This window comes from Nocardia sp. NPDC052316, assembly GCF_044547795.1.
Classification (GTDB): Bacteria; Actinomycetota; Actinomycetes; order Mycobacteriales; family Mycobacteriaceae; genus Nocardia.
The window spans coordinates 227588-285258 of the sequence record NZ_JBIUBB010000008.1; the positions used below are offsets into that span (position 1 = coordinate 227588).

48 protein-coding genes (2 of these 48 running past the window's edge) are annotated in these 57671 nt (G+C 67.9%); 24 read left to right on the forward strand and 24 right to left on the reverse strand.

What is annotated here, in order from left to right:
• A protein-coding gene (locus ACIHA7_RS35675) for a LysR family transcriptional regulator (protein ID WP_135232609.1) crosses the window boundary here: on the forward strand, positions 1-753 show its 3' portion. 105 nt of this gene lie to the left of the window's left edge; only the last 753 of its 858 coding nucleotides appear in the window; its start codon lies beyond the left edge, outside the window; the stop codon is at positions 751-753.
• Between the two features lie 33 nt (positions 754-786).
• Here ACIHA7_RS35675 and ACIHA7_RS35680 read toward each other — a convergent pair whose 3' ends face one another.
• The 4 genes from ACIHA7_RS35680 to ACIHA7_RS35695 all read right to left on the reverse strand — a co-directional run bounded on the left by ACIHA7_RS35680 (position 787) and on the right by ACIHA7_RS35695 (position 4134).
• Positions 787-1941 carry a hypothetical protein gene (locus ACIHA7_RS35680; protein WP_397295844.1) on the reverse strand — a complete coding sequence of 385 codons (1155 nt, stop codon included), beginning with the start codon at positions 1939-1941 and terminating at the stop codon, positions 787-789.
• Positions 1938-2189 (reverse strand): hypothetical protein, encoded by a 252-nt coding sequence (locus ACIHA7_RS35685; protein WP_397295846.1) that lies wholly within the window; start codon positions 2187-2189, stop codon positions 1938-1940. Before ACIHA7_RS35685 ends, ACIHA7_RS35680 begins: the two co-directional genes overlap by 4 nt.
• 166 nt (positions 2190-2355) lie before the next feature.
• Positions 2356-3312 carry an electron transfer flavoprotein subunit alpha/FixB family protein gene (locus tag ACIHA7_RS35690; RefSeq protein WP_397295848.1) on the reverse strand — a complete coding sequence of 319 codons (957 nt, stop codon included), beginning with the start codon at positions 3310-3312 and terminating at the stop codon, positions 2356-2358.
• A gap of 36 nt (positions 3313-3348) precedes the next feature.
• Positions 3349-4134, reverse strand: coding sequence for an electron transfer flavoprotein subunit beta/FixA family protein (locus ACIHA7_RS35695; RefSeq protein ID WP_107658547.1), 786 nt, complete (start codon positions 4132-4134; stop codon positions 3349-3351).
• Between the two features lie 277 nt (positions 4135-4411).
• Here ACIHA7_RS35695 and ACIHA7_RS35700 point away from each other — a divergent pair, with 277 nt between their 5' ends.
• From ACIHA7_RS35700 to ACIHA7_RS35710, 3 genes are read left to right on the forward strand one after another with little or no spacing between them, the layout of a single operon-like run.
• Complete coding sequence (locus ACIHA7_RS35700) at positions 4412-5233, forward strand: class I SAM-dependent methyltransferase (RefSeq protein ID WP_397295849.1); 822 nt, start codon at positions 4412-4414, stop codon at positions 5231-5233.
• On the forward strand, positions 5230-6807 hold the full coding sequence (locus ACIHA7_RS35705) for a 1,4-alpha-glucan branching protein domain-containing protein (protein WP_397295852.1): 1578 nt from the start codon (positions 5230-5232) through the stop codon (positions 6805-6807). The genes ACIHA7_RS35700 and ACIHA7_RS35705 overlap by 4 nt, the downstream gene beginning before the upstream one ends.
• Positions 6804-8057: a glycosyltransferase family 4 protein gene (locus ACIHA7_RS35710; protein ID WP_397295854.1), complete on the forward strand. Its 1254-nt coding sequence runs from the start codon at positions 6804-6806 to the stop codon at positions 8055-8057. The genes ACIHA7_RS35705 and ACIHA7_RS35710 overlap by 4 nt, the downstream gene beginning before the upstream one ends.
• A gap of 161 nt (positions 8058-8218) precedes the next feature.
• Here ACIHA7_RS35710 and ACIHA7_RS35715 read toward each other — a convergent pair whose 3' ends face one another.
• Positions 8219-9532, reverse strand: a complete 1314-nt coding sequence (locus ACIHA7_RS35715; RefSeq protein ID WP_397295968.1) for a PQQ-binding-like beta-propeller repeat protein — start codon at positions 9530-9532, stop codon at positions 8219-8221.
• A gap of 316 nt (positions 9533-9848) precedes the next feature.
• Between ACIHA7_RS35715 and ACIHA7_RS35720 the strand changes: the two genes are divergently transcribed.
• Both ACIHA7_RS35720 and ACIHA7_RS35725 read left to right on the forward strand, forming a co-directional pair.
• A complete protein-coding gene (locus ACIHA7_RS35720; protein WP_135232615.1) occupies positions 9849-10595 on the forward strand; it encodes an acyltransferase in 747 nt (248 codons plus the stop codon).
• 46 nt (positions 10596-10641) lie between these two features.
• Entirely contained in the window at positions 10642-11187 is a 546-nt protein-coding gene (locus ACIHA7_RS35725; RefSeq protein WP_397295855.1) for a DUF1697 domain-containing protein, read from the forward strand.
• On the opposite strand, the gene ACIHA7_RS35730 is transcribed toward ACIHA7_RS35725, so the two are convergent.
• The 10 genes from ACIHA7_RS35730 to ctaD all read right to left on the reverse strand — a co-directional run bounded on the left by ACIHA7_RS35730 (position 11168) and on the right by ctaD (position 20934).
• Positions 11168-12367, reverse strand: a complete 1200-nt coding sequence (locus ACIHA7_RS35730) for a class I SAM-dependent methyltransferase (RefSeq protein ID WP_397295856.1) — start codon at positions 12365-12367, stop codon at positions 11168-11170. The two genes, ACIHA7_RS35725 and ACIHA7_RS35730, sit on opposite strands and share 20 nt — an antisense overlap.
• Positions 12367-13344 (reverse strand): class I SAM-dependent methyltransferase, encoded by a 978-nt coding sequence (locus ACIHA7_RS35735; RefSeq protein WP_397295858.1) that lies wholly within the window; start codon positions 13342-13344, stop codon positions 12367-12369. The genes ACIHA7_RS35730 and ACIHA7_RS35735 overlap by 1 nt, the downstream gene beginning before the upstream one ends.
• Positions 13345-13512: 168 nt before the next feature.
• The gene (locus ACIHA7_RS35740) at positions 13513-14289 is read right to left on the reverse strand and encodes an enoyl-CoA hydratase-related protein (RefSeq protein WP_397295860.1); all 777 of its coding nucleotides are present in this window, start codon (positions 14287-14289) and stop codon (positions 13513-13515) included.
• Between the two features lie 33 nt (positions 14290-14322).
• Complete coding sequence (locus tag ACIHA7_RS35745) at positions 14323-15093, reverse strand: NUDIX hydrolase (protein WP_397295970.1); 771 nt, start codon at positions 15091-15093, stop codon at positions 14323-14325.
• Between the two features lie 110 nt (positions 15094-15203).
• Positions 15204-16037, reverse strand: coding sequence for an ABC transporter ATP-binding protein (locus ACIHA7_RS35750; protein ID WP_397295971.1), 834 nt, complete (start codon positions 16035-16037; stop codon positions 15204-15206).
• Between the two features lie 62 nt (positions 16038-16099).
• Positions 16100-16267 carry a hypothetical protein gene (locus ACIHA7_RS35755; RefSeq protein WP_397295861.1) on the reverse strand — a complete coding sequence of 56 codons (168 nt, stop codon included), beginning with the start codon at positions 16265-16267 and terminating at the stop codon, positions 16100-16102.
• 232 nt (positions 16268-16499) lie between these two features.
• Positions 16500-17306 carry a peptidyl-tRNA hydrolase gene (locus tag ACIHA7_RS35760; protein ID WP_397295862.1) on the reverse strand — a complete coding sequence of 269 codons (807 nt, stop codon included), beginning with the start codon at positions 17304-17306 and terminating at the stop codon, positions 16500-16502.
• Entirely contained in the window at positions 17306-17752 is a 447-nt protein-coding gene (locus tag ACIHA7_RS35765; protein ID WP_397295864.1) for a protease inhibitor I42 family protein, read from the reverse strand. The genes ACIHA7_RS35760 and ACIHA7_RS35765 overlap by 1 nt, the downstream gene beginning before the upstream one ends.
• A gap of 91 nt (positions 17753-17843) precedes the next feature.
• The gene (gene serB / locus ACIHA7_RS35770; protein ID WP_397295865.1) at positions 17844-19061 is read right to left on the reverse strand and encodes a phosphoserine phosphatase SerB; all 1218 of its coding nucleotides are present in this window, start codon (positions 19059-19061) and stop codon (positions 17844-17846) included.
• Positions 19062-19191: 130 nt separating this feature from the next.
• Positions 19192-20934: a cytochrome c oxidase subunit I gene (ctaD, locus tag ACIHA7_RS35775; RefSeq protein ID WP_135232624.1), complete on the reverse strand. Its 1743-nt coding sequence runs from the start codon at positions 20932-20934 to the stop codon at positions 19192-19194.
• Between the two features lie 249 nt (positions 20935-21183).
• On the opposite strand from ctaD, the gene ACIHA7_RS35780 reads away from it, so the two are divergent.
• The 7 genes from ACIHA7_RS35780 (at position 21184) to ACIHA7_RS35810 (ending at position 40188) form a co-directional block, all read left to right on the forward strand.
• On the forward strand, positions 21184-21990 hold the full coding sequence (locus ACIHA7_RS35780; protein ID WP_397295866.1) for a VOC family protein: 807 nt from the start codon (positions 21184-21186) through the stop codon (positions 21988-21990).
• A gap of 179 nt (positions 21991-22169) precedes the next feature.
• Positions 22170-23255, forward strand: coding sequence for an ABC transporter substrate-binding protein (locus tag ACIHA7_RS35785; protein WP_397295867.1), 1086 nt, complete (start codon positions 22170-22172; stop codon positions 23253-23255).
• A 157-nt stretch (positions 23256-23412) separates the two neighbouring features.
• Entirely contained in the window at positions 23413-23868 is a 456-nt protein-coding gene (locus tag ACIHA7_RS35790) for an AMP-binding protein (protein ID WP_397295868.1), read from the forward strand.
• A 207-nt stretch (positions 23869-24075) separates the two neighbouring features.
• Positions 24076-37560, forward strand: a complete 13485-nt coding sequence (locus ACIHA7_RS35795) for an amino acid adenylation domain-containing protein (RefSeq protein ID WP_397295869.1) — start codon at positions 24076-24078, stop codon at positions 37558-37560.
• Positions 37557-38555, forward strand: a complete 999-nt coding sequence (locus ACIHA7_RS35800) for an ATP-binding cassette domain-containing protein (RefSeq protein ID WP_397295870.1) — start codon at positions 37557-37559, stop codon at positions 38553-38555. Before ACIHA7_RS35795 ends, ACIHA7_RS35800 begins: the two co-directional genes overlap by 4 nt.
• The gene (locus ACIHA7_RS35805; protein WP_397295871.1) at positions 38552-39370 is read left to right on the forward strand and encodes an antibiotic transporter; all 819 of its coding nucleotides are present in this window, start codon (positions 38552-38554) and stop codon (positions 39368-39370) included. The genes ACIHA7_RS35800 and ACIHA7_RS35805 overlap by 4 nt, the downstream gene beginning before the upstream one ends.
• Positions 39370-40188: an ABC transporter permease gene (locus tag ACIHA7_RS35810; RefSeq protein WP_397295873.1), complete on the forward strand. Its 819-nt coding sequence runs from the start codon at positions 39370-39372 to the stop codon at positions 40186-40188. Before ACIHA7_RS35805 ends, ACIHA7_RS35810 begins: the two co-directional genes overlap by 1 nt.
• 68 nt (positions 40189-40256) lie before the next feature.
• Here the strand turns inward: ACIHA7_RS35810 and ACIHA7_RS35815 are convergent, their stop codons facing one another.
• Positions 40257-40655, reverse strand: a complete 399-nt coding sequence (locus ACIHA7_RS35815; RefSeq protein WP_397295875.1) for a hypothetical protein — start codon at positions 40653-40655, stop codon at positions 40257-40259.
• Between the two features lie 417 nt (positions 40656-41072).
• Between ACIHA7_RS35815 and nrdF the strand changes: the two genes are divergently transcribed.
• From nrdF to ACIHA7_RS35830, 3 genes are all read left to right on the forward strand, one after another.
• Complete coding sequence (gene nrdF, locus ACIHA7_RS35820; protein ID WP_043673928.1) at positions 41073-42035, forward strand: class 1b ribonucleoside-diphosphate reductase subunit beta; 963 nt, start codon at positions 41073-41075, stop codon at positions 42033-42035.
• A gap of 136 nt (positions 42036-42171) precedes the next feature.
• Positions 42172-42546: a MerR family transcriptional regulator gene (locus ACIHA7_RS35825; RefSeq protein ID WP_397295877.1), complete on the forward strand. Its 375-nt coding sequence runs from the start codon at positions 42172-42174 to the stop codon at positions 42544-42546.
• 72 nt (positions 42547-42618) lie between these two features.
• Positions 42619-43470 (forward strand): TIGR03619 family F420-dependent LLM class oxidoreductase, encoded by an 852-nt coding sequence (locus ACIHA7_RS35830; protein WP_397295879.1) that lies wholly within the window; start codon positions 42619-42621, stop codon positions 43468-43470.
• 91 nt (positions 43471-43561) lie between these two features.
• Here the strand turns inward: ACIHA7_RS35830 and ACIHA7_RS35835 are convergent, their stop codons facing one another.
• On the reverse strand, positions 43562-43804 hold the full coding sequence (locus ACIHA7_RS35835; protein WP_397295880.1) for a hypothetical protein: 243 nt from the start codon (positions 43802-43804) through the stop codon (positions 43562-43564).
• A 309-nt stretch (positions 43805-44113) separates the two neighbouring features.
• On the opposite strand from ACIHA7_RS35835, the gene ACIHA7_RS35840 reads away from it, so the two are divergent.
• Both ACIHA7_RS35840 and ACIHA7_RS35845 read left to right on the forward strand, forming a co-directional pair.
• Entirely contained in the window at positions 44114-45001 is an 888-nt protein-coding gene (locus tag ACIHA7_RS35840; protein WP_397295882.1) for a DUF5753 domain-containing protein, read from the forward strand.
• Complete coding sequence (locus tag ACIHA7_RS35845) at positions 44989-45192, forward strand: DUF397 domain-containing protein (RefSeq protein ID WP_397295883.1); 204 nt, start codon at positions 44989-44991, stop codon at positions 45190-45192. The genes ACIHA7_RS35840 and ACIHA7_RS35845 overlap by 13 nt, the downstream gene beginning before the upstream one ends.
• A 114-nt stretch (positions 45193-45306) precedes the next feature.
• Here the strand turns inward: ACIHA7_RS35845 and mraY are convergent, their stop codons facing one another.
• The 3 genes from mraY to ACIHA7_RS35860 form a co-directional block, all read right to left on the reverse strand.
• Positions 45307-46383: a phospho-N-acetylmuramoyl-pentapeptide-transferase gene (mraY, locus tag ACIHA7_RS35850; RefSeq protein WP_397295885.1), complete on the reverse strand. Its 1077-nt coding sequence runs from the start codon at positions 46381-46383 to the stop codon at positions 45307-45309.
• 266 nt (positions 46384-46649) lie between these two features.
• Positions 46650-48014 (reverse strand): magnesium transporter, encoded by a 1365-nt coding sequence (mgtE, locus tag ACIHA7_RS35855; protein WP_397295887.1) that lies wholly within the window; start codon positions 48012-48014, stop codon positions 46650-46652.
• Positions 48015-48273: 259 nt separating this feature from the next.
• Complete coding sequence (locus ACIHA7_RS35860) at positions 48274-48816, reverse strand: hypothetical protein (protein ID WP_397295888.1); 543 nt, start codon at positions 48814-48816, stop codon at positions 48274-48276.
• A 337-nt stretch (positions 48817-49153) separates the two neighbouring features.
• On the opposite strand from ACIHA7_RS35860, the gene ACIHA7_RS35865 reads away from it, so the two are divergent.
• From ACIHA7_RS35865 to ACIHA7_RS35880, 4 genes are all read left to right on the forward strand, one after another.
• The gene (locus ACIHA7_RS35865) at positions 49154-50554 is read left to right on the forward strand and encodes a glycosyltransferase (RefSeq protein WP_397295889.1); all 1401 of its coding nucleotides are present in this window, start codon (positions 49154-49156) and stop codon (positions 50552-50554) included.
• A 146-nt stretch (positions 50555-50700) separates the two neighbouring features.
• Positions 50701-51432 carry a class I SAM-dependent DNA methyltransferase gene (locus ACIHA7_RS35870; protein WP_397295891.1) on the forward strand — a complete coding sequence of 244 codons (732 nt, stop codon included), beginning with the start codon at positions 50701-50703 and terminating at the stop codon, positions 51430-51432.
• Positions 51433-51540: 108 nt separating this feature from the next.
• A complete protein-coding gene (locus tag ACIHA7_RS35875; RefSeq protein ID WP_397295893.1) occupies positions 51541-52533 on the forward strand; it encodes an LLM class F420-dependent oxidoreductase in 993 nt (330 codons plus the stop codon).
• A gap of 173 nt (positions 52534-52706) precedes the next feature.
• The gene (locus ACIHA7_RS35880; protein WP_397295894.1) at positions 52707-52961 is read left to right on the forward strand and encodes a hypothetical protein; all 255 of its coding nucleotides are present in this window, start codon (positions 52707-52709) and stop codon (positions 52959-52961) included.
• A 147-nt stretch (positions 52962-53108) separates the two neighbouring features.
• Here ACIHA7_RS35880 and ACIHA7_RS35885 read toward each other — a convergent pair whose 3' ends face one another.
• Positions 53109-53585: a DUF6463 family protein gene (locus ACIHA7_RS35885; protein WP_397295896.1), complete on the reverse strand. Its 477-nt coding sequence runs from the start codon at positions 53583-53585 to the stop codon at positions 53109-53111.
• Positions 53586-53672: 87 nt separating this feature from the next.
• Between ACIHA7_RS35885 and ACIHA7_RS35890 the strand changes: the two genes are divergently transcribed.
• A complete protein-coding gene (locus ACIHA7_RS35890; RefSeq protein ID WP_397295897.1) occupies positions 53673-54284 on the forward strand; it encodes a TetR-like C-terminal domain-containing protein in 612 nt (203 codons plus the stop codon).
• A gap of 61 nt (positions 54285-54345) precedes the next feature.
• Positions 54346-54831 carry a hypothetical protein gene (locus ACIHA7_RS35895; protein WP_397295899.1) on the forward strand — a complete coding sequence of 162 codons (486 nt, stop codon included), beginning with the start codon at positions 54346-54348 and terminating at the stop codon, positions 54829-54831.
• Between the two features lie 69 nt (positions 54832-54900).
• On the opposite strand, the gene nrdE is transcribed toward ACIHA7_RS35895, so the two are convergent.
• The 3 genes in view from nrdE to ACIHA7_RS35910 are tightly spaced (at most 40 nt apart) and all read right to left on the reverse strand, a layout consistent with a single transcriptional unit that may run on beyond the window.
• Complete coding sequence (gene nrdE / locus ACIHA7_RS35900; RefSeq protein ID WP_397295901.1) at positions 54901-57006, reverse strand: class 1b ribonucleoside-diphosphate reductase subunit alpha; 2106 nt, start codon at positions 57004-57006, stop codon at positions 54901-54903.
• A 38-nt stretch (positions 57007-57044) separates the two neighbouring features.
• A complete protein-coding gene (gene nrdI / locus ACIHA7_RS35905) occupies positions 57045-57527 on the reverse strand; it encodes a class Ib ribonucleoside-diphosphate reductase assembly flavoprotein NrdI (protein ID WP_397295903.1) in 483 nt (160 codons plus the stop codon).
• Positions 57528-57567: 40 nt separating this feature from the next.
• Positions 57568-57671, reverse strand: partial view of a redoxin NrdH gene (locus tag ACIHA7_RS35910; RefSeq protein WP_069163300.1) — the final stretch only. Its footprint extends 130 nt past the window's final position; the window shows 104 of its 234 coding nt (coding positions 131-234); the start codon falls outside the window, past its right edge — the gene reads right to left on this strand; it ends in the stop codon at positions 57568-57570.

The following is a 57671-nucleotide window of genomic DNA, read 5'->3' on the forward strand; positions in this document are numbered from 1 at the left end:
ATCTCCCGGCTCGAGCGCGATCTAGGCGTCTCGTTGTTCGAGCGCTCGACAAGATCAGTCGTACCCACCGACGCCACCGCACGGCTACTTCCCCTTGCGAAACAGATGCTGAGCCTCGAGTCGGCCATCCGGGCCGCGGTACGCACCGTCGGGCCGCGGATCCGGCTCGCCGCGAACATGTCCTTCGCAACACGGTCGCTGTCGGCGATCGCGGGCGCCCGCGCCACCCACCCCGAGGCGGAGATCGAGTTCGTGATCAAGCCGTTCCGGCAGCGGATCACCGCGGTGGCCGACGGCGACTGCGATCTCGCGCTGATCCGCGGCAGCGTCGATCAGCCCGGTCTCGAGGTCGAGCAGCTGTGGGTGGAGGATCTGGTCATCGCCACCTCGAGCGCCCACCCGCTCGCCACCAGAGAAACCGTCACCCTGTCCGACCTCAGCAGGTATCCGCTGCTGCTGCCGCCGGAGCAGGAACAAGTGTTGCTACACACCGTGATTCGTTCCGCCTTCGCCGAACTCCCCACCGGCCCCACCTTCGGCCCACCGATCCCACCCGATCACACCGCGACCATGGAACTGATCAACCGCCCCGACGCCTGGACCGTCCTCTACGCCGAAAGCCCCACCGAGGGCCTCGTCGTCTTGAAACTCGCCGAACACAAACTCCGCATCCCCGTCTCCGCAGTCCTGCGCAGCGACGCCCGCCGCTCCCCCATCCTCACCACCCTGCTCGCCGCCCTACACCGAACCTGAACCACCGGCCGCAGGCGTCCGCGCAGAAGAGTGTCAGGGCTGGCGGTCTATGAAACTCGGGTCAACGCTGATGTCTCCGGTAAGCCGCCAGACACCACGCTCGAAGATCAAATCACCCGACACGACGATCGGTTGCCTGCTCTGGTGCGCACGAATCGCCCATGCGTATTCCTGGCCTGCCAGTGGCACATGGACCTTTCGTGGGCGGCCCTCCACATGTGTCGACAGCACAATGCTGGTGGCTTCCTGGTCCTCGTCACCAAGGTCGTCGCGATTGAGCGTGCGCACAGTACCGAGCAGCGTCGTGTAGCGCGGCGGCTCCTCGCGTCGGACCAACCGTTCCCGTACCCGAGGCAAGCCGGCCATTGCATTGCGATCGACGATGATTCGCGACGTGCTGACCTCGGGCGGCGGCTCGGCGGCCGCCCAATCGAACGACAGGTCAAGTGCGCGTAGCGTTTCCGGCTGAGTCAACTCCAGCACCGACTCCACCAGACCGGCGCTGAGCCCCAGCTGCCCGGACCGGTCGAGCGCGCTCTCGTCCCAATCGAGCGCCAGCTGCTTGGTCGACTGCAGACCCGTAGCCAACGTTGTCATCACCTTGCGCGGGAAAGGTACGGTCGGCGACCCGTCTTCGTGTGGTGGCAAGACATCACCGAGCCGGGTTACGACGGTGAATACGAAGCTGCCGGGTTTCGTATGTCCGAGACGGACATCCTCTTCCAGGAATTCGGTGACCGTGGCCGACCTCCTCCCACGGTGCGAATGAGTCGGATCGTCAGCGGTTGTCGCAGCGGCCCGCATCATCGTGAGTAGTGCTTCCAGCGTCGTTTCTGCCTGCCGAAAAGGGATCGTCCCATCGGTCATTTCCTGGTCGAGCCGCACGAAGAAGAGATCAGCACGCGCTGCGGCGATACGTTCCGCCAGGTGCGCGGGGTCCCAATCGTAGATGGCGGCAAGAGCTTGGAGAGTGTCCCGAAACCGCACCGGAAAGTCGACGTAATCGGTAGCCAGCGGCAGCATCACCCGACCGAGGAGACCGTCTTCGCCTGGCAACCGCCAGATCTCCTTGACATTGTGGTCACGAGCTTCCAGCTGCCAATTGTGGCTCGCAAGATATTGGGACACGGCCGGAGGCGACAACGAGGACGCGATCTCTTGGAGAGCATCGAGCGGGATCTGCCTCACCACTGACCTCCTTCGCCGATTACCTGCATGATGCCCTGAAGACCGCCCACGTCGAACAGATTGCTGCGGGGCAGGTGGACCGTTTTGCTCGCCTTACCATCCTCGATCCCGCCGAGCTTCTTCGCATGCTCCCAGTACATGCGACTCGAAGTGGTCAAGCCCGCTTCGGAGAGGTCGAGCAGCTGCTCAGGATCCTCGGGTATGAGCAGTACGCCGAGTACCGCCGGGGTGAAGCGCTTCGGGCTCACCAGCTTGAGGAAGCGGTCGCGCTTCAGCGACCATGCCAGATGGTCGGACTGGAGCAGCCGACTCTGTGTGGTGCACTGCTCTCCGTCACCAGATCACCCCGCAACGAACGGTGGCCCCGACTGAATTTCAGTCGGGGCCACCATGTTCGAGCGAGCTGAGGTTGTCTCAGCCCTTGTGCGACTTGACCGCTTCGGTCAGTTGCGGGGCGACGTTGAAGAGGTCGCCGACGATGCCGTAGTCCGCGATCTCGAAGATCGGGGCTTCTTCGTCCTTGTTGACCGCGACGATGGTCTTCGAGGTCTGCATGCCTGCCCGGTGCTGGATGGCGCCGGAGATGCCGAGGGCGATGTAGAGCTGCGGCGAGACGGTCTTGCCGGTCTGGCCGACCTGGAACTGGCCGGGGTAGTAGCCGGAGTCGACCGCGGCACGCGAGGCGCCGACGGCGGCGCCGAGCGAGTCGGCCAGCTCCTCGACGACCGAGAACTTCTCGGCGGAACCGACACCACGACCACCGGAGACGACGATGTTCGCCTCGGTGAGCTCCGGACGGTCACCGGCGACGATCGGCTCGCGCGCGGTCACCTTGACCACGCCTTCTTCCTGCGCGGGCACCTCGACGGTGACCTTCTCGCCCGCACCGGCCTGCGCGGACGCCTCGATGGCACCCGGGCGCACCGAGATCACCGGCACGTCGCCGGTGGCCTTGGCGTCGACGGTGAACGCGCCACCGAAGATGGAGTGCACGGCGGTGCCGTCGGACTTGACGTCGATGACGTCGACCAGCAGGCCGGAGCCGATGCGGGCGGCGAGGCGGCCCGACACCTCCTTGCCGTCGGCCGAGGCGGCGACGATGACGGCGGCCGGGGAGACCTGCTCGGTCAGCGCGGCGAGCACGTCGATCTTCGGGGTCAGCAGGTAGTTCTCCACATCGTCGGATTCGGCGATGTAGATCTTCTCCGCACCCGCGGCGGCGAGCGCGTCGGCCAGCTTCTCGCCGGTGCCCGCGGTGCCGAGCACGACGGCGGCGGGCTCACCCAGGTTGCGGGCGGCGGTCAGGAGCTCGGTGCTGACCTTCTTGAGCGCACCGTCTGCGTGCTCAACGAGCACAAGTACTTCAGCCATTTGTGTTCTCTCCTAAGCAGTCTCGGACCGGCGAACTCAGATGATCTTCTGACCGACGAGGTACTGAGCGATCTTGGTGCCGCCGTCGCCTTCGTCTGCGATCTTCTCGCCCGCGGTGCGCGGCGGCTTCGGGGTGGCGCCGGTGACGGTGGTGCCCGCGTTCGCGACACCGACGGTCGACGGGTCGACGCCCAGATCGGCCAGCGTGAAGGTCTGCACTTCCTTCTTCTTCGCGGCCATGATGCCCTTGAAGGAGGGGAAGCGGGGTTCGTTGATCTTCTCGGTCACGCTGACGATGGCCGGGAGGGTGGCCTCCAGCTTGAAGACGCCATCGTCGGTCTCGCGCTCGCCGGTGACCTTGTCACCGTCGACGGTGAGCTTGCGCAGGTGGGTCAGCTGCGGCAGGCCGAGGTACTCGGCGATGATGGCGGGCACCGCACCGGCGCGACCGTCGGTCGCCTCGTTGCCCGCGATGACCAGCTCCACGCCCTCGACCTGGCCGAGCGCGCTCGCCAGCACCCAGGCGGTCTGCACGGCGTCGGAGCCGTGGATCGCCGGGTCGTTGATGTGGATGGCCTTGTCGGCGCCCATGGACAGCGCCTTGCGGATGGCCTCGGTGGCCCGGTCCGGACCGGCGGCCAGCACGGTGACCTCGCCGCCCTGCGCCTCCTTGATCAGCAGCGCTTCTTCGACGGCGCGCTCGTTGATCTCGTCGAGGACGGCGTCGGCGGCTTCGCGATCGAGGGTGTAGTCACCGTCGGTCAGCTTGCGCTCGGACCAGGTGTCGGGAACCTGCTTGATGAGTACGACGATGTTCGGCATCGGTCTTCGTCGACCTCCTGTTCTGGTTACACGTATGGGCGGTCGCACGAGCGGGCCGTACGTCCGTGTGAGTAGCTCAGGGCGTGACACTACCCTACGTTAAGTTACTCGTGGGTAACTTAGTCGCTTCTCTCTCACAACGCCAGTCCCAGCGATATCGTGCCGGGCTGGAGCCCAGCCGCGTGACCCCCGCATGACGGCGCATCGGCACTGGGTACGGGTGTCCCGGTGACCGGGTGCGGGTATCCCGCGAACCTCTGGTACCAGTAACGTCGGAATGATGAGCGAGGCTGTGATCCCTGCCGCAGTGGACGACTTGACGGGCATGACCGACGCCCCGGAGACGACCGGCGGCGCCGTTGAACCGCTGCCGTTGACCGGCGAGCGCACCGTCCCCGGCATCGCCGAGGAGAACTACTGGTTCCGCAGGCACGAGATCGCCTATGCCAGGCTGCTTGACCGCTGCGCCGGAAAAACGGTGCTGGAGGCCGGATCCGGCGAAGGCTACGGCGCCGACATGATCGCCACGGTGGCCACCAAGGTCACCGGCGTCGACTACGACACCGGCGCGGTCGAGCACGTGCGCGCCAGGTATCCGCGGGTGGAGATGATCCAGGGCAACCTCGCCGCGCTGCCACTGCCCGACGCCTCGGTCGACGTCGTGGTGAATTTCCAAGTGATCGAGCATCTTTGGGACCAGGGTCAGTTCCTCCGGGAGTGCCTGCGGGTGCTGCGCCCCGGCGGCGAGCTGCTGATCAGCACGCCGAACCGGATCACCTTCTCCCCCGGTCGCGATACCCCGCTCAATCCGTTCCACACCCGCGAACTGAACGCCACCGAGCTCACCGAACTGCTGGTCGAGGCCGGATTCAAGGTCGCACAAATGACCGGCGTGCATCACGGACCGAGCCTGAAAGCGTTGGACGCCAAGCACGGTGGCTCGTTCATCGACGCGCAGATCGAGCGGGCGCTGGCCGGCGAGCCGTGGCCCGCCGACCTCACCGCCGACGTCGCGGCCGTCACCATCGACGACTTCGCCCTGATCGCCGAGGACATCGACGCGAGCCTCGATCTGGTCGCCATCGCGGTGAAGCCTTGAGCGAGGCGGTTCCCGGTCAGTTCACCCTGGTCCTGCACTCCCACCTGCCCTGGCTGGCCCATCACGGCCGCTGGCCGGTCGGCGAGGAGTGGCTCTACCAATCCTGGGCCGCGTCTTACCTTCCGCTCGTCGAGGTGCTGAGAACCCTTGCCGCCGAAGGACGTTCGCATCTACTCAGCCTCGGCATCACGCCGGTGCTCGCGGCCCAGCTCGACGACCCGCACTGCCTGGCCGGCATGCACCACTGGCTCGGCAACTGGCAGCTGCGCGCCGACGAGGCCGCGATGGCGGGCAACATCGCCCTCGGCAGGCACGAACATCGTTTGGCCACAGCGGCTTTGGCGGACTTCGAGCAGCGCTGGCGGCACGGCGCCGCGCCGGTCTGGCGCGAGCTCATCGACGCCGACACCATCGAACTGCTCGGCGGCCCGCTCGCCCATCCGTTCCAGCCGCTGCTCGATCCGCGGCTGCGGCAGTTCCAGCTGGTCGAGGGCCTGGACGACGCGCAGCATCGCTGGGGACACACGCCAACCGGCATCTGGGCTCCCGAGTGCGGATACACCCCCGGCATGGAGCTCGGCTACGCCGCCGCCGGTGTGACCCATTTCATGGTCGACGGACCCGCGCTGCGCGGCGACACCACCCTCGGACGGCCGGTCCGCGAGTCCGATGTGGTCGCGTTCGGGCGGGATCTCCAGGTGAGTTACCGGGTGTGGTCGCCGAAATCGGGCTACCCGGGCCAGAGCGCCTACCGTGACTTTCATCACTACGACCACGCGACCGGCCTCAAGCCGTCCCGGGTCACCGGCAAGACCGTCGACGGTCCGGACAAGGCGCCCTACGACCCGGAACTCGCGGCCGCGGCGATCGGCCGCGACGTCGACGACTTCGTGCGGACGGTGCGCCAGCGACTGATCAGCGAATCCGAGCGCATCGGGCGGCCCGCGCTCGTGGTGGCCGCCTTCGATACCGAATTGTTCGGCCACTGGTGGCACGAGGGGCCGCAGTGGTTGGCCCAGGTGTTGCGGGCGCTGCCCGAAGCGGGCGTCACGATCGGCACGCTGGCCGATGCGCGCGAACGCGGATTCGTCGGTGCGCCGGTGCCATTGGCCGATTCGTCCTGGGGTTCGGGCAAAGACTGGCGGGTCTGGGCCGGCGATCAGGTGAGCGACCTGGTGGAGCTCAACGCCGACATCGTGCGGCTCACCCTCGACACGATCGACAAGATGCGCGCCGCGAACGGTGCGCCCGGTCTGCGCGACAACGTCGCCGACCAGTTGCTGCGCGAAGCCATCCTCACCGTGTCCAGCGACTGGGCCTTCATGGTCAGCAAAGACTCCGCCGCGGGCTACGCACGCGACCGCGCACACCGGCACGCGCACGCCGTGCGGGAGATCGCGGCCGCTGTCGGCGCGGGCCAACTCGCGAAAGCACAGCAGTTGGCGGCAGGATGGGGGGCGGCTGACGGACTCTTCCCCGGTGTGGATGCGCGACGGCTCGGCGGCGCCGGGTCCGGAGGAAGCTTCGCCGTGGCTGCTCAGCACGCCGCGTCCAGCGCAGAAGGACATGCATGAAGATTTTGATGGTGTCGTGGGAGTACCCGCCGGTGGTGGTCGGCGGGTTGGGCAGGCATGTGCACCACCTGGCGACCGAGCTGGCCAAGGCGGGCCACGAGGTGGTCGTGCTGGCCAGGCGCCCCTCCGGCACCGACTCCTCGACCCATCCCACCCACTCCTTCATCGCCGAGGGCGTGCTGGTGGTCGCGGTCGCGGAGGATCCGCCGGTCTTCGACTTCGGCGAGGACATGCTGGCCTGGACGCTGGCCATGGGACACGCGATGGTGCGGGCGGGCATCGCGCTCGGCAAGCCGGGCATCGGTGACGGCTGGGCACCCGACGTGGTGCACGCGCACGACTGGCTGGTCGCGCACCCGGGTATCGCGCTGGCCGAGTACTACGACGTGCCACTGGTGTCGACCATCCACGCCACCGAGGCAGGGCGGCACAGCGGCTGGGTCGCGGGCAAGGTCAACCGGCAGGTGCATTCGGTCGAGTGGTGGCTCGCCAACGAATCCGACGCGCTGATCACCTGCTCGGCCTCGATGCAGGACGAGGTGGAGCGGCTCTATGGCCCGGAGCGGGTGCCGATGACGGTGATCCGCAACGGAATCGACGTGGGCGCCTGGACATTTCGGCCGCGCTCGCCGCGCACCGGGCCGCCTCGGCTGCTGTATGTCGGCAGGCTCGAGTACGAGAAGGGCGTGCAGGACGCGATCGCCGCGCTGCCGCGCATCCGCCGCGCACACCCGGGTACGACGCTCACCGTCGCCGGTGTCGGCACCCAGTTCGAGTGGTTGCGGGAGCGGGCGCGGGTGCACCGGGTGGCCCGCGCGGTGAACTTCGCCGGCCAGCTCGATCACACCGAACTACTCGGCTGGCTGCACGGCGCCGACGCCATCGTGCTGCCGAGCCGCTATGAACCCTTCGGCATCGTCGCACTGGAGGCGGCCGCCGCGGGCACCCCGCTGATCACCTCCTCCGCGGGCGGGCTCGGTGAGGCGGTGATCGACGGAGTCACCGGCGCGTCCTTCGCGCCCGCCGACGTCGACGGCCTGGTCGAGGCCGCGCGCGCCACCCTCGACGATCCGGTCGCCGCTCAGGATCGCGCGTACGCCGCCCGCGAGCGGCTCACCGCGGACTTCGCGTGGGACGTGGTCGCGGCCGAGACCGCGCAGGTCTACCACTCCGCCAAGCGCCGGGTCCGCAACCCGCTGGGCCGCCCGACCATCATCGAGCGCCCGCTCCCCGAGCGCGATCCGAAGTAAGTCGCACCGAGCCGCTCCGCGCCGGAGTCGGTGTCCCGCGATCGGTCACGCCGAACCGATCGCACGCAGAATCAGCGCCCCGAAGCCAGGTCGCGCGGAGTCGAACCCACGCCGGACTCAGCAACCCGAAGCGAGTCGCGCCGAACCGATCGCGTGCAGTATCAGCGTTCGGGCTTGAAGACGAAGAGCTCACCGATGCGGGTGGCGACGACGACCTCGCCCTGCGCGCCGACGGAGGTGCCGGTGGTGCTGCCTTGCGCACCGGGCAGCACATCGGAGTCGATGGTGGCGCCGGTCTTGGTGTCGAACGTGATCAGGTTCAGGCCCTCGCCGATCGCGGCGGGGGTGTAGCCGGTGCCGCCCGCGGTCTGCACCGGGACCCCACGCAAGCCCAGATCCTTACGCTCCCAAGCGAGTTCGGCGACGTCGCCCTTGTCGCGCAGCGCGAGCAGGTAGCCGTCGTCACCGGACGGGATGATCAAGCCGTCACCGGACACCGAAATGCCGCCGCGCGGCGTCCATTCCAGCGGCTGCACCCACTTGGTGCGGCCGTCGGCGGCGTCGACGGCGATCAACCGGTTGCTGTTGTCGCCCACGTAGACGGTCTTGCCGTCGGGCGCGAGGGTCGGGCTGGTCGCGCTACCGCCGAACAGCAGGTCGGCGCTCCACTCCTGCTGAATCTTGTTGTCCGCGTAGCGCAGTGCGACGAGCGCGGCGGTCGGCTTGCCCGGCTTCCATACCGTGACGAAGAAGCGCCCACTCGCGGTGTCGACGGCCGAGATGTTCGCGACCGGGCACTGCGGTTCGCCGGCGTGGCAGTCGTCGAGACCCTGCCCGACGGCAGGCCAGTCGAGGTTGGGGTTGTCCAGGAAGTCGGGCTGGCCGAGCAACTGCACCGTGGGCACGACGCGCTGACCGGTCTGGCGCGACAGCACGTCGATCTGACCGGATTGGGTGACCGTCAGCAGGTTCCCGTCGCCGGTGAACTGCGAGGAGACCGGGGCACCGGCGACCGGGGTGCGCCACCTCGGCTGCCCGAGGTAGTTGAAGGACATGACCGCGCCGACGTTGTCCGCGTCGTCGCCGACGTAGACATTCGTCATGCCGTCCACCACCGACGGTGTCGCGACCGCGGTCGCGCCGAGCTGCGTGCAGAACCGCTTGCGTCCGGTGGCCATCTGGAAGGAGAAGATCGCGCAACCGGGCGCTCGGGTGGTGAGGAACATCTGCCCGTCGGGTCCGATGGTCACCGGCTCGGCGACCGGCCCGCCGATCGGGCGCGACCAGCTCAGCGCGACCTTCTTGGCACCGACCACCGGGCTGCTGCCACCGTTGCGGCCGTCGTGGTACGCGGCAGGCCAACCCTTCCCCGAGCCGACCGTGATGTCGTCGACGTCGGTGCCGCAGCCGGTCAACGCCAGCGCACCGACCGCGGCCAGCGACGCAACTACCCGCAGCCGGGACGGTCGCCACATGGAACTAGCCAGTACGCCGCTTCGCACCTGCTGCACTCCTGTCGTCGTTTCCGCTCGCACGAGACTAAAGCGTGCCGAATCACCGCGCTGGCGCGACCCGGTTCGGGTGTACGCGTGGTGGATTCGCCGGGCGCCGCCCGCGGCGCCGCAGTCACTGTACGGTAGGGGCCCGCGCGGGTGTGCGAGTCCCGCCGTTGCGCATCGCGGGTTGTCGCCACCCGCGTGCGCGGATGGCCCTCGAGCGCGCCCGTTATGCTCTACCCGTCGCCCGCCGAGGCGGGGGACGAGCCGTTGGACCACGACAGGAGAGCCGTTCGTGACGAGCATGTGGGGCGCACCGTTGCGCTCGCGCTGGCGGGGATCGCGCCGCCGGGATCCGCAGCAGGCGCGCTTTCTGACCGTGGCGTCGCTGCGCTGGGTGCTCGCGAACCGGGCGTACACGCCCTGGTATCTGGTGCGCTACTACCGGCTGCTCAAGTTCCGGCTGGCCAACCCGCACATCGTGCTGCGCGGCATGGTCTTCCTCGGCAAGCGGGTGGAGATCCACGCGACGCCCGAGCTGGGCCGGATGGAGATCGGCCGCTGGGTGCACATCGGCGACGGCAACGCCATCCGCTGCCACGAGGGCTCGCTGCGCATCGGCGACAAGGTGGTGTTCGGCAAGGACAACGTGGTCAACACCTACCTCGACATCGAGATCGGTGAATCCACTCTGGTCGCCGACTGGTGCTACATCTGCGACTTCGACCACAAGATGGACGACATCACGCTGCCGATCAAGGATCAGGGCATCGTGAAGAGCCCCGTCCGGATCGGCCCGGACACCTGGATCGCCGCCAAGGTCACCGTGCTGCGCGAGACCCGGGTCGGCCGCGGCTGTGTGCTCGGCGCGCACGCCGTGGTCAAGGGGGAGATCCCGGACTACAGCATCGCGGTCGGCGCGCCGGCCAAGGTGGTCAAGAACCGCAAGGCCGCCTGGGAGGCGAGCGCCGAGGAGCGTGCGAAATACCTTGCGGCGCTGGAAGATATCGAACGCAAGAAGAACGGCGCCAAAACCGCGTAGCGTCGGTTCACCCGGTCTGTCCGTGGCGTTGGGTAGGTTCCCCGATATGAATCGCTATGCCGCACTGTTGCGGGGGATCGCGCCGAGCAATCCGAACATGAGCAACGAGAAGGTGCGCGGCGTATTCGAGCGGCTCGGGTTCGAGAAGGTCGCCTCGGTGCTCGCCAGCGGCAACATCGTGTTCCAGAGCGCCGACACCGACGTCAGCGAGCTGGAGACGCGGATCCAACAGGCGCTCAACGCGGAACTCGGCATCGCAGGCGGAACGATCATCCGCAGCTACGAGGAGCTGCGCGCCCTGCTCGACACCGACCCGTTCCCCGGCCTCACCCACGGACGCGGCACCTACCTCGTCGCCACGTTCCTCAAGAAGCGCAAGAAAGCCCCAGGCAAGCTCCCCGAACAACCCGACCCGCTCACCCGGGTCGTCGGCTACGACACAGCGTGCGACACGTTCCTCGCGGTGGTCGACAACAGCGAACCCGGTAAAACCCCCGACTTCATGACCTGGCTCGACAAGACCTACGGCAAGGACATCACCACCCGCACTTGGCTCACGGTGCAGCGCGTCGTCAAGAAGATGGAGCAGTAGACGGCAGCGGAGTGCTTGCGACAGCGTGGCACAGGAACGCCGTCGGGGTGCGGCCGATCCGGGTGATCACCAGGGTGAACGGTTGGGCGCCTTGAGGTTTGAGGGTACGGCGGAGTTTGTCAGGGTCGACATCCACGCCGCGCACCAGGATCTCCAGCGGGCCACAGTCGTGGCGGCGGAGTTCGGCGCGGAGAGTCTTTTCGCGGTAGTCGAGGCGGTCGATGATGCGAAAGCCTCGGGTGCCGGGCGGCACGGCATCGCCGGTGAGATAGGCGATGCGCGGATCCAGTTGCCAGAGGCCGTGCTTCGCGGCGTAGTGGCGGACCAGACCGGCCCGCACGACGGCACCGTCGGGATCGATGATCCAGTCGCCGGGCGCGCGTTCGGGTATGCCGTCGGAGTCCGCGTCCGTGAGGGTGAAAGACGTTCCAGCCGAGGACGTTACGGTCGCGCGGCGGGTGACCGACGGACCGCTCAGGCCGGCCGACCACAGGCACGCCTCGCGAACAGCTCCGTCGAGGGAGACGACTTCGATCTCACCGGACCAGTCGAGTCGATCGAAATCCAGTCCGGGAGCGCACTTCACCGCGATGTCCCGGCCGGGGTAGGCGGCGAGCAGGTCCGGCAGCGGCGGTTGCAGCTTGGCCGGATCGTGCGTGCGCCTGCCGTCGGCCCGGCGGGCCGGGTCGGCGACGACGACGGTGTCCCTGCTCACCGGCATCAGCGCATCCGCCTTGGCCAGCAACACATTTCGAGATCCGGCGAGGTTGTGCGCGGCCATCGACAGCCGCGCGTCGTCCAGGTCGCTGCCGAGCACAGCGGGACACACCCGCGCCAGCTCGGCGAGTTCCGCACCGATCGAACACGTCACGTCGTGCACCGCGCGCCCGGCCAAGCGGGCGGCCCGGTGCCGGGCGACCAGTGTCGGCGTCGCCTGCTGCACGGCATCGTCGGTGAACAGCCAGTCCCCCGCGTCCACGAGCTTGGCGGCCGCCTTGCGCCGCAGACGCACCGTTTCGACGAGCGCCGCCGCCCGATCCCCGTGGTCGCGCCGCACCCGCGCCAGCTCGCGCAGGTGCGTCGCCTGGGTCAGCTCCAGCCGGTCCACCTCGGTCAGCGCGGCGGTGCCCGCCGGACTGCCGAGGTAGGCGACATCCTCGCGACTGAAGCTATAGCCCACTACTTGGCAGAACTGCCCGGCTTCACGCCGGTGATCATCGCGTTGTAGAAGAACTGACGCGGCACCACCCGGCGCATGACGTTCTCGTCCAGCCAGCTCAGTCGCAGCCACGCGTTGTACATGGCCAGCCGGTAGCCCATGGTGAGCTTCTCGTCGGGCACGGCCGCCTCGAAGGTGCGCACCGGCCAGCCCCACAGCGCGGCCGCGAACTCCTCGGTGGTCGCCTTGACGTCGACCGCACCAGCCGAGCTGGCCATCCGCTCCAGCTCGCTGGGGTCGAAGGTGTGCAGGTCGACGACCGCCTCGAGCGCCGCGGCCCGCGAGGACTCGTCGAGCTCGGTCTGCGGGCGCCGCCAGCCGGCCAGCTGCGGCAGCTTGGTGACGGTGGTGGTGGCCTTCCAGGTGATCCGGCCGAGCCAGCGGGCGTAGAAGTTGCCCGCGGTGGTCGGCTCGCCCGCGAAGACGAAGCGCCCGCCGGGCTTGAGCACGCGCAGGCACTCCTTCAACGCGAGTTCGACATCCGGGATGTGGTGCAGCACCGCGTGGCCGCACACGAGATCGAAGGTGTCGTCCTCGTACGGGATGGTCTCGGCGTCGGCGACCCGGCCGTCGACGTCGAGGCCGAGGTGTTCGGCGTTGCGCAGCGCGACCTTGACCATGCCCGGCGACAGGTCGGTGACGGAGCCGGTCTTGGCCACGCCACCCTGCATCAGGTTCAGCAGGAAGAAGCCGGTGCCACAACCGAGTTCGAGGGCCCGCTCGTACGGCAGCGGGGCGGGACCGACGGCCGCGTCGAACCGGCCGCGGGCGTATTCGATGCAGCGTTCGTCGTAGGAAATCGACCATTTGTCGTCGTAGGTCTCGGCTTCCCAGTCGTGATAGAGCACCTGGGCGAGCTTCGTATCCTTGCGCGCTGCCTCGACCTCGGCCTCGGTCGCATGCGGGTTAGGCGCTGGGTCGTCGGGACGTACCGTCATGGAGGCTAAGCCTACCCAAATACGCAGACCTGCCCTGCTGTCGGCCCATGGTTTCCGGGCATGGCTGGACCTATGGCCAGAAAGCAACCTGTTCCCATCAGGCGATCTTCGAAAAACCGCTGCTCAGCACGTCGCGATCGGGACTCGAATGATCGACTTCGGCAGGGCTCAGCGGCCGACGAAGGCCGCCGAGCCGGGGCCGTCGGCCAGGTAGGACTCGGTCCCGATGCGCCGGTCCTCGGTGCCGAACAAAGCAGACCATTCGGTCTGGGCACGGTCCAGGCCGTGCGGGCCCGCCTCGAAGACGGCTTTCGCGGCGGCGAGGGCGCGGGCCGGGCCGTCGGTGAACCGTTGCGCCCAGGTGAGCGCGGCGGTGTACACGTCGTCGGGCGGGACGACCTCGTCGACCAAGCCGAGGGTGCGGGCCTCGTCGGCTTCGACGAAGCGGCCGCTGTAGACGAGGTCCTTGGCCGGGCCCGGCCCGATCAGCAGAGCGAGGCGGCGGATCCCGGCCAGCGGGATCAGCCCGGTCTTGATCTGCGGCAGGCCCAGCTTGACGTTGTCGCCGATGATGCGCCGGTCCGCGCCGAGCGCGAGCTCGAGCCCACCGCCGAGGCAGTAGCCGCTGATCGCCGCGACCGTCGGCTGCGGCAGCCTGGCCAGGCAGCCGAAATCGCGCTGCACATCGGCCGCCATCGCACGCGCCTGGTCTTCGCTCAGGTCGGCCAGCTCGGTCAGGTCGTCACCCGCCGAGAACACTCGCTCGTCGCCGTAGAGCATGACCGCGGCGACCGTCGGGTCCGCGGCCACCGTCTCGGCCGCGGCGGCCAGCTCGCGCACCAGCTGCACGTTCAGCAGGTTCATCGGCGGGCGGGCGATCCGGAGGACGGCGACGCGACGCGCGCCGGCACCCTCGAGCAGATCCAGGGTCACGAATTCGGCCATGAGAGGCCACGCTACCGGTCGCCGCCTGGCGACTCACTTGCGGACGGATCCCTTGAGCCTGCTCGCATCCGGGAGACCGGCGAAGTAGTGCTCATTGCCGGGGAAGGTCAGCCCGCGTCGCCCCTCGCCTTCGCGCAGCACGGGCATGATCGGCTCGATCACCACCTCGGCGGCGAGAATCTCTGCGGTGGAGCCGAACTCGGCGAGGGCGAACAACTGCGCCCAGGTGGGTGGCAGCAGGATGTCGGTGCCCGCCCGCCACCGGTCCAGCGCCTCGGCGGGCGTGCGCCAGTGCACCTCGGCGGCCTCGGAGGTGGCGCCGTCGGCCAGCTGCCCCTCGGGCAGTACCGCGACGAAGAACCTGGTGTCGTAGCGCCGCGACTCGACCACCGGGGTGATCCAATTCGCCCACGGCCGAAGCAGATCCGCGCGCAGCACCAACTTCTCCTGCGCGAGGAACTCGGCGAGCGAGAGCTCGCGCCGTTCCAGTTTGCCGCGCGACTCGCGGTAGCCGGCGGTGTCGCAGACCACGCTGTCGTCGGTCGGGCCGGCAAGCAGCACACCGCATTCCTCGAAGGTCTCGCGCACGGCGGCACAGACCAGCGCCTTGGCCCTCGGCTCGGTGGTGGCGAAACGCGCTGCCCACCAAGCGGGTTCGGGCCCGGCCCACTCGATGTCGGCGGTACCGTCCGAGGGGTCGACGCCGCCGCCGGGGAACACGGTCATCCCGGCCGCGAACGCCATCGCGCCGACCCTGCGCTGCAGGAAGATCTCCGGCCCTGCCGCGCCGTCGCGCACCAGCATCACCGTCGACGCGTCCTTGGGCGCCTGCGGCTGAGAGTCGGCCTGCGGGTTTGTCTCACTCACTCCTGCACACTAACCCGCGCACGGTGCGCGCCGGCACCGGCGGCGGGTCAGCGGGTGCGGTGCTTGCCCGCGCGCCGTGCGCGGCGGGCGAAGTAGCGGCCGTCCACCCGGTCGAGGGCGATCGACTGACGGAAGGCGTCGCTGAGGTTCTCCGAGGTCAGCACGTCGGTGAGCAGACCTTGCGCGACCACTTCGCCCTCGTTGAGCAGCAGGCCGTGGGTGAAGCCCGGCGGGATCTCCTCGACGTGGTGGGTGACCAGGACGATGGCGGGCGAGTCCGGGTCGGCGGCGAGATCGCCGAGCCGCTCCACGAGTTCCTCACGCCCGCCCAGGTCCAGTCCTGCGGCAGGTTCGTCGAGCAGCAGCAGCTCCGGATCGGTCATCAGCGCGCGGGCGATCATCACCCGTTTGCGCTCACCCTCCGAGAGCGTGCCGTAGGTGCGGTCCGAAAGATGTTCCGCGCCCAGGCTTTCCAGCATGTCCACGGCGCGGTCGGTGTCGATGTCGTCGTAGCGTTCGCGCCAGCGCCCGAGCACCGCGTAGCCCGCCGACACCACCAGATCGCTGACCTTCTCATCCCGCGGCACCCGGCCGGCCACCGCGGCGGAGGACAAGCCGATCCGCGGGCGCAGCTCGCTGATGTCGACCTTGCCGAGTACCTCGCCGAGCAGATGGGCAATGCCCGAGGTCGGGTGCAGCTCGGCGGCGGCCATTCGCAGCAGGGAGGTCTTGCCCGCGCCGTTGGGGCCGAGCACGACCCAGCGTTCGTCGAGCTCTACCTGCCAGGTAACGGGGCCAACGAGGGTGTGACCGGAGCGGCGAACGGTGACGTCGGTGAAATCGATGAGCAGATCGGGATCGGGTTGCGGCACGCGGTCCATCTTGGCCCACGCCACGGGCTGCTCGCCAACGCGGGCGGGGTGCGGGCAGCGTGTCGCCCGGGTCAGCGGCGGTAGTCGAGCAGGAAGTGGTCGGGTAGCCGCTGGTCGTCGCCCTGATCGGGCTGCGGATGCTCTTCGCCGTCGGACTTGTGTAGCAGCCGAGCCACGAGGAGGGCCAGTGGAACCGAGAGGAGCAACCACAGGACGAGAATCACCAGCAGCGTCGTCATAGCTGGTCCTTCCTTCGGTCGGCGAGGCCGCGATGCCTCGATACGACGAGCCTCCGCCTGGAGAGCTCAGCGCGGGTAGGGCACAACGTCCTCAGAGGAGTAGACCGAAGAGATACCCCGATCGGCCTCGCGCAACGCGCAATCCACGCAGGTGTTTTTCCGGTGTCCGGCGCTCGCGACCGATCTGCGCGCCCAGCGGCCTCGTGCCTCCGCGACGCACCAGGGCTCCCCCTCACCGAGATCGGGCGGGGACCGCGATCACCGTCATCGAGCCGGGCGCCACCTCGGTGAACCCGGCATCGCGCACAGCCACCGCCGTGCCACGCGCGACCTGATCGACCAACGTCGGCCACTGTCGTGCGTCGGCTTCCCGTACCGAGCAACGGAATTCGCGCTCGGCCCAGCGCAGCGCCTGCGCCGCGGTCAACGCCCCCGCGAGCAACATGCTGGCGTGCCCGACCTGCGCGGCCGCCTTGCCGACGGTCATGCCGAGCGCCGAATTCACCCACAGCACCGGCAGTTCCGGGTCGGCAGGGCCTGGGTCGTCGTGCTCGAGGTCGGTGCCGCCGATCTGCAACCGCTTGATCCGCGGATCCACCGCACCGACCGGCCCGGGGACCAGCGCCCTGGCCTGCGCGCCCTCGACCTCGACCGTGACGCCGTCCACCTCGTTGGCCGCCAGCCACTGCGCACCGCGCGCACGCCGGCTCACCTTGCGGATACGTGAGCGCTTCCAGGCCAGGTAACGCTGCGCCCACTCGCCGCCGGGACCGACCCGCTCGTCCAGGCACAGCGCCACCGACGCGGTCGCGGCCGCGGCAAGCACGGCACTGCGCGGCGGCGGGTCCACCTTGGGCAGGTGCAGCACGATCTGCATGGCCTGCACCATGGCCGGATCGTCGGGATCGCCCGCGCCGCCGTAACCCTGCGCGAGTTCCGCGTGCCGGGCGCGGAAGCCTTCCTCGTCGAACTCGGCAGGCTCGCTCGGGTCTGCCACGGCGTCCCGGACTCCGGCACCACACTCCGGGATGCTCGACATCACTCCACCTTGATCGTCAACGAATACGTTTGTGCGGGTTCGACACCCTGCTCCCACGGTCGCAGGTAGTGCATCGAGAGCTTGGTGCTGCCCGGCGCCTTACCGGCGAAGGTCCACACCGAACTGCCACCGGCGCCGGGGGCGACCGGCACGTTCGGGTCCGTCTCGAACCCCGGATCCCCTTGCACCTGAACCAGATTCGCATCCAGCTCGGAGATCTGCCACAGGTAGCCGGTGGACGGATTCGCGGGCAGCGTCACCACCAGGTGCTGTCCGACGGCGAGCCTGCGCTCCTGACCGTTGTCGGCCTCGGTGGCCGTCACCACGGCGGGTCCGTGCGCCGACGTCGGCGCGGCCGAGGAGGTCGCATCCCCGTCGGACGAATCGTTGGTGCCGCAGCCAACGACCGACAAGCCGAGCAGCAGCACAAGCAGAGATTTCCGCAACGCACCCTCCGATTCACCCGACGATCCTGGTCGGCGCCAGCCTACCGACGGCGACCACGCGATCGGGCCTACGACACCGGGTACGCCGTGGTCAGCTCAGCGGCACCCGGCGCAGCAATCCGTCACGGGCGTCGGCGGCCTCCACCTCGTGCCGGGTAACGCCGAGGACGTAGAGCACCGCGTCCAGGAACGGATGCGACAGTGCCGCGTCGGCGATCTCGCGCAGCGCGGGTTTGGCGTTGAACGCCACCCCGAGCCCCGCCGCGTTGAGCATGTCGATGTCGTTGGCGCCGTCGCCGACCGCGACCGTCTGCTCCATCGGCACGCCCGCCTCGGCGGCAAACTTGCGCAGCGCGGTGGCCTTGGCCGCGCGGTCGACGATCTCGCCGACAACCCGTCCGGTGAGCTTGCCGCCCTTGATCTCCAGCGTGTTGGCCTGCACGAAGTCCAGCTCGAGTTCGTGGGCCAGCGGCTCGATCACCTGACGGAACCCGCCCGACACCACGCCGCAGCGGAAACCGAGCCGACGCAGGGTGCGGATGGTCGTCCGCGCGCCGGGGGTCAGCTCGATCCGGTCGGCCACCTCCTCGATCACCGACTCGTCCAGACCCGCGAGCGTCGCGACCCGCTGCCGCAGCGATTCGGCGAAGTCGATCTCGCCGCGCATGGCGGCCTCGGTGACCTTGCGGACCTCGTCCTCTACCCCGGCGTGCGCGGCGAGCATCTCGATCACCTCACCCTGGATGAGCGTCGAGTCGACGTCGAACACGATGAGGCGCTTGGCCCGGCGGGCCAGTCCGGCCCACTCAACCGCGACGTCGACCTGCTCGGCGACCGCGATCTCGGCCAGTGCCGTGCGCAGCCGCGCGTCGGTGTCGGCGCCGGTGTCGGCCGCGGTGACCAGCAGCTCCATCCCGGTGACCGGGTAGTCCGCGATGCCGCGGATGGAGTCGATATTGGCGCCGAGGGCGGCCAGCCGCCGGGAGAGCGTGCTGAACGCGTGCGCGGTGACCGGCGCGCCGAGGACGACCACCGCGTGGGTGGACATCGGCTGCCTGCCGATCGCCGCGTCGACCTCGACGTCGACGTGCATGCCGACGGTGGTCATCGCCTCTTCGAGTTCGTCCTGCAGCGACTCCGGGTCACCCGGGCAGGTGACCAGCACGCCGAGGGTCAGCCGACCGCGGATGACGACCTGCTCGACGTCGAGCAGGCTCACCTGGTGCCGGGACATCGCCGCGAGCAGTACGGACGTCACACCGGGACGGTCGGGCCCGGTGACGGTGACGAGAACGGTTGTGTCGGCCAACTGTTTGTACTCCAGATTCGAAGTTGCCGTAGCTGTTGCTGGACCTCGTTGTCACGCGCTCCGGTACTGCACAAACGAGTGTGCACCCGCTGGTCACCAGCAGGTGCACACTCGTCGTCGTTACTGATTCCTACTTCGTTGCCACTGCGCCTTCGTGCACTTCGGTGGCGTGCTTACCCGAACCCCAGCCGACGTGCGCCTCGGCGCGCATCCGGTCGATCATGTGCGGGTAGTGCAGCTCGAAGGCCGGACGCTCGGACCGGATCCGCGGCAGCTCGTAGAAGTTGTGCCGCGGCGGCGGGCAGGTGGTGGCCCATTCGAGCGAGTTGCCGTAGCCCCACGGGTCGTCCACGGTGACGACCTCGCCGTACCGGAAGCTCTTGAAGACGTTCCAGACGAAGGGCAGCATCGAGGCGCCGAGGATGAACGCGCCGATGGTGGAGATGGTGTTCAGCACGGTGAAGCCGTCGCTGGGCAGGTAGTCGGCGTAGCGGCGCGGCATACCCTCGGCGCCGAGCCAGTGCTGCACCAGGAAGGTGGTGTGGAAGCCGACGAAGGTGGCCCAGAAGTGCCACTTGCCCAGGCGCTCGTCCATCATCCGGCCGGTGATCTTCGGGAACCAGAAGTAGATGCCGGCGAAGGTGGCGAACACGATGGTGCCGAAGAGCACGTAGTGGAAGTGCGCGACCACGAAGTACGAGTCGGTGACGTGGAAGTCCAGCGGCGGGCTGGCCAGGATGACACCGGACAGACCACCGAAGAGGAAGGTGACCAGGAAGCCGATCGACCACAGCATCGGTGTCTCGAACGTCAACTGACCGCGCCACATGGTGCCGATCCAGTTGAAGAACTTCACGCCGGTCGGGACGGCGATCAGGAAGGTCATGAACGAGAAGTACGGCAGCAGCACCGCACCGGTGGCGTACATGTGGTGCGCCCACACCGCGATCGAGAGCGCGGCGATACCGAGCGTCGCGTAGACCAGCGTGGTGTAGCCGAAGATCGGCTTACGCGAGAACACCGGGAAGATCTCGGACACGATGCCGAAGAACGGCAGCGCGATGATGTACACCTCGGGGTGGCCGAAGAACCAGAACAGGTGCTGGTAGAGCAGGATGCCGCCGGTCGCCGGGTCGTAGATGTGGCCACCGAGGTGACGGTCGAAGGCGAGTCCGAACAGCGCGGCGGTGAGCAGCGGGAAGGCAAGCAGGACAAGCACGCTGGTGACGGCGATGTTCCAGGTGAAGATCGGCAACCGGAACATGGTCATGCCTGGCGCGCGCAGGCAGACGACCGTGGTGAGCATGTTGACGCCACCGAGGATGGTGCCGAGACCGGAGACGGCCAGGCCCAGGATCCACAGGTCGGCGCCGACGCCGGGCGAGTGCAGGATGTCGGTGAGCGGGGTGTAGGCGGTCCAGCCGAAGTCCGCGGCACCACCCGGGGTGATGAAGCCCGCGGTCGCCATCGTGCCGCCGAACAGGTACAGCCAGTAGCTGAACGCGTTCAGTCGGGGGAAGGCGACGTCGGGGGCGCCGATCTGCAGCGGCAGCACGATGTTGGCGAAGCCGAACACGATGGCCGTCGCGTAGAACAGCAGCATGATCGTGCCGTGCATGGTGAACAGCTGGTTGAACTGCTCGGGCGAGAGGAACTGCAGGCCGGGGCGCGCCAGCTCGGCCCGCATCAACAGCGCCATCAGACCACCGATGAGGAAGAAGCTCATCGCGGTCACCAGGTACATGGTGCCCAGGACCTTCGGGTCGGTGGTGGTGACCATCTTGTAGAGATACGAACCCTTCGGCCCGGTCCGCGCCGGATACGGCCGAGTCGCTTCCAACTGCTGGACTGGCTGGGGCTCTACCGCAGTCACTGATCCTCCTGAAGGTGCCTTTAGGTCGCTCCGCAGGCTCCGCTGCTTGCATCCATCCCCATGTCGGAACAGACGACAGTTCGCTTGCGCTTCTGGAATCGTAAACCGTGCTGCCGCAGCAATCCGCACGGGTCCTACTCTGTGTCGTATTTCGTTGGTCGGGGTGGACCCGACCGCAGCGATGAGTTTCGTGCGCGGCAGCCGTCTGTATCGGTGATCAGTCTTCCATCCTCCTCCAGGAGACCAGCTATGACCGACCAGAACCAGCCCAAGCCCGGCGATCCCTGCTGGGTCGATCTCTACTCCTCCGATCTCGACCGCAGCATCACCTTCTACAGCGAACTGTTCGGCTGGACCGCCGAGCGGGCCGGCGCGGAGTTCGGCGGCTACGTCACCTTCCGCAAGGACGGCCTTGCCGTCGCGGGCGCGATGGGACGGATGGACGGCGACGTCGACAGCCCGGAGCAGTGGACGATCTACCTCGCCAGCCCCGACGCCGCGGCCACCGTGGAAAAGGCGGTCGCGCAAGGCGCTTCCGTGGCCGTGGCGCCGATGCCGGTCGGCGAGGTCGGCAGTATGGCGGTCATCGGCGACGTGGGCGGCGCGAGCGTCGGCATCTGGCAGCCGGGCACCTCCGCCGGTTTCGAGACCAGGGCCCTGGTCAACGACGGGCGGTGGCGCGACCACGCAGGCGCGCCCTCCTGGTTCGAACTGCACACCCGCGCCTATGACGCCTCGCTCGACTTCTACCGCACCGTGTTCGACTGGCAGGACCCCTTCACCATCTCCGACGCACCGGAGTTCCGGTACACCACGATCCACTCGGCGAGCCCGATGCTCGGCGGGGTCATGGACGCTTCCGCGTTCCTGCCCGAGGGTGTGCCCGCGAGCTGGACGGTGTATTTCGGCGCCGACGATGTGGACAAGGCGGCCTCGCGCGTCGTCGAGCTCGGCGGCACGGTGCTGTCCGCACCGCAGGACACCCCGTACGGCCGGATGGCCTCGGTCGCCGATGCCACCGGCGCGCGCTTCAGCATCGGCGGGGACAGCGCCTGAGGCGACCTCGCTCGCAGACGGCCCCGAGGACGGCTTCCAGCACTTCTCACCGTCGGCTGCACGGAATCCTTTGCCATACCGAGGGTTCCGTGCGGCCGACGGCGGCCTCCTCACGACCGACCCGCAGGCACGGTGGGCACTTCCCGCCGAGCTCCCGGCACGCATGTACCCTCACCCGCATGCCGCTGAGCGCCTACGTTCGCACCGGAAACCGCACAGCCTCTCCCGCCCGCGTGGCACGGCGCCGGATCGTCGCCGTCGCCGCGTTATGCGCGACGGTCGTCGCGGCGGGTTGCAGCAGCACGCCCGACGACGCGAGCAGCATCGTGCGCACCACCACGAACATCGCCGGCGCCGGCGTGGTCGGGCTCGAACGCGACACCAGCAAGGCCTGTGCCCTGCCGAGCGCACCGGATCCGGCCGGCGGCAGCACCCGCACCGTCACGCACGCTGCGGGCGTCTCGGAGGTGCCCGCCGACCCGCAGCGCATCGTCGTGCTCACCACCTCGGCACTGGACGCGGTGTGCGCGGTCGGTCTGTGGGAACGCGTCGTCGGCGCGGTCACCCTGGACGGCCCGAGCCCGCAGCCCGCCTATCTCGGCACCGGCGTGCTGAAGATCCCGGGCGTCGGCTCGGCGGCGCAGCCCGATCCGAAGCTCATCGCCGACCTGCACCCGGACCTCATCCTCGGCGACATCCCCACCGCCACCGCGAGTTTCGACACGCTGCGAGCCATCGCGCCCACCGTGCTGGTCGGCGCGAACAACAGCTGGCAGGCCGAGTTCACCGCGCTCGCAGCGGGTTTGGGCCGACGCGCGGCCGCGGACACCGCGCTCGACGACTACCGCACCCAGGCAACCACTGTCGGCAACGACATCGCCGCCAATCAAACTCAGGCCTCGCTCATCCGATTCACCGCCGATACCAACGAAGTTCAGGGCAACAACAGCTTCGCGGGTCAGGTCATCGGCGATGCGGGTGTGCAGCGGCCCACCGCACAGCGCGGCCCCTCCTTCGACGTCACCCCGGACCAGTTCGCCACCAAGGTAGAGGGCGACCTGATCTACGTGCTGCTGGCCGGTGAACCGGGCAAGAAGCGCGGCGAGACGGTCATGCGCACCGAGGAGTGGAAAGACCTCGGCGCCGCGACCGACAAGCGCGTCTTCGCCGTCGAGGACACCGTCTGGCACGGCAACGGCCTCACCGCCGCCCGCGCGCTGCTCGCCGATCTGAGCGGCACGCTCAACGGTTTCGTCACCGACTGAACCCGTCCAGCTCCGCAGTACCCCCTGGGGTGAAATTTTCCCCACCCTGGGAGGTACCCCGACCAGCGCTTGGGTTGCTGTCGAAGTCTCGCCTCGTAGCCGAGATTTAGAGGTACGCAAGAGAACCTCTTCACCGAGACTTCGAGGAACCAACACCATGCATACGCTGACCGAATCGCTCGACAACATCCGCCTGCTGCCGCTCGCGCGGCCCGTCGCCGAGGTCGATCCGAACGCGGTTGTGGTGTCCACCGACGACTGCGCGCTCACCTACGCCGAACTGGACAGCTGGTCGAACCGGCTGGCTCGGCTGCTGCTCGGGATCGGCGCCGCGGCCAACACCCGGATCGCGATCGCGATCACCGATGAGATCGAGTCCGTGGTCGCCGAACGGGCCATCGTCAAGATCAGCGCCACCCCTGCCCCGCGCACCGACGACGGCTCGTTCGCGCTGGGTACCGCCCTCGGTGTGACCACCAAGTCGCAGCGCGGCGAGCTCACCGACGCCATCTCCTGGCTGGTGCTCGACGACCGCTCGACCTTGCAGCGCTACCTCGCGGGCTCCGACGCACCGCTCACCGCGACCGAGTTCCACCTGCCGCAATCGGCCTGATTTCCCCGAGCGCGTCCCGGACGATGTCCGTTCGGGACGCGCCTGTCGGCATGTTCGAACCTCATGTCGGCAAACGCCATCGGTGCACACGTCATCGGTTCAGAATGAATCTTGTCGCGAGCTGTGCGGCAAGTACTACCACTACCACGGTGGCTCAGCGGCGGTCACTCCGCGGCAGCTGCGGGCGGTAAAAACGTAGGACTATTCATGCAACAGCCTCTCCCCTCGCCCACCGAATCCGGCAGCGCTCTGCCCATGGACGCCTTCGAGCTGTCCGCGGCGCAACGCGGTATCTGGTTCGCCCAGCACATCGCCGGCGACACGCCGATCTCCATCGCCCAGTACGTCGAGTTGAGCGGGCCGATCGACCGTGACCTGCTCGCCGACGCGGCGCGGCAGGCGGGCCGCGAGTTCGGCACCGGGTACCTGCGGCTCGTCGAGGTCGACGGCCATCCGTACCAGTTCGTGGACACCACCCTCGACGACACCCTGGACACCCTGGATCTGCGCGGCGAGCGCGATCCGGTAGCCGCCGCGCACGCGTGGATGCGGGCCGAATACGAGGCACCGCTCGACCTGACCCGCGACCGGCTGGTGCGCGTGGCGATGCTGCGGCTCGCCAACGACCGCTGGTACTGGTACTCCCGGATCCATCACATCGTGCTGGACGGTATGGGCGCGCTGACCATGGTGCAGCGCACCGGGGAGCTCTACAACGCCGCGGTCGAGGGCAAGGAGCCGCCCGCGGCGAAGGCCGAGGATCTGCGCAGGATCGTCGAGGCCGACGCGGCGTACCGCAGCTCGGATCGGTTCGGCGCCGACCGCGAGTACTGGCTGGAACATCTGCGCGGCATGGCCGATCCGGTGAGCCTCGCCGGTCGCACCGCCGGTGTCGACGCACACCCGAGTCGCGTCGCCGGCGCGCTGCCCGGGGAGACCGCCGCGCTGCTCGACGACGTCGCGAAGGCGGCCTCCTCCGGTGTCGCGCCGACGGTGGTCGCCGCGTTCGGGGCGTACCTCGCCGCGATGACCGGTGCGCCCGAAGTTGTGCTGAGCCTGCCTGTTTCGGCGCGGACCACCGCGGTGCTGCGCCGCTCCGGCGGCATGATCGCCAATGTCGTTCCGCTGCGGCTGACCATGGCGCCGACCACCACGGTCGGTGACGTCATTCGAGCGGCCCAGGGTGAGCTGACCGGGGCGCTGCGGCGGCAGCGCTACCGCCAGGAGGACATCTTCCGGGATCTGGGCTGGCCGATGGACGAGACCGCGTCGTTCGGGCCGTCGGTGAATTTGATGATGGTGGACACCAGGATTCAGCTCGGCGCGGTCACCGGTCGCCTGCACGTGCTGACCTCCGGGTTGATCGATGATCTGTTCGTCAATGTGTATCCGGGCGTGGGCGGCGAGAGCACGCACATCGATTTCCAGGCCAACGCGAACCTGTACAGCGACGCGGAATTGGCGGCGCACCATCGTCGGTTCCTGCTGTTCCTGCACGCATTCCTCGCTGCGGGAACGGAAGCCGCGCTCTCGACGGTGCCGGTGGTGTCCGAGCAGGAGCGGGCCGACCTGGTGCCCGCCCGTGGGGCCGCAGGCGTCGCACCGCGCACCCTGCCGGAGATCCTCGCGGCAGGCGCGGTCCTCGACCCCGATGCGGTGGCGATCCGGGCCGGGGGCACCACGCTGACCTACCGTCAGGTCGACGAGCGGACGAACCAGCTGGCCAGGGTGCTCATCGCGCACGGCGCCGGGCCGGAACGGGCCGTGGCGATCTCGATCCCCCGCTCGGCCGAGTCGGTGCTGGCGACGATCGCGGTGGCCAAGACCGGCGCGGCGTTCGTGCCGATCGATCCGACCTACCCCGCCGACCGGATCGAGCACATGATCGGCGACAGCGGTGTTGTCGCCGGAGTGACCGTCGCGGCCGCCCGGAAGTCGTTGCCGGAGCGAGTGTCCTGGCTGATCCTCGATGACGAGGCGACCACGCGCAGCGTGCACGAGCAGGACCCGACCGCCGTCACCGCCGCCGTGCACCTCGACCAGGTCGCCTACATCATCTACACCTCGGGGTCGACCGGGTTGCCCAAGGGCGTCCTGGTTTCGCATCGCGGACTGGCCAACCTCGCCGCCGGTTCCGGGGCAGGCTTCGGCGTGACGTCGGATTCCGTGGTGGCGCATGCGGTCTCGCCGAGCTTCGACATCTCGGTCGAGGAGATCCTGGTGACCTTGGCCTGCGGCGCCACCCTGGCCGTGGTGCCGCCCGCCGCGTACGCGGGCGAGGAGCTGGCCGAGGTACTGCGCGCCCATCGCGTCACCCATCTCAATGTCACGCCGACGGTCGTGGGATCGCTCGATCCGGCGACCCTGCCCCAGTTGGGCACCGTGATCGTCGGCGGCGATGCCTGCCCGCCCGAGCTGGTGGCCAAGTGGGCTGGTCGCACCCTGTTGAACGGGTACGGCCCCACCGAAACCACGGTGACCGCGACGTTGAGCGAGGGGCTCGCCCCTGGCGCCCCGGTCACCATCGGCACTCTGGTGCCCGGTGTCGAGGCCGTGGTGCTCGACCCGTGGTTGCGGCCGGTCCCGGTCGGCACCGTCGGTGAGCTGTATCTGGCCGGTGCCGGACTGGCGCGCGGCTACCACCGGCGCAATGGGCTCACCGCGGAGCGGTTCGTGGCGAACCCCTATGCCGCCGGGGCGCGCATGTACCGCACCGGCGACCTGGTGCGCTGGACCGATCGCGGCGAGCTGGAGTACCAGGGGCGCAGTGACTTCCAGGTGAAGGTTCGCGGCTTCCGCATCGAGCTCGGGGAGATCGACGCCGCGCTGCAGCGGCATCCGGACGTCGACTTCGCGATCACGGTCGGGGCCGAGACGGGTTCCGGTGCCACCGCGCTGGTCTCCTACGTACTGCCGAAGCCCGGGGTGGAAGTACATCCCGAGGCACTGAAAGCAGCTGCCGGACAGACACTTCCGTCCTACATGGTGCCTGCGGTAGTCATGGTGCTGGACAGCATCCCGCTCACACCGCTCGGCAAGGTGGACCGCAAAGCCTTGCCGACACCGGATTTCGGAGCGCGGACGATCGTCAGCCGCGCGCCGTCCACGCCACGGGAAGAGGCGTTGGCCGCGCTGTTCGCCGAGGTGCTCGGGCTGGAATCGGTCGGCGTCGACGAGAGCTTCTTCGCGCTCGGCGGGGACAGCATCGTGTCCATCCAGCTGGTGTCGCGGGCCAAAGCCGCGGGGATCGGGCTCAGCGCGCGGGATGTGTTCGAGCGCAAGACCGTTGCCGCGCTGGCCGCCGTCGCCACCGAGGTGACGGCGCAGGTGGTGCACGAGCTGCCCGGCGGCGCGGTCGGCGCGGTCGCGCTCACGCCGATCGTGCACGCCATGCTGGACCAGGGCGACAGCTGGCGCCGATTCGGTCAGGCGGTGCTCGTCGGATTGCCCGCCGAATTCGAGCGGGCTCGCCTCGTCACGGCGGTGCAGGCGCTGCTCGATCAGCACGATCTTCTGCGTTCGTCGCTGCGGTACACCGACGGCAACTGGGAATGGGTGGTGGCCGAGCGTGGTTCGGTGGCCGCCGAAGCCTTGGTGGATGTCGTCGCGGCCGGCCCGGACATCGAGGAAACCTGCGAGCGCGAATTGCAGCGCGCCGCCGATCTGCTCGATCCCGCCGCGGGAGTCGTCGCCCGCTTCGTGTTGATCCAGCACGCCGCCGCCGAGCCGGTGCTCTGGCTGGTGCTGCACCACCTGGTGACCGATGGCGTCTCCTGGCGCATCCTGCTGCCCGATCTCGCCACCGCCGCGCTGGGTGGCACCCTCGCTCCGGTCGGTACCTCGTTCCGGCGCTGGGCCCACGGTCAGGTGGCGCAGGCGGTCGAACGGGCCGCCGAATTGCCGCTCTGGCAACGCATCCTGGCAACCCCCGATCCGGCGCTCGGTTCGGACACCCTGGACCCGGCCGTCGATGTCGTCGCGACCATGGCGCACCGGCAGACCATCGTCACGCCCGATCTCGCGCACACCGTGCTCAGCACCGCACCCGATCGATTCCATTGCAGCGCAGACGATGTGCTGCTCGCCGCGCTCGCCATGGCGATCGGGCGCTGGCGCGAGCGGACCACGACGCTGTGCACCGTCGAGGGACACGGGCGGACCGAGGCGATCCTGCCCGGCGCCGATGTCGCGCGCACGGTGGGCTGGTTCACCAGTGTGTATCCGGTGGCCGTCGACTTGACCGGGATCGATCTCGCCGACGCGTTCGCCGGTGGCGCCGCGGCGGGGACCGCCATCAAAACCACCAAGGAACAGCTGCGGGCGGTGCCGGACAAGGGTGTCGGCTTCGGCATGCTGCGCTACCTCACCGCCGACACCGCCGCAGTCCTCGCCGAAGGACCCACGCCGCAGCTCAGTTTCAACTACCTGGGCCGGGCGACCACCGGCGCCGACACCGGGCCGTGGCTGCCGCAACGCTTCGCGGCCACCCAGGACGATCGGGCGCCGTTGGCCGCCGTGATCGATATCAACGCGGTACTCACCGACTCCGGCTTGGAGGTGACCTGGGCATACGCATCTAGGCTGCTCGACGCTGCCGAGGTCGACCGGCTCGCCGAACTCTGGGCCGAGGCGCTGCGGGCGCTCGCCGCGCATGCCGAGTCCGCCGGCGCGGGCGGGCGCACACCGTCGGACTTCGAGCTCGTCTCGGTGACGCAGCCGCAGATCGACGCCTGGGAGCGCGACTACCCGAATCTCACCGACGTGTGGCCGCTCTCGCCGCTGCAATACGGCCTGCTGTTCCACGCGCTCTACGACTCCGACACCGCCGACGGCTACACGGTGCAGTCGCTGCTCACCCTCGCGGGCACCGTCGACGCCGCCCGGTTGCGCACCGCCGCGCAGGCATTGGTGGCCCGACACGAGAACCTGCGGGTCGCCTATGTGGAAACCGACGACGGTCCACGCCAACTCGTCCTCGCCGACGCCGAAATACAGTGGCAGGAGGTAGATCTGGCCGACATCGACGATGCCGAGCTGCGGCAGCGCGAACTCGACCGGGTGATCGCGCTGGACGCCCGCACCCGCTTCGAGCTGACCCGGCCACCGCTGGTGCGCTTCACCCTGATCCGCACCGCCGCCGACGCCTACCGGTTCGTGCTCACCAATCACCATCTGGTGCTGGATGGTTGGTCGACGCCGCTGCTGGTGCGCGAGCTGCTCGCGCTGTACGTCACCTCGGGTGACGCCTCGGCGCTGCCGCCCGCACACTCCTATCGCGAGTTCCTGTCCTGGCTGGACGAGCGGGACGACGCCGCATCGATTGCCGCCTGGCGGGAATCGCTGGCCGGCATCGATACCCCCACCCGGGCGGTGCCGACCTTGGCCGGCATCGAATCGACCGAGACCGGCATGTTGTCCACGGAGCTGTCCGCCGACACCGTCGCCCGCCTGGAGGCGGCCGCTCGCGAATCCGGCGCCACGGTCAACACCCTCGTGCAGGCGAGCTGGGCGATGCTGCTCGCCATGCGCACCGGCCGCACCGATGTGGTGTTCGGCGGCACGGTCTCCGGGCGGCCGCCGGAGCTGGCCGGTGTCGAAGAGATGGTCGGCCTGTTCATCAATACCTTGCCGGTGCGGGTGCGCCTGGATCCGGCGGAGCAGGTGGCCGATCTGCTCGCCCGCCTGCAAGCCGAGCAGGCGCGGCTGATGGATCACCAGCATGTCGGGCTGGCCGCCATTCATCAGGCCGTCGGTCTCGCCGAATTGTTCGACACCCTCACCGTTTTCGAGTCCTACCCGATCGATCGGGAGGCGCTCTCGCAGGCGCTGGACATCGCGGGCATGCGGGTGCTCGACGTCGAAGGCACCGATGCGACGCCGTACCCGTTGAACCTCATGGTCATTCCGCTACGCGGTGCGGACGGTCACGACACCTTGCGCGTCAGCCTGAAATTCATGGCCGATCAACTCGACCCCGCGGACGCACGACCACTGCTGGATCGATTCGTCCGACTGCTCACCCAGCTCGCCGACAATCCGCGCGCCCTGGTCTCGCAGGTGCAGTACTGCGACGACGCCGAGCGTGCCGCGCTGCTGCCGGTGCGCGGCCCGCAGTCGCTGCCCGTGCGCACGCTGCCCGACATCCTGGCCGCCGGTGCGGCCATCGACGCCGACGCCATCGCGGTCAGCGCTGGCGAACTCACCATGTCCTACGGCGAGCTCGATGCCTGGTCTAACCGGTTCGCGCGGCTGCTGCTGAGCCGTGGCGTCGGGCGGGAGGTGTTCGTCGTGCTCGCCCTCACCCGCTCGCTGGAGTCGGTGGTGGCGGTGTGGGCGCTGGCCAAGTCGGGCGCGGCGTTCGCGCCGCTGGACCCGCACTATCCGGTCGAGCGGATCGAGCACATGCTCACCGACTCGAAGGCGCCCATCGGCGTGACGGTCACCGCGACCGGCGAGACGCTGCCGGGCAGCATCGACTGGCTGCTGCTCGACGACCTCAACACCATCCGCCGGGTGATGACGGTGTCCGCCGATCCCATCACCGACGAGGAGCGCGGTGGCCCGATCGACGTCGATCAGACCGCCTACCTGATCTACACCTCCGGGTCTACCGGCAAGCCGAAGGCCGTGCTGCTCAGTCATCGAGGCATCGCGAATCTGGTTGCCACCCAGCGTGACTCGCTGGCACTGGACCCGACGGCGAGTGCGTTGCAGGTGGCCTCGCCCAGCTTCGACGCCTCGGTGTTCGAACTGTTGACCGCGCACGGCTCGGGCGGCAGGTTGGTGGTGTCCCCGCCGGATGTCTACGGCGGCACCGAACTCGAACGACTGCTGCGTACCGAGCGGGTCACCCACGCGGTGATCACGCCGTCCGCGCTGGCCACCATGGACCCGACCGATCTTGACCACCTGCGAGTGCTCTCCGTCGCCGGTGAGGCGGCCACGCCCGAGCTGATCGAACGCTGGTCCGTCGGGCGCCGGATGGTGAACCTGTACGGTCCGACGGAGTTCAGCATCTGGGCCACCGGGCCTGCGGAACTCGTTGCGGGCGAACCGATCACCATCGGCGGTCCGATCCGCGGCGCGGCGAACATGGTGCTCGACACCTGGCTACGGCCGGTGCCCGTCGGGGTCGCGGGCGAGCTCTACTTGGCCGGGCCCGCCCTTGCCCGCGGCTACTTCAACCGGTTCGAGATGACCGCGAGTCGCTTCGTCGCCGATCCGTTCGGCGAGCCTGGCGAGCGGATGTACCGCACCGGCGACATGGTGCGCTGGGTAGTCGGTCGCGACGGCGGCTACGAGCTGGAGTACTTGGGGCGCAGCGACTTCCAGGTCAAGATTCGCGGCCTGCGCATCGAGCTCGGCGAGATCGACGCGGTGCTCTCGCGCGACGAGCAGGTCGAGTACGCGGTGACGATCGGGCGGACCGGGCCTGCGGGCGCGACCGTGCTGGTGTCGTATGTGCTGCCCGCCGAGGGTGTCGAACTGGATACCGAGCGACTGCGCGTCCAGGTGGCCGCCGAACTGCCCGGCTACATGGTGCCCGGCTACCTCGTCGTGCTGCATTCGATTCCGTTGACGCCGGTCGGCAAGCTGGACCGCAAAGCCCTGCCCGTGCCGGACTTCTCGGACACCAACCGGCCCTACCTCGCGCCGCGCACACCCGTGGAGCAGGCGGTGGCCGAGGTATTCGGTGACGTGCTCGGCCGCGAGCGGATCAGCGTCGACCAATCCTTCTTCGAGCTCGGCGGCAATTCGCTCAGCGCGACCAAGGTTGTCGCCCGGGTCAATTCGGCGCTGGGCTCGACGATCGCGCTGCGCGATCTGTTCGACGCCCCCACCGTCGCACAGCTGTCCGGACGAGTGGTCCCGGCGACCGATGGCAAGCCGGGCCGATTCGCGCTCGCGCCGCGGATCCGGCCGGACCGCATCCCGCTGTCCCCGGCGCAGCAGCGGATGTGGGTGCTCAACCGGCTCGATCCGACCTCGTCGGCGTACAACATCGCGGTCGCGCTGCGCCTGACCGGCGAGCTCGACGTGGACGCCATGCGATCGGCCCTCGCCGACGTCGTCGACCGGCACGAGAGCGTCCGCACGATCTACCCGGCAGACTCCGACGGCCCCCGCCAGGTGGTGATGAGCACCGAGACGGCCGCGCCCACAATGACATTGATCGATAGCGAGGACGGTGCCCCGCTGCGCGCTCGAATCAACGCGTTGGCGGGCAACGGATTCGACATCGCCAAGGAGCCGCCGCTGCGTGTCGGGTTATTCCGCATCGTCCCGGCGGACGCAGCGAATCCCGGCCTGGCCTCGGCAGGCACGTTCGCGGGTTCCGCACCGGTGGCGTCGAGTCCATCCGCAGGCGGCACCACTCCGGTCACGTCCGGTCCCTCGGCAGACGCCTCACGGGTGACGTCCAGCCCGTCGGCGGGCGGCTCACCCGTCACCTCCAGTCCGTCGGCAGGCGTTCCACCCGTGACGTCCAGCCCATCGGCAGGCGTTCCACCCGTGACGTCCAGCCCATCGGCGGGCACCCCACCCGTATCGTCCGGCCACTCGATGGCGACGGCACCGGTGGTGGCCCTCGCCCCCGACACAAATACTCCTGCCGTGCACATCGTCGTCCTGGTGGTGCATCACATCAGCGCGGATGGCGCGTCCATGGCGCCGCTGGCGGCCGATCTGGTTGCCGCATATTCGGAGCGGGCCAGTGGTGCGGAGACGGCCAGGGTCCCGCTGGGCGTGCAGTACGCCGATTTCGCGCTGTGGCATCGCGAGTTGCTCGGTAGTGAGTCGGACCCGGGCTCGATGGCGGCGCAGCAGCTGCGGTTCTGGGACGACACGCTCACCGGCGCGCCGGATGTCCTGGAGTTGCCCAGCGATCGACCGCGACCTGCCGTGCAGACCATGCGCAGTGCCGACGTCGAATTCACCATCGATGCCGAATTGCACCGTGCCCTGGTCGAATTCGCGGCGGCGCACCATGTCAGCCTGTTCATGGTCGTGCACGCGGCGCTCGCGGTGCTGCTGGCTCGGCTCGGCGGCACCGACGATGTGGTGATCGGCACGCCGGTCGCCGGGCGCGGTGAGCAAGCGCTGGACGAGCTGGTCGGGATGTTCGTCAATACCCTGGCGCTGCGCACACCGGTCGACCCGGGCGCAGGCTTCGGCGACTTCCTGACCGCGGTGCGCGCCGTGGATCTGGATGCGTTCGCGAATGCCGACGTGCCGTTCGAACGCCTTGTGCAGGTGTTGAATCCGACCCGGTCGACGGCGCACCATCCCCTGTTCCAGGTGTCGCTGACGTTGCAGAACTTCGTCGAGCCGGCGCTGGAGCTGCCGGGACTGCGCTTCGAGGTGGAGGACTTCGACCGGCGCACTTCACAATTCGATCTGACCCTCGACCTGCGCGAGCGTTTCGACGAGACGGGCCCGGCCGGATTGTCCGGTGTGCTGACCTACGCGACGGACCTGTTCGATGAGGCAACGGTGGCGGCCTTCGCCACTCGGTGGCGGCGCGTACTCGCGACGGTGCTGGCCGAGCCCGGCACGCGGCTCGCCGATATCGACATCCTCGACGACACCGAACGAACCACCCTGGTGCCGGTGCGTGGCCCCGAGAGTGCCGGGACGGCAACACTTCCCGAGCTGCTCGCGACGACCATCGACCGGTACCCGGATCGACCCGCTGTGGTCGCTGCAGGCCACACCACGACCTATCGGGAACTCGACGCACACACCAATCGACTGGCCCGCCTGCTGTTGGAAGCCGGCGTCGGACCGGAATCCGTGGTGGCCCTCGGCCTTCCGCGCTCGGCCGAACTGCTGACCGGCATGTGTGCGGCGGCGAAGGTCGGCGCCGCCTTCCTGCCGGTCGACCCGAAGCATCCGGTGGAGCGCATCGACCACATGCTCACCGATTCTCAGGCCCGGGTCGGTCTCACGGTGGCCGCCTACCGGCCGCTGCTGCCGGACAGCACGCACTGGCTGGTGCTGGACGACGTCGACCTGGTCGGACGCTGGTGCCTGGCGAGCGCGAGTCCGCTGAACGACGGCGATGTGCCGAACCCGATCCGGCCGGACAACCCGGCGTGGATGATCTACACCTCCGGTTCGACGGGGACACCGAAGGGCGTCTCGGTGGCACACCGTGGCATCGCCGACCTTCTTGTCGCGCAACGCGAGTCGCTCGGACTCGACGAGCACTCCCGGGTATTGCAGGTGGCTTCACCGAGTTTCGACGCGTCGGTGTTCGAGGCGCTCATGGCGTTCGGCTCCGGCGGCGCCTCGGTGGTCGCGCCGCCCGAGGTGTTCGGTGGTAGCGCGCTCGCCGAACTGATCGCGGCAGAGCAGGTCACCCACCTGGTGATCACACCGTCGGCGCTGGCCACGCTCGATCCCGGCGAGGTATCGAGTGTGCGGGTGCTCGCGGTGGCGGGCGAGGCGGTCGGCGCCGAGCTCGTCGAGCGTTGGGCCGCCGACCGCACCATGGTCAACCTGTACGGTCCGACCGAGTTCACCATCTGGGCAACGGGTTCCGCGCCGCTGACGGTCGGCGAGCCGGTGTCCATCGGCACGCCGGTGCGCGGGGCCGCCGCCCTCGTCCTCGACGACCGGCTGCGCCCGGTGCCGGTCGGCGTCGCGGGTGAGCTGTACCTGGCCGGGCCCGCCCTGGCCCGCGGTTACCACGCTCGGCCCGGTTTGACGGCGGGCCGCTTCATCGCCGATCCGTTCGGCGCGGCGGGTGCGCGGTTGTATCGCACCGGCGACCTGGTGCGTTGGACCCGAACCAGCGCTGGCCTGACCCTGGAGTACCTCGGCCGCACCGACTTCCAGGTCAAGGTGCGTGGCCAGCGCGTCGAACTCGGCGAGATCGACGCCGTGTTGGGCCGGGTCGACGGTGTCGACTTCGCGGTGACGCTCGGTGTTCCCGGCCCGACCGGGGCGACCGCGCTGGCCGCCTATCTGGTGCGTAGGCCGGGCGCCGAGCTCGATCTCGCGCAGGTCCGCGCCGTCGCCGCCGACACGCTGCCCGCCTACATGGTGCCGTCCGCCTTCGTTGTGCTGGACGCCATCCCGTTGACCGCGGTCGGCAAGCTGGACCGAAAGGCGCTGCCCGCACCGGAGTTCACGGCCGAACGCACCGAGTACCGCGCGCCGTCCACCCCGACCGAGCAGACCCTGGCCGGGATCTTCGCCGAGCTGCTCGGACTCGACGAGGTCGGCGCCGACGACTCGTTCTTCGCACTCGGCGGCGACAGCATCCTCGCCATCCAACTGGTCTCGCGGGCAAAGCAATACGGCGTGCACTGCACACCGCTGCAGGTGTTCGAGCACCGGACCGTAGCCGCACTGGCCGCCGCGGCCGACGCCGCGGGCGCGGTTATCACGCTTGATGAGCTGCCCGGTGGTGGCGTCGGCGAGGTGCCGTTGACGCCGATCGTGCACTACATGCTCGAACGCGGCGGCGACTACCGCCGCTTCGCGCAGACGGCGGTGCTGGAGCTGCCGGTCGGCATCGATCGATCCCAGGTGGTCGCCACGCTGGCGGCGGTGGTCGACCGGCACGACATGCTGCGCGCCCGGCTCTCGCCGGACGAGAACGGCTCTCCGTGCCTGCGAGTCGGCGAAGTCGGGTCGGTCGAGGTGGACGCGCTCGTGCACCGCATCGAGTTCGACGCCGCCGCCGACCCGGTCGAGCTGCGCGAATACGCGGTAACCGAGCTGGATGCCGCGATGAACCGGCTCGATCCGGCGAACGGCGTTGTGCTCCAGTTCATCTGGCTCGATCCGGTGGGCGACGGCGGGACCCGCACGCGGGCTGGGCGTTTGATCGTGGTGGCACACCACCTCGTCATCGACGGTGTCTCCTGGCGCATCCTGGTGCCGGACCTGGTCGCCGCGTGGGCGCAGGTGTCGGTCGGCAATACCCCGGTCCTCGCCGAGACCGGCACCTCGATGCGGCGGTGGGCGCATGCCCTCATCGACGAGGCGCACACGGACAAACGGATTTCGGAGCTCGGCTACTGGCAGGACGTCATCACCGGGTTCGATCCGCTGATCGGGGCTCGTCCGCTGGACCCCACCATCGACCAGGCGCACACGTTGCGCATGCTCGACCGCGAGGTCTCCCCGGAGATCACCAACGCGCTGCTCACCACGCTGCCCGGCTTGTTCCAGGGTGGCGTCGACGACGCGCTGCTCGCCACCTTGGCGATTGCGCTGGTGCGCTGGCGGTCTCGGGTCGCCGGAACCGCCGAGGCACTGCTGCGGCTCGAAGGGCACGGCAGGCAGGAGGAAGTGATCCCCGGCGCCGATCTGTCCCGCACGATCGGCTGGTTCACCAGCATCTACCCCGTCCGGCTGAACCTCGACGGCATCGACCTCGACGACGCGCTCGCGGGTGGACCGGCGATGGGCACGGCCATCCGCGCCGTGCAGCATCAGCTGCGCGCGGTGCCGGACAAGGGCATAGGCTTCGGACTGCTGCGCTACCTGAATCGGGCGACGGCCGAACAACTTCCGGTCGGGCTGCCCGGACAGGTCAGCTTCAACTATCTCGGCCGGTACTCGACCGGTGACATCCCCGCCGGGCTCGAAGGACTCGGCTGGCTGCCTACCGACGAGTTCGGCGATCTGCACGCCACCGAACACCGCACTGTGCCACTGCAATCGGCGATCGACGTGAACGCCGTGGTGATCGGTGACCGATTGCAGGCGAGCTTCGGGTTCCCGGCAGAGCTGCTGTCCCAGGGGGAGGTCACCGAATTGGCCGACCTGTGGGTCGACACGCTCCGTGCCGCAACCGCATTCGCGCAGTCTCCCGCCGCGCGCGCGGCGGCGGACGAGACCGCCGCCATCGCCGCGCACGCCGCGGCACAGACAGCCACGGCGGCACCCACCGGACTCGGTCTGGATGTGCTGCTGCCGATCCGCCCCGACGGCACCGAACCCGCGCTGTTCTGCGTCCACCCGTCCTCCGGAATGTCCTGGACCTACCTGGGATTGGCGGACGCGCTGCGGCCGGGCAGGCCGATCTACGGCCTGCAGGCGCCCGATCTCGGCGGCCACGAACCCCCGGCCCGCTCGATCGAGGAGTTCGCCGACCGCTACGTGCGCGAGATCCGCGCCGTCCAACCGAGCGGCCCGTACCACCTGCTCGGCTGGTCGTTCGGCGGACTCATCGCGCACGCCGTCGCCAGCAAGCTGCAGCAGGCGGGCGATACCGTCGGCGTCGTCGCGCTACTGGACGCCGACACCGCCGATATCGACGGCGACAGCATCGAACGGCTCAGCGCGGGCGCGTTCGTCAACTCCTTCGGCGCGGTCTTCGGCATCGACGACGTCCCCGCCGAAGCCACGGCGCAGCAGGCCGCCGACCTGATTCGGGAACGGCTCGGCGGTGTCTCGCTCATCGACGCGGACACCATCGAGCGGATGGCCGCGTCCTACAACGCGTCGGCGCGAACCCGCACCGGCTACCGGCGACCGGTATTCGACGGCGACATCGTGTATTTCAGCGCGACCGTCGATACCTCCGACATCTTCGGTCCGGACGGCTGGCGGCCCTACGTGACCGGTGAGATCAGCAACCACGACGTCGAGGTCACCCACGACGAACTGACCGCACCGCACGTGCTGCCGCTCATCGCGCGCGTGCTCGACGAACATCTGGGAGGCCGAGAATGAATTCCGCACAAGGAGTCATCGTCGAAGGAGTCGAGAAGTCCTTCGGCGCCGTCAAGGCGCTGCGTGGCGTCGATTTCGTCGCCGAGCCGGGCGAGGTACTCGGCATCCTCGGCCCGAACGGCGCCGGGAAGACGACCATGGTGAACGTCCTGTCGACGCTCATCACCCCGGATCGAGGACGCGCGGTGGTCGCCGGGCACGACGTGGTCGCCGACCCGGCGGCGGTGCGCCGATCGATCATGCTGACCGGGCAGTACGCCGCGCTCGACGACATGCTCAGCGGTTACGAGAATCTGGTGATGTTCGGCAGGCTGATGGGTTTGCGCAAGCGCGCCGCCCGGGCCAGGGCGGACGAGCTGCTCGCCGAGTTCGATCTGGTCGGCGCGGCCGGCCGCCGGGTCGGCACGTACTCCGGCGGCATGCGGCGGCGCATCGACATCGCGTGCGGCCTCGTCGTCCGCCCGGATGTGGTGTTCCTGGACGAGCCGACCACCGGGCTGGATCCGCGTAGCAGGCAAGGGGTGTGGGATCTGGTGACCAGCTTCAAGAAGGAAGGCATCACCACGCTGCTCACCACGCAGTACCTGGAGGAAGCCGACGCGCTCAGCGACCGGATCATCGTGATCGACCACGGTGTGGTGATCGCGCAGGGCACCGCGGACGAGCTGAAGTCCAGGACCGGCGGCAGCTACTGCGAGGTGGTGCCGCTGGATCTGAAGGATCTGCCGGTCATCGCCGATGCGCTCGGTTCGCTGCTGCCGGACGATATTCGGGCCGCGATGACGCCCGACTCGGATCGGATCGCGATCCCGGCGCCGGACGGCGCCAAGACCCTCGCCGAAGCGTTGCGCCGCTTGGACGGCGCGGACGTCGAACTGGTCGACATCGCGCTGCGCAGGCCGTCGCTCGATGATGTGTTCCTCCAGCTGACCGGCCACCTGGCCTCCACGGATGGTGCCGACACGAAAGCCGTTGATGTGGAGCGGGTCTCGTGACCGCGGGCACCTGGCTGACGCAGACCAGGGCCACGCCGGTACGGGCACAGCAGTGGTGGGTGCTGACGACGCGACTGATCGTGCCGTCGGTGAAGACCGGTGAGGTGCTCGCCTCGATCCTGGCGCCCGCGGCCTTCACGGCCAGCTTCTACATTCCGCTGAAGACCGTGATGACCTTCGCGAGCACCGGATTCAGCAGCTACGCCCAGTTCATGATGCCCATCGTGGTGCTGCAGGCCGCCGCGTTCACTGCCATCTCCGCTGCATTCCGAGCGGCCACCGACTCGGTCGCTGGGCTCAATCGGCGCTTCGGGTCCATGCCGGTCGGGCCGCTCGTTCCCGTGGCCGCGCGGATGTCCGGCAATCTGTTCCGGCTGGCGATCGCGCTGGTCACCGCGGTTATCTGCGGTCACGCGATCGGCTTCCGGTTCCGTCTCGACGCCGTGCACACCATCGGCTTCCTGCTGTTCGCGATGCTCGTCGGGCTCGCACTGATGCTGGGTGCCGATGTGATCGGCACGGTGTCCCGGAGTCCGGAGGCGACGACCCAGGCCTTGGTGTTGCCGCCGTTGATCTTCGGCATGCTGTCGACGGGTCTGGCGCCGGCCCATCAGTTTCCGGCCTGGGTGCAGCCTTTCGTGCGCAATCAGCCGGTCTCCCAATTCGCTATCGGATTGCGCGCGTTGGCCGGTGACACGGTGGGCAACGCCGGCCAGGTGAGCTGGTCGCTGATGGGGCCGCCGCTGGCGTGGGCGATCGGCATTCTCGCCCTGTGTATTCCGCTGACCGTCCGACTGAGTTCGAGGAGGGCGTGATGGCGCTGCCGACTCACCACACCGCAGCTACCCGCACCGGTTCGGAGGTGTCGGCCGCATCCTTGGTGCGGCACACCATGATTCAGACTCAGCGATTGCTGCTGCGCTGGACGCGCAATCCGATCACGCTGCTGGAGACGCTGATCATCCCGTGCCTGCTGCTGATCATGCTGGAGACCGTCATCGGCGGCCAGATCCGTAAGTTCACCGGGGAGAGCGCCCTGTTCGGTTCGGTACCGATGGTCACCCTCGTCGGCGCACTGTCCGGCGCGGTGGCCGGTGGCGTGCTGCTCGGCCGCGAGCGGGACGCCGGTCTGCTCGCTCGGTTCTGGGTGCTGCCGGTACACCGCGCATCCGGCCTCGTCTCCCGCATCCTCGCCGAGGGGTGCCGCATCTTCGCGGGCACGCTCGCCATCGTTCTCGTCGGCTACCTGCTCGGCTTCCGCTTCCACCAGGGCATCCTCGCGACCCTCGTATTCCTGTTCATCCCAGTGCTTTTCGGGCTCGCCTTCGCCACGGTCGTCACCGCCGTCGCCGTCTTCACCGTCAAAGCCACGCTGGTGGAGGCCATCACGATCCTCACCTCACTGATGATGTTCTTCAGCACCGGCTTCGTCCCCCTCGCCGCCTACCCCCAGTGGATCCAACCGGTAGTCCGCAACCAGCCCATGTCCGTCGCCGTGGACGCGATGAAGGCCCTCGCCCTCGAAGGCCCCCTCGCCCGCCCCCTCACCCTCACCCTGCTCTGGTCCCTCGGCGCGATCCTGCTCTTCGCCATCCCCGCCACCATCGGCTACCGACGCGCGAGTAGGCGCTGACCCACTCGGTGCGCCGCGAATCGGCCCCGGCACGTCGAAAGGGTGCCGGGGCCGAGGGATTCGAGGGGTTACTGGGCGGCGAGTTGGCGGGCCAGGGCCCAGATCACCAGGACGTCGATGGCGATGATCACCAGCGCCCAGAAGGGGTAGATGGGGGCGAAGAGGAAGTTGTCCAGGATGCTGATCGACGCCATGACGATGCCGGCGAGGTAGCCCCAGGTTCTGCCGGTGACGATGCCGTAGCCGGCGATCAGCACGAGGACGGCGATCACCAGGTGGATCCATCCCCAGGCCGAGACGTCGACGAGGAACACCTGATCCTCGGTGACCACGAAGATGTCTCGGCCTGCGATGGCGGCGACGGCGGTCAGCAGGTGCAGCACGCCGGTGATGAGGATCAGCACACCGGCGAAGATGGTCATGTCGTTGAGCACCGGGCCGGTCCGGACGGGGCCGGGACTAGTCATAACACACACTCCTTCCGAAACGCGTGGTACTTCTATCCGCTCAACGTAGCCTCTGATCAGGCAAAACCACGGCAGGTAGGCGGGTGGGTCATCGGGCGGCGCCGGCCGCCGGGCGGAGGCGGGCAAACGTGCCGCGCCCCGATCACGTCGTGGTGCCCGCGGGCGCCGAGCCACGGACGGACCACTGGCAAACAATTGGCGATCTCGCGCGGCGCGCCAGCACCGATGTGGCTGTTCGCGCGATCGTGCCGCAGAATAGGGGCCGCACGCGATGGCTCCCGGCGTTTCTCGCCTCGGTGACACGCATCGCTGCGACACAAGGTGTTGTGCTGCACGGACTTGTCACCCACTAGGAGTAGTGTCCGGTGGAGAGAAGATCCGTCACGGCAGCGGGCTCGGGAAAGGTGTGGAGGCAGGATGAAACTGATCGATCGGGTATCGGCCATCAACTGGAATCGGGTGCCCGACGAGAAGGATGCCGAGGTCTGGGACCGGCTGACCGGCAACTTCTGGCTGCCCGAGAAGGTTCCGGTGTCCAACGACATCCCCTCGTGGGGCACGTTGACCACCGATGAGAAGCAGCTCACCATGCGGGTCTTCACCGGCCTCACGCTGCTGGACACGATCCAGGGCACCGTCGGCGCGGTGAGCCTGATCCCGGACGCGCTGACCCCGCACGAGGAGGCGGTGTACACCAACATCGCGTTCATGGAGTCGGTGCACGCCAAGAGCTACAGCTCGATCTTCTCCACGCTGTGCTCCACCAGGGAGATCGACGACGCGTTCCGCTGGTCGGAGGAGAACCGAAACCTGCAGCGCAAGGCCGAGATCGTGCTGGACTACTACAACGGCGACGATCCGCTGAAGCGCAAGGTGGCCTCGACGCTGCTGGAAAGTTTCCTGTTCTACTCCGGCTTCTACCTGCCGATGTACTGGTCCTCGCGGGCCAAGCTCACCAACACCGCGGACCTGATCCGGCTGATCATCCGCGACGAGGCCGTGCACGGCTACTACATCGGCTACAAGTACCAGAAGGGTCTGGAACTGGTCAGCCAGGCCGAGCGCGACGAGCTGAAGAACTACACCTTCGAGCTGCTGTTCGAGCTGTACGACAACGAGGTCGAGTACACCCAGGATCTCTACGACGAGGTCGGCCTCACCGAGGACGTCAAGAAGTTCCTGCGCTACAACGCGAACAAGGCGCTGATGAACCTCGGCTACGAGGGACTGTTCCCGAAGGACGAGACCGAGGTGAACCCGGCCATCCTGTCGGCCCTGTCCCCCAACGCGGACGAGAACCACGACTTCTTCTCCGGCTCGGGTTCGAGCTACGTGATCGGTAAGGCTGTGAACACCGAAGACGAAGATTGGGAGTTCTGAGCGATATCCCGGCTCGACACGGCGGCGGATGCTCTCCGCCGCCGTTTCGTTTCTCCGGGATGGCGGGCGGCGACGCTTGCGTTGACACCGGCGACAACGTTTAGCGTGGCCGGGACGGTCGCTCGGAGGAGGTCGGATGCTGATCGGTGAACTGGCCCGACAGGCCGGAACGAGTACCCGCACCCTGCGGTACTACGAGCAGCACGGGCTGGTGCGAGCGCAGCGCTCCACCAACGGGTATCGCGTCTACGACGCGGCGGAGTTGCCGGTCGTCCACCAGATTCGCACGTTGCTGGCGGCCGGTTTCGGGCTCGACGACATCCGCCCGTTCGTCACCTGCCTGCGGGCGGGCCACGGTTCCGGCGACGAGTGCCCGGATTCGGTGGCGGTGCTGCGGCGCAAGCTCGCCGAGGTGGACGGCGCACTCGCCAGGCTCACAGCGTTGCGGGCGGAGCTGCACCACCGGCTCACCGGTACCGAGCAGCATCCACCGGCCTGCGAATTCGGGTAACCACCTGTCCGGCAGCCGGTCTCGATGGATCGGTTGTGCGATCGTCGCTCCGCACGGCACCGAGGAACGTCGATGAAGTTCGCAATCAGTTACAGCACACCGCATTACGGGGCCGACCCCGATCGCCTCATCGCCTTCGCTCAGCATGCGGAGGCGTGCGGATTCGAGGGGCTCTATCTGCCGGATCACCTCGTGCTGTATCCGGGCGCCAAGGTCGGGGACTTCGACCTGCCCGCCACGCTGCCCTACCCCGACCCGCTCGACTGCCTGAGCTTCGTCGCCGCGGCCACCCAGCGGATCCTGCTCGGCACCGGCGTACTGCTACTGCCGTACCGGCACCCGGTGGTCCTGGCCAAACGTCTCGCGACCATCGACGTGCTGTCGCGCGGACGGATGCGACTGCTGACCGTGGGGCTCGGCACGCTGCCCGGTGAAGCCGCCGCCACCGGTGTCGACTTCGCCACCCGCGGCCGCCGCGCCGACGAAGCCATCGACGTGCTACGCCTGCTGTGGTCCGGCGGGGCGGAGGGGGTCAGCTTCGACGGTGAGTTCTTCCGCTTCGACGAACTGGTCAGCTTCCCGAAGCCCCTCGGCGTACCCCAGCTGCCGATCCACATCGGTGGCTCGAGTCGAGCCGCCGCGCGCCGTGCGGGCCGCCGCGGCGACGGCTACTTCCCCGGCGGCATGCTCGGACCGCAGGAACGGGCCGGGCAACTCGACCTGGCCCGAGCGGAAGCCGTTGCCGCGGGCCGCGATCCGGGCGTACTCGAGTACACCCGATGGGGTTCGATCGATACGCCTGCCGAACGCGTCGAAGGTCTCGCCGAGGAGGGGGTGACCCGGATCGTCGTCGGCGGCACCGATCCCGACAAACCGTTCGACGAGATGTCGCGATTCGCCGAACGATTCGGGCTCGGCAGCTGACCCACCGGCCACCCGGCCGCCGTCATGCACCAGGTGGCGGCCGGGGGTCGGTCTGTACCGCGACGGTGTCGCTCCTGCGGTCCGCGCACGCCTATGCCGAGTCGCGCTCCTCGAACCACCCCTCGCCGTAGACACTCCGGAGAATGTGCAGCACGTCCGCGCTGTCCGCGGCGAGGCCGTCGACGGCGAACCGGATAGCGCCCACCGCGACGGTCAGCGAGCGCAGGTGCTCCTCCGTTCTTCGTGCTCGGTCGGCCAGCGTCGACAGTCCGAACTCCAGGTGGGCCTCGCGATTTTCTATGGCTTCGAGTTGCCATTTCAGGTCCGTGTCCATCGATATACAGCGCCTTTCCTGGATGGTATTTATATTCTGGATTGTTCCTGTTGTGTTGTGGCACTGAGCAATTCGGCGAATCCGTAAACCTCCATTACAGTCTGCTGATTGGATGAGCGCGGGAACCGATTCGCCGGTTGCAGGGGCTGGTCGGCTTTCCGAACACATGCAGTGCAACACCGCAGCCACACCGTCGGCACCTTTCCGGGACTGAGCTCTGTCAGTATTTCGGCGAGGTTCCACAGTCGCTGCCGCACTTGGGTTCCAAAATAGACCGCCATTCTTCAGCGACCCCTCGGAGATGCAGCTATGACGACTGGTTCGACCCTTCCCCGTAGGCTATTGGCCCGCGAGCTTCGCAGAGCTCGCGCAGCGGCGAAGGTCAGCTCGGAAACCGCGCGAAACGCCATCGGCGTCAGCAAGCAGACGTTCTGGCGAATGGAGAGCGGGATCCCGATCAGGTTGAATCCGTTGTTCGTCAAACGGTTGTGCGAGCTCTATCAGGTATCGCCGGGGTTGACTCAGGTGCTGCTCGCGCTGACCGAAGAGACGAAGACCAAGGGGTGGTGGCACACCTTCGATGAGTCGATACCCAGGGACTTCGGGCTGTTCGTCGGCCTGGAAGACGCGGCGCATCACATCATTTCGTATCAGACAACGTTTATACCTGGAATGTTGCAAACCGATGAGTATCGGCGCGCAATGATTTGGGTGGAATTTCCCAATATGCCGTCGCCCGAAGTAGAGACGACAGTAAGGATTGCGGCACTGCGCCGGGACCGGCTCCACAGCAAAACCAATCCCGTGACACTGGATGTGCTGATCGACGAGTCGGCGCTGCGCCGGCCTACCGGCAGTACTGCGGTCATGGCCGGTCAATTGAGGCATCTCGCCGATGTCGCACAGCTGCCGAATGTTTCGGTGCGTGTGATGCCGGCATCGGCGGGAACGTATCAGGGTTTGACAGTTGGAACATTCGTATTGCTGGAGTTCCCGCCGCACCCGACCGCGTATTTGACTGAGCCACCGGTGGTTTACGTCCAAGGTTTCACCGGAGATTTGTATTTAGAACGCCCAGAGGAGATTGCGGCGTATCGTGTTGTGTACACAGACCTCAAGCGTCTGGCGTTGGGTGAGACGGAAAGTCGCACTCTCATTCGAGAAATAGCAGAGGAGTTCTCCGCATGTACGATATGACTGACGCACACTGGTTCAAGAGCACCCACAGCAGCGCTGTGAAAGATTGTGTCGAGGTAGCACATCTCGACGGCGGATCTGTCGGCGTTCGCGACTCCAAGAACCCCACCGGCCCCGCCCTCGTCTTCAGCCCCGCCGCCTGGGACACCTTCACCTCCAGCCTCGCGCGAGGTGATCTCGACAACCCGTAACCCACCTACCCACGAGACCCCCACTACCCGTGGGGGTCTCGTGCTGTGCGTCGAACCACTATGGCGCGGAGGGGCGTTTGCGCGCCCGACCGACCAAGCGGCCGTTACGCTGAATCAGCCGATGGCGGCTAGGTATTCGCCGTAGAACAGCATCAGGCCGACGGCGGCGGCTACGCCGGCCAGCAACCAGAAGCGGATGATCACGGTGGTCTCGGCCCACTTGCTGAGTTCGAAGTGATGGTGGAACGGTGCCATCTTGAACAGTCGGTTGCGGGTGGTGCGGAACACCACGATCTGCAGGAGCACCGACAGGATCTCGGCGAAGAACAGGGCGCCGACGACCGCCATGAGCAACTCGGTGCGGGTGGTGATGGCCAGCCCGGCGAGCAGGCCGCCCAGCGCCAGCGAACCGGTGTCGCCCATGAAAATCTTGGCCGGAGCGGCGTTCCACCACAGGAATCCGGTGCAGGCGCCGACCCCGGCGGCACAGACCAGCGCCAGATCGAGCGGATCGCGCACGTTGTAGCAGCCTGCCCCGGGCGTGACCGCGCAGGCGTTGGTGTACTGCCAGAAGGTGATGATCACGTAGGCGCCGAGCGCGAAGCTCATCGATCCGGCGGCGAGTCCGTCCAGCCCGTCGGTGATGTTCACCGCGTTGGACCAGGCCACCACCAGGAAGCTGACCACGAGCAGAAACCCGATCACGCCGAACGACACGGTGGCCACGTCCCGGACATAGGACATGTGCCTGCTGCCCGGTGTCAGACCCGAACTGCCGGGATACCGCAGCGCGAGCACACCGAAAACCACTGCGGCGGTGAGCTGGCCGATGTACTTGCCGGTCGCGGTCAAGCCGAGATTGCGTTGCCTGCGCAGCTTGATGGAGTCGTCCAGGAAGCCGACCACGCCCAGCGCGGTGGCCAAACCGAGCACGAGCAACCCGGAGGCGGATATCCCCTCCCCGTCGTGCCGGATCCCGATCAGATGCGCCCCCAGGTACCCCGCCCAGATGCCGACCAGGATCGCGATGCCGCCCATCGTCGGCGTGCCGCGCTTGGCCTGGTGGCTGACCGGTCCGTCGGCCCGGATCTCCTGCCCGACATTTCGCCTGGCAAACAACATGATCAGCAATGGTGTCAAGGTGATGGAAACCGCCAGCGCGATCATCGCCGAGAACAAGATCTGTCTCATTCGCCCCTCATGCGGCCGTCACCGGACTCTTCGTTCATTGAAACATCAACGCGCGGACTCGTTTTCACTGCCCAGCCGCCCGGCCTGCCGCGAATCGCACCGCACAGCGCCGAGCTTCAAGATCGTCCTCGCGAATGCACGACGTTAGCAAGCCCGCGGGATCTGTGCCGCCACGTGAAGTTCCGCTACATGCCGAAGCCGCGGCCACCCCTGGTACGGGTGGCCGCGGCTTGCACGGGAGCGGGTCAGCGCGAGCCGACCGGTGTTCAGATACCGAGGACCAGCTTGGCGGTGGTGAAGTAGATGATGAGCCCGGTGGCGTCGACCAGCGTGGTGACCATCGGCGCGGACACCACCGCGGGGTCGATCCGCAGCTTCTTGGCGAGCAGCGGCATGGTGCCGCCGATGGTGGCGGCCCACCCGCAGATCAGCACCAGCGTGATGCCGACAACCAGCGCGACCCGCAGGTCGACGAACAGTCCGCCGATCACCAATCCCGCCGCGGCGAGCATGGAGCCGAGCACCAGCCCGACCCGGCACTCGCGCCAGATCACCTTGAACAGGTCGGTGGCCCGCACCTCGCCGACGGCGAGCGCCCGCACACAGGCGGTGGCGGCCTGCGCGCCCGCGTTGCCACCCGCGCCGATGAGCAGCGGAATGAACAGCGCGAGGTGGGCGGCCTGCTGCAACGTGCCCTCGAACATGTCGGTGACGCTGACCGTGAGGGTGGCGGCGAACAGCAACAGCAGCAACCACATCGCGCGGTAGCGGGCCAGCTGGAACACCCCCGCCGCCATGTAGTGGCCTTCCCACGGCGCCGAGCCTGCCTGCCTGGCCACGTCCTCACTGTCCGCGGCCTCGATGACCTCGACGGCGTCGTCGATGGTGAGCAAGCCGACGAGCCGGTTCTCGCTGTCGACGACGGGCATGTTGATGTCGTTGGTCTCGCGCATCAGCCTGGCCGCCTTCTCCGCGGCGTCGGTGGCGCGGGCGCAGACGGGTTCGGTGACGACCAGTTCGGCGATCATCGTGTCCGGCTTGCTGAGCACCAGCTCACGCAGTTCAACGATGCCGGTGAGCCGCCTGCCCGCGTCCACCACGGGCAGGGTGTAGACGGTCTCGGCGGTGGCGCCCTTGGCGCGCACCATGGCCAGCGCCTCGGCGACGGTCAGGTTCTGCGGCAGCGCGACCACCTCGGGGGTCATGTACTGACCCGCCGAACCCTCCGGATAGCCGAGCAGCGCGGCGGTCATCCTGCGCTCGCGCGGGCTCAACCCGGCGAGCACCTTCTTGGCGACCTTGGCGGGGGCCTCGCGCAGCATGCGGGCCCGGTCGTCGGGCGCCATGCCCTCGATCAGGTCGCGGAAGCTCTGGTCGCGCAGGCCCTGCAGGATCTGCTGCTGGTCGACCGGTTCGAGTTCCTCGAAGACGGCCAGCGCCAGGTCCTTGTCGAGCAGCCGGAACGCCATGCCCGCCTGGACGGCGTCCATCCGGGCCAGCTGGTCGGCGATGACGTGCGGCGGGTGGGTATCGAGCCAGGCCAGCGCGGCGTCGACGCGGTGGGTGTCGGCGATGTCCTGCAGTGATTCGGACAGCGACGGACGTACTTCGATGACATCGGTCTGCGACATGGGGTGTCCTCAGCAATATGCGTGAGTGAATGGGAGCGCGAAAATTCACACCGCGCGGGCGTCGGCCCCCACCGTCGCTGACTACTCAGGAATGCGAAGGGGCGACGCCGCGCGGCCTTCGACTGGGAGGTTCGCTGCGCATGGCAACCCCACCTCCTTCTCGTCGCTGCCGCAGACCTGACGTGTCCGCACCATCACTGAAACGTTGATCGGATGCGAAAGCATCCTCGTGCAGGATACAGGGAATCGGTTGAAGTGTTCACCACGAGCGATCGTGCTGGTCAGTTGACCACTCGGGCGTGAGCGTGGCGGTGACGGCAGCTTCCGCCGCACTCCAGGTGGGCACGTGCCGCACCCAGTCGGGCACCGGGCCCGCCTGCGCGCCGAACAGGAACAGGTGCGGCACCTGGTCGCGGAGGTGGTGATGCACCTCGATGCGATCGTCGATCATGTGCGTGATGCCGAGGTCGGCGCAGTGCCCCGCCTTGTCGGCGCGTTTGCGGCAGAAGCGCAGGTTGTTCCGCGGGATCCCGGTGCGGTCGTAGAAATCATGGTGGTCGAGCCATTGCCTGGTGCGCTGTTCGATCCGTTGCCCGCACTTGGAGATCACCCATGCGCGGCCATCGAAGCGGCGGACCAGCCTGGGCAGCACGTCGAAGGCGTCGGGGCTGGGTGGTGTGCGCAGTGCCTCGTCGAGACCGCCGGAGAGGAAGACCGTGTCGTCGTCCCCCGCGCGCAGGGCCGCACCCTGAATGACTCGGCCGAAATCGACGCCGAGTCGAGGTTGTTTCGCTGTTTTCATGTGCGTTCGATCATGACTCGGCGCACCAGTCCGCCGCCAGTGAATTTCGGATCCGCAGCGGCGGCATCGGTTACCGACCGTGCCGATCCGGGAAAACGGCGTCTCCAGCACTATCAGCCAGCGATTTGCTGGATTCTAGTAATGAGTTCAAGGCTTTTACGTACCGTGAGCCTTCTCTGCCGTCATCCAACAGACTGATTGCCAGTCAAGCGGCCTCGAAAAACGGCTACATCAAGCGCAAAGTCCTCCTCAAACCACATGCAACGATCTGGCTCTATGGTCGATAACGCATGACCAGACGGGTGACACGCCCATTAGCCACAAGTTAGCCTGCCGTATGACCAAAATACTGGCATTCACCTCACCGGCCGAAGGACACCTGTATCCGGTCACGCCGGTCCTGGCTGAGCTGGTATCGCGCGGACACGACGTGACCGTGCTGACGCTGCCCGGCAGCCAAGGGGCCTTGGAACCGTTCGGCATCACCGTGCGGGAACTGCCGCCCACGCTGGCGCCGCACACCCTCGATGATTGGGGCACCACCGCCCGCATCCCGGCCCTGCGCGCGGCCGTCCGCGCGCTGGTCGCCCGTATTCCGGACGAGATCCAAGCCTTGCGCAGCGCGATCATCGCCGAGCGGCCGGACGCGCTGCTAATCGACGTCACCGCACCCGGCGCGCAGATCCTGGCCTCGGCCAGTGGGCTGCCGTGGGCATCGTGGGCCGCGATGCTGCTGCCGATCCCCTCGCGCGACTCGCCACCGTTCGGACCCGGGTTGAGACCGCGGTCGGACCTGCTCGGCCGGGTCCGCGACCGCGGCCTGCGCTGGTTTCTCACCCGTCGGTGGAACGAGGTGCTGCCGCAGCTCAATCACATGCGCCAGTACTACGGACTGGATCCGCTGGACAACACCGAGGACTACCTGCGCCAGCCGACGCTGACCCTCAACTTCACCGCACCGCCGTTCGACGATGTGCACAGCGACTGGCCGCCGACGGTGCACCAGATCGGGCCGGGCCTGTGGGCGCCGGACGCCGAGCCACCGAGCTGGCTCGACGAGATCGACCGTCCGCTGGCGGTGGTCACCTGCTCGACCGAGTTCCAGGACGACGGGAGACTCGCACAGGTCGCCATGGACGCACTGGCCGACAGCGGGCTGTACACCATCGTCACCGCGGGCGCTGTCGACACCGCGACGTTGACCGTTCCGCCGAATGCCCGGGTCGAACAGTTCGTGCCCCACCACCTCCTGCTCGACCGGGCCGCCGTCGTGGTCACCCACGGCGGCATGGGCATCACCCAAAAGGCTTTGGCCGCAGGCGTTCCGGTGTGTGTGGTGCCGTTCGGGCGGAGCCAGTCCGAGGTCGCGCGGCGGGTGGTCACCAATGCGGCGGGCACCTGGGTGTCCGCGGAACGGCTCACCGTCGCGCGCCTGCGCGCCGGGATCGAGAAGGCGATGACCTGCCAGGCCGGTGCGGCCAGGGTGGCCGCGGGCTTCGCCGCGGCGGGCGGCACATTGCGCGGCGCCGAGCTGCTGGAGCGGCACTTCGCCGGGCACGCGATCGAGCACACGGCATGGACCGGGACCACGCCGACGCACAGCTCGCACGCGTACCCGAAGAACGAGGTGGCTCCGGAGATCACGCCCGGCGAGCCGGACCCGATTATCCTGCCGCCCAAGGGTTCTCCGCCTGCCGATGATCGATATTGGACGACCTGGCAGCGGCGCGAACACTGACCCGGCCGTTGTACCGACGCCGGGTCGCCACACCGACGGCATATATCGGTCGGCACGTCGCGTGGGATACCCGCGGACCGGGCACCTGCACACGATCGCGCGAAAAGCACGTGCGCCGTGCGCGTTTGGCGCGGTACGTTCCGGCCATGGACGATCACTTCGGCGAACAGGTAGCGGCACGATACGACGAATCGTCCGCAGCGATGTTCGAACCGGACGTCGTCGGGCCCGCGGTGGACCTCCTTGCGGAGCTCGCCGACGGCGGCCCGGCTCTGGAGTTCGGCATCGGCACGGGCCGTATCGCATTACCGCTGGCGCGCCGCGGCGTCCCGGTGCACGGCATCGACCTGTCGCAGGCGATGGTTTCGCGGCTGCGCGGCAAGCCCGGCGGCGACGCGATCGGCGTCACGATCGGCGACTTCGCGACCACCCGTGTGGACGACGCGTTTTCCCTCGCCTACCTCGTCTTCAACACCATCATGAATCTGACGAGCCAAGCCGATCAGGTCGCCTGTTTCGCCAACGCCGCAACCCATCTCGCGCCCGGTGGCCGCTTCGTCATCGAGGTCGCCGTCCCCGACCTGCGCAGCCTGCCACCCGGCCAGACCATGGTCCCGTTCCAGCACAGCCCCACCCGCTGGGCCTTCGACCACTACGACGTCGCCACCCAGCAGATGAGCTCGAACTACATCGAAGTGATCGACGGCCGCGGCCGATACCGATCCATCCCGTTCCGCTACGTGTGGCCCGCCGAACTCGACCTGATGGCCCAGCTCGCCGGCCTGCGCCTACGCCACCGCTGGACAGACTGGACCCGCACCCCCTTCACCCACGAGAGTCGCAAGCACGTCTCGATCTGGGAGAAACCCGCAGACTGATTGACCACCCCGTTCCGCACAACCGGCGTTGTGCCGGCCACCGCGCCTCGATCGGCCCATCACGGGATGATTGGTTAGGTTTGGGGTACATACACGAAGGAGAAATCTGTGCGCTTCGGCATCTTCATCCCGCAGGGCTGGCGGCACGACCTGGTTGGTATCGAACCGGCGCAGCAGTGGCGGGTGATGCGGGACCTCGCGCAACGCGCGGACGCCGGTGACATCTGGGAGTCGCTGTGGGTGTACGACCACTTCCACACGGTTCCGGTGCCGACCGAGGAGGCGACGCACGAGGCGTGGACGCTCATGTCGGCGTTCGCGGCGTCCACCTCGCGGATTCGGCTCGGGCAGATGTGCACCGCGATGAGCTACCGCAATCCGGCGTATCTGGCGAAGGTCGCCGCGACCGTCGACCTGATCTCCGGTGGCCGGGTCGAGATGGGTATCGGTGGCGGCTGGTACGAACACGAATGGCGCGCTTACGGTTACGGGTTCCCGTCGGCCGGGGAACGGCTCGCCCGGCTCGACGAAGGCGTGCAGATCTTCCGGCAGGCCTGGACCGAGGGCAAGGCGACGCTGAACGGCGTCCACTACCAGGTCGACGGTGCGATCGTGCGGCCACTTCCGTTGCAGGAGGGCGGGCTTCCGCTGTGGATCGCGGGCGGCGGCGAGAAGAAGACGCTGCGGATCGCGGCGAAGTACGCCCAGTACACCAACTTCAGCAACGTGCCCGAGGAGTTCACGCAGAAGTCCGAGATCCTGCGCGCCCACTGCGCCGACGTGGGCACCGATTTCGACGCCATCGTGCGTTCCTCTAACTTCAACGCGGTGCTTGCCCCTACGGAAGCCGAAGTCGAAGAACGCCTTTCGGCGATCCAGGCGAAGTTGGTCCCGGCGATCGGCGAGGATCAGGCCAAGGGTTACGTCGACGGGATGTTCCGCACCTCCGCCGCCACCGGGACCCCGGAGCAGGTCATCGAGAAGCTGTCCGCGATCCGGGATCTCGGCCTCGGTTACGCCATCTTCAACTTCCCCGAGTCGGCCTACGACACCTCGGGAATCGAGCTGTTCGAGCGCGAGGTCGCGCCCGCTCTGCGCTGAGTGTGTGCCCCGGGGGTTGCCCGAAAGGTGGCCACCCGGGGCGTTCGCGCGACGCGACCAGAGCAAACCGTCGGGAATGTGACGCCGGACACATTCCTCTCCACCATGGAACCGTCCCGGGTGCTGCACGTCTAAAGCCATGAAAGACAACAGCATTCGAGATAGGAATTCCGATGAGACTCCGCACGGCCATCGTCGTCGCGTCCGCTGCGATCATGGGCTCCGGCCTGATCGCCGCCGGATCGGCGGCCGCAATCCCCGCCGCACCAGGTCTGCACGTGCAGCTGGACTACCAGCCGAACAACGGCTGCGTGCCGCCGCCACTGGGCGCCGACGGCAAGCCGCTGCCCCCGCCGCTCGGGCCCGACGGTCGACCACTGCCGCCCCCGTCCGACCTCAACGGCAAGCCCTGCCCGCCTCCTGCCTGAGCCCTGACGGTGGGCGTTGCCCGACAACCCATCTCCGGTGATGAGGGTCGGCGGCACGCCCGACAGCGGGGGCCGAATCAGGTGACTAATCGGCAGGCGGACCCGGAGTCAGCATCCGGGTCCGTCAGCTAAGCGAACGCGCGAAATTCAGTGTGCGACGTTCTGCGACAGTGCCGTTGGGGAAGGGGTGGGGTCGGTTCTCTTACTGTCACCGAGGACGAGGAAGGCGCCACAGCACAAGAGCGACCAGGCGGGCGATGCGGGGACTGCGGTTGTCAACAGCAGTGCCCAGAGGAGGACGAGCCAGCCGATCCACCCTGGTACGCGGTGGTTTTGGCGGGTCGACCAGAGGATGTAGCAACCGAGCACGAAAATGGGGACGCCGAAGCTGGCGAGGGAGATCCAGAGCGCTTCGGAGCGCTCGTATTGGGCGAGGGTTGTCGACTGGTCGAGGGTGAAGGTGTTCCACCAGCCGTCCGACACGGCCTGCGACCACGTATCGCGGACGTCCACCGGGGAGAGAACGATGTGCACGGCGCCGAAAACGGTGGCAATCCATCCGGCGACCTTCGTCGATCGAATGCCTCTCCAACCGGCCGAAGGGCGCTGTTCGGTGAGTTCCATGTGTCCTCCATCTGTCCGACCAGGCAAAAGCCGTGGCCGGATACGAGACTGCCAGTATCGATACTGACAGTCTCGTATGATGCCAGCATGCCGAAACCGAAACAAGCGGGAGGACGCCCTCGGGATAGTCGGGTAGATCACGCCATCGCCGCCGCGGTCCGATCACTGCTGGCCGAGCAGAGTTACGCGACGCTCACCGTCGATGCCGTGGCCGCGCGCGCCGAGATCAGCAAGGCGGCGATCTACCGCAGGTACGCGACCAAGCAGGAGATGATCTTCGCCGTCCTGGTGCACGACCTGGACGAGGCCCCGCCGACCGATACCGGCTCGCTACGCGGCGACATCACCGAGCTGGTCACCCGGATCAGCGACCAGCTCGCCCGCTCCGCCCCCGGTGTGATGGCCGGGCTGCTCGCCGACATCCACGCCGACTCGGCACTGGCGGTCCGCTTCACCGATTCCTATCTCGCCGTGGAACGTTCGGTCATCACCACCCTGCTGAACCGCGCGGTAGCGCGCGGCGAACTCCCGCACCGCCCCGACCCCGCCCTCGTACACGCCCTGCTCCTGGGCCCCCTCTTCGCCTGGCAGATCATGCTGGACGAAGACCCAACCCGCACAACAATTCTCGCCGACGCGGTCGCACAATCCGCCACCGCCGCCTTGACCTCCGGCGCCCTACCACCCAGCGCCACCTAGCGCCCGCACCGAAATCGACTGGCAGGATGGCGACTCAGGTATCGAGGCGGGCATGAGAGGGTTGGCCGTGGGCTGGAAAGTGAATGGCTTGATCGTCGAGGGGGCGGTGGATCCGGCACGACTACCCGGGCGGCCACGTGCCACCGGCGAAACCGTCGATCTGGACACCGTGCATCGGCGGCCCTGCGACTACGGGGTGGCCGAGCTCGACGGCTGGACCTTCGTCGCTGATCCTGCCCTGCGCGCGACCTTCAACGATGAAGCAGCACAGGAACTTACGTCTACCGGCCGCGCGCTGGCCTGGGTGACCAACAGTGTTGCGACCCTGCATGGCTTCGCCTGGTATGTCGACGGAAAACCCTTGCGCCGGATCATGCATGCCGAAGGTGTGCCGATCGACGAATTCGGGGACGGCCTGCCCGAGGAGATTGCGGCGCCCGCACCGCTCGACGAGGACTATGTCTTCGAGATGATGCAGCGGCTGACCGGACAGGCGTGGGGCGAGGCCGCAGCTGCTTCGTACCACGTCTGGACCTGCACCGTTTAGTCCGCTCGAACGCGAAAGCCTCAGTGCGGTAATGGCACTGAGGCTTTCGCGACTAGCAGCAGGTGTCCCTTACAGCATGCAGGACACGCAACCCTCGACTTCGGTTCCCTCCAAGGCCATTTGGCGCAGGCGGATGTAGTAGAGGGTCTTGATTCCCTTGCGCCACGCGTAGATCTGGGCGCGGTTGAGGTCGCGGGTGGTGGCGGTGTCCTTGAAGAAGAGGGTCAGCGACAGGCCCTGGTCCACGTGCTGGGTGGCGGCGGCGTAGGTGTCGATGATCTTCTCGTAGCCGATTTCGTAGGCGTCGTCGTAGTACTCGAGGTTGTCGTTGTCGAGGTAGGGCGCCGGGTAGTAGACGCGGCCGATCTTGCCTTCCTTGCGGATCTCGATCTTCGACGCCACCGGGTGGATGGAGCTGGTGGAGTGGTTGATGTAGGAGATCGACCCGGTCGGCGGGACGGCCTGCAGGTTCTGGTTGTAGATGCCGTGCTCCATGACCGAGGCCTTGAGCTCGTGCCAGTCGGCCTGGGTCGGGATCCGCACCCCGGCGTCGGCGAAGAGCCGGGCCACCCGTTCGGTCTTCGGCTCCCACACCTGCTCGGTGTACTTGTCGAAGTACTCACCGCTGGCGTACTTGGACTCGGGGAACCCGCCGAAGTAGGTGCCGCGCTCCTTCGCGATCAGGTTCGATGCCCGAATCGCGTGGTAGACCACGGTGTAGAAGTAGATGTTGGTGAAGTCGATGCCTTCTTCGGACCCGTAGTGCACCCGCTCGCGAGCCAGGTACCCGTGCAGGTTCATCTGGCCGAGACCGATGGCGTGCGACTCGTTGTTGCCCTGTTCGATCGAGGGCACCGAGTAGATGTGCGTCTGATCCGATACCGCGGTGAGCGCCCGGATCGAGGTCTCGATGGTCTGCGCGAAGTCGGGTGAGTCCATCGTCTTGGCGATGTTGAGCGACCCGAGGTTGCACGAGATGTCCTTGCCCACCTTGGCGTAGGACAGGTCGTCGTTGAACAGCGACGGCGTCGACACCTGCAGGATCTCCGAGCACAGGTTCGAGTGGGTGATCTTGCCCGCGATCGGGTTGGCCCGGTTCACCGTGTCCTCGAACATGATGTACGGGTAGCCGGATTCGAACTGCAGCTCGGCGATGGTCTGGAAGAACTCGCGCGCCTTGATCTTCGACTTGCGGATCCGCTTGTCGTCGACCATCTCGTAGTACTTCTCGGTCACGTCGATGTCGGCGAACGGCTTGCCGTAGATGCGTTCCACGTCGTACGGCGAGAACAGGTACATGTCCTCGTTCTTCTTGGCCAGCTCGAAGGTGATGTCGGGGATCACCACGCCGAGCGAGAGGGTCTTGATGCGGATCTTCTCGTCCGCGTTCTCCCGCTTGGTGTCCAGGAACCGGTAGATGTCGGGGTGGTGCGCGTGCAGGTACACCGCGCCGGCGCCTTGGCGCGCGCCGAGCTGGTTGGCGTAGGAGAACGAGTCCTCCAGCAGCTTCATGATCGGGATGACACCCGAGCTCTGGTTCTCGATCTTCTTGATCGGCGCGCCGTGCTCACGAATGTTGCTGAGCAGCAGCGCGACACCGCCGCCGCGCTTGGACAGCTGCAGCGCGGAGTTGATGGAGCGCCCGATGGACTCCATGTTGTCCTCGATGCGCAGCAGGAAGCACGACACCGGCTCGCCGCGCTGCTTCTTGCCCGAGTTGAGGAAGGTCGGGGTGGCGGGCTGGAAGCGGCCGTCGATGATCTCGTCGACCAGCTTGCCCGCGAGCACCTCGTCGCCTGCGGCGAGGGTGAGCGCGACCATGCAGACCCGGTCCTCGAACCGCTCCAGGTAGCGCTTGCCGTCGAAGGTCTTCAGCGTGTACGAGGTGTAGTACTTGAACGCGCCGAGGAAGGTGGGGAACCGGAACTTCTTGGCGTACGCCTGCTGGAACAGCTTCTTGATGAACGGGCGGCTGTACTGGTTCAGCACCTCCGGCTCGTAGTAGTTCTCCTTCAGCAGGTAATCCAGCTTCTCGTCCAGGTTGTGGAAGAAGACGGTGTTCTGGTTGACGTGCTGCAGGAAGTACTGATGCGCGGCCTCGCGGTCCTTGTCGAACTGGATCTCGCCGTTCGGGCCGTACAGGTTCAGCATGGCGTTGAGGGCGTGGTAGTCCATGACCTCGGCGGTGTCCGCACTGCGGGCGGCAGGCTGCTCTAAGCGAGCCGTTTTTCCGGCCGGTGCTGTCGTTGTTGTTGCCAAAACAATCCCAATCCCTCTCGGACGCGCTCGACGTCCTCGGCGGTTCCCATGAGTTCGAAGCGATACAGGTACGGCACGCCGCATTTGCGGGAGATCACGTCCCCCGCGTAGCAGTAGGTATCGCCGAAGTTCGTGTTTCCCGCCGCGACCACGCCGCGCAGCAGGGCGCGGTTGTGCGGGTCGTTGAGGAACTTGGCGACCTGCCGCGGCACGAAATCCTTGTCGGATCTGTTCCCACCCAGAACGTGCCGACCGCCCCCGTAGGTGGGGACGATCAGCACGAAGGGTTCGTCGACGCGCAGCGAATCGGCGGTGTGCAGTGGAATGCGAGTTGCCGGGATACCCAGCTTCTCGACGAAGCGATGCGTGTTCTCCGAGGCGCTGGAGAAGTAGACCAGCGCCGGAGCGGCGGGACCGTAAGCATTGTCGTCGGACACGGTCACCCTCTCCTCTCGGAGGAACGGAATACGCGGGCGGTCAGGCCGCCACGGTGGCGAGCGACTTGATGCGATCGGGCCGGAAACCGGACCAGTGATCCTCACCGGCCACGACGACCGGGGCCTGCAGGTAGCCGAGGGCCA

Coding starts and splice junctions, on each gene's coding strand:
- ACIHA7_RS35690 (WP_397295848.1), bottom strand. CDS start 3,312: ATGGCTGAAGTACTTGTGCTCGTTGAGCACGCAGACGGTGCGCTCAAG.
- ACIHA7_RS35695 (WP_107658547.1), bottom strand. CDS start 4,134: ATGCCGAACATCGTCGTACTCATCAAGCAGGTTCCCGACACCTGGTCC.
- ACIHA7_RS35700 (WP_397295849.1), top strand. CDS start 4,412: ATGATGAGCGAGGCTGTGATCCCTGCCGCAGTGGACGACTTGACGGGC.
- ACIHA7_RS35710 (WP_397295854.1), top strand. CDS start 6,804: ATGAAGATTTTGATGGTGTCGTGGGAGTACCCGCCGGTGGTGGTCGGC.
- ACIHA7_RS35715 (WP_397295968.1), bottom strand. CDS start 9,532: ATGTGGCGACCGTCCCGGCTGCGGGTAGTTGCGTCGCTGGCCGCGGTC.
- ACIHA7_RS35725 (WP_397295855.1), top strand. CDS start 10,642: ATGAATCGCTATGCCGCACTGTTGCGGGGGATCGCGCCGAGCAATCCG.
- ACIHA7_RS35735 (WP_397295858.1), bottom strand. CDS start 13,344: ATGACGGTACGTCCCGACGACCCAGCGCCTAACCCGCATGCGACCGAG.
- ACIHA7_RS35740 (WP_397295860.1), bottom strand. CDS start 14,289: ATGGCCGAATTCGTGACCCTGGATCTGCTCGAGGGTGCCGGCGCGCGT.
- ACIHA7_RS35745 (WP_397295970.1), bottom strand. CDS start 15,093: ATGCTGGTGCGCGACGGCGCGGCAGGGCCGGAGATCTTCCTGCAGCGC.
- ACIHA7_RS35750 (WP_397295971.1), bottom strand. CDS start 16,037: ATGGACCGCGTGCCGCAACCCGATCCCGATCTGCTCATCGATTTCACC.
- ACIHA7_RS35755 (WP_397295861.1), bottom strand. CDS start 16,267: ATGACGACGCTGCTGGTGATTCTCGTCCTGTGGTTGCTCCTCTCGGTT.
- ACIHA7_RS35760 (WP_397295862.1), bottom strand. CDS start 17,306: ATGTCGAGCATCCCGGAGTGTGGTGCCGGAGTCCGGGACGCCGTGGCA.
- ACIHA7_RS35780 (WP_397295866.1), top strand. CDS start 21,184: ATGACCGACCAGAACCAGCCCAAGCCCGGCGATCCCTGCTGGGTCGAT.
- ACIHA7_RS35785 (WP_397295867.1), top strand. CDS start 22,170: ATGCCGCTGAGCGCCTACGTTCGCACCGGAAACCGCACAGCCTCTCCC.
- ACIHA7_RS35790 (WP_397295868.1), top strand. CDS start 23,413: ATGCATACGCTGACCGAATCGCTCGACAACATCCGCCTGCTGCCGCTC.
- ACIHA7_RS35795 (WP_397295869.1), top strand. CDS start 24,076: ATGCAACAGCCTCTCCCCTCGCCCACCGAATCCGGCAGCGCTCTGCCC.
- ACIHA7_RS35800 (WP_397295870.1), top strand. CDS start 37,557: ATGAATTCCGCACAAGGAGTCATCGTCGAAGGAGTCGAGAAGTCCTTC.
- ACIHA7_RS35810 (WP_397295873.1), top strand. CDS start 39,370: ATGGCGCTGCCGACTCACCACACCGCAGCTACCCGCACCGGTTCGGAG.
- ACIHA7_RS35815 (WP_397295875.1), bottom strand. CDS start 40,655: ATGACTAGTCCCGGCCCCGTCCGGACCGGCCCGGTGCTCAACGACATG.
- nrdF (WP_043673928.1), top strand. CDS start 41,073: ATGAAACTGATCGATCGGGTATCGGCCATCAACTGGAATCGGGTGCCC.
- ACIHA7_RS35825 (WP_397295877.1), top strand. CDS start 42,172: ATGCTGATCGGTGAACTGGCCCGACAGGCCGGAACGAGTACCCGCACC.
- ACIHA7_RS35830 (WP_397295879.1), top strand. CDS start 42,619: ATGAAGTTCGCAATCAGTTACAGCACACCGCATTACGGGGCCGACCCC.
- ACIHA7_RS35835 (WP_397295880.1), bottom strand. CDS start 43,804: ATGGACACGGACCTGAAATGGCAACTCGAAGCCATAGAAAATCGCGAG.
- ACIHA7_RS35840 (WP_397295882.1), top strand. CDS start 44,114: ATGACGACTGGTTCGACCCTTCCCCGTAGGCTATTGGCCCGCGAGCTT.
- ACIHA7_RS35845 (WP_397295883.1), top strand. CDS start 44,989: ATGTACGATATGACTGACGCACACTGGTTCAAGAGCACCCACAGCAGC.
- mraY (WP_397295885.1), bottom strand. CDS start 46,383: ATGAGACAGATCTTGTTCTCGGCGATGATCGCGCTGGCGGTTTCCATC.
- mgtE (WP_397295887.1), bottom strand. CDS start 48,014: ATGTCGCAGACCGATGTCATCGAAGTACGTCCGTCGCTGTCCGAATCA.
- ACIHA7_RS35860 (WP_397295888.1), bottom strand. CDS start 48,816: ATGAAAACAGCGAAACAACCTCGACTCGGCGTCGATTTCGGCCGAGTC.
- ACIHA7_RS35865 (WP_397295889.1), top strand. CDS start 49,154: ATGACCAAAATACTGGCATTCACCTCACCGGCCGAAGGACACCTGTAT.
- ACIHA7_RS35870 (WP_397295891.1), top strand. CDS start 50,701: ATGGACGATCACTTCGGCGAACAGGTAGCGGCACGATACGACGAATCG.
- ACIHA7_RS35880 (WP_397295894.1), top strand. CDS start 52,707: ATGAGACTCCGCACGGCCATCGTCGTCGCGTCCGCTGCGATCATGGGC.
- ACIHA7_RS35885 (WP_397295896.1), bottom strand. CDS start 53,585: ATGGAACTCACCGAACAGCGCCCTTCGGCCGGTTGGAGAGGCATTCGA.
- ACIHA7_RS35890 (WP_397295897.1), top strand. CDS start 53,673: ATGCCGAAACCGAAACAAGCGGGAGGACGCCCTCGGGATAGTCGGGTA.
- nrdE (WP_397295901.1), bottom strand. CDS start 57,006: ATGGACTACCACGCCCTCAACGCCATGCTGAACCTGTACGGCCCGAAC.